The sequence below is a fragment of the Pantoea sp. alder81 genome, from assembly GCF_020179835.1.
In the GTDB taxonomy this organism is placed as follows: Bacteria; Pseudomonadota; Gammaproteobacteria; order Enterobacterales; family Enterobacteriaceae; genus Pantoea.
The window spans coordinates 922,745-980,415 of record NZ_JAIUDA010000002.1; the positions used below are offsets into that span (position 1 = coordinate 922,745).

Here is a 57,671-nt window from a genome sequence, read left to right on the forward strand (position 1 = left end):
CTGCGCAGCACAAGTACAGCTTCACGCGTTTGTTCAGACCGCGTGAAATCGCCAGCGCTAAGGCGCCAGTGACAGTGGCCGCGCCGCCCATGTCGGACTTCATCGAATCCATAAAGCCGCTCTGCTTCAGGCTATAGCCGCCGGTGTCAAAGGTGATGCCTTTGCCAACCAGACAAGCGTAAACCGGGGCATTTTCATCGCCGGTGGGGTTGAAGTCGAGCGCCAGCAGCACCGGCGCGCGGGTTGAACCACGGCCTACGGTGTGAATGCCGGCGTAACCCTGCTCACGCAGATCTTCGCCTTTGGTAATGCGATAGCTGACGGCATTGCCGCCCACTTCATTGATCAGATCGATGGCACTGTGCGCCAACTGCTCCGGACTCAGATCTTCCGCTGGCAGGTTGATAGTGTCGCGGACCCAGTCAACGATCTTCAGACGACGATCAAATTCAGTCTGATCGTTTTCGCTTAATGCTGGCCACTCTACCTGACGCTTACCTTTCGGGCTGCGATAGCCTTGCCAGAATGCCCAGCACTTCTCCAAATCCCACTCTTCACCACTCAGTGCAACATGGCGGATCCCCTGACCGTCCAGCTTACGCCCCGCGCGCTGGATGCTCATCAGCGCATCGGCGCCAGTCAGGTGGATTGTCATGCCACTTTCAGTGCTGCTCAGCAGTGCTTTTTCACCCCAGCGCGCATCGGCGGCCTGGGAGCTGAGCGTAATTGTCATCGGTTGTGTTGTCATCGCGTGGCTCCGTTTGCGTTAGGTGTCACCTTGCGCCAGAACCGGCGCAAGGGGTGCATGAATTAGCGGGACGTGGCGGGCGTTAATGCCCGTAAACGGCTTACCGCTTTATTGACCAGATCAATGGCGTAGTCAATTTCCTCTTCAGTAGTAAAGCGTCCCAGCGAGAAGCGCAGCGAGCTGTGTGCCAGCTCCTGCTCAACGCCCATGGCGCGCAATACATAAGAGGGTTCAAGACTGGCCGAGGTACAGGCGGAACCGGACGAAAGCGCCAGATCTTTCAGCGCCATAATCAGCGATTCGCCATCAACCTGAGCAAAACTGAGGTTGAGGATATTCGGTGCGCCCTGCTCAAGCGAACCGTTGATATTCACATTCTCTAACTGGCTGATGCCGTGCCACAGACGAGCGCGCATAGCCGCCAGACGCGCCATTTCACTGCTCATCTCTTCACGTGCAACGCGATACGCTTCGCCCATACCCACGATTTGATGTACTGGCAAGGTCCCGGAGCGCATACCGCGTTCATGACCGCCGCCGTGCATCTGCGCGTCGATCTGTAATTTAGGTTTACGACGCACCCACAGCGCACCAATGCCTTTTGGACCGTAGATCTTATGCGCTGAAAACGACATCAGATCCACCGGCAGTACCGCGACATCAATCGGCAATTTGCCGACGCTTTGGGTGGCATCAACATGGAACAGGATGTCACGCGCGCGGCACAAGGCACCCAACGCGGCGATATCCTGAATCACGCCGGTTTCGTTGTTCACATGCATCAGGGAAACCAGAACGGTATCGTCGCGCAGTGCGGCTTCCAGCATCGCAGGCGTGACAATGCCATCGCTGCCGGGTTGCAGATAGGTGACGTCGAAGCCTTCACGCTCCAGTTGCTGGCAGCTATCCAGCACCGCTTTGTGCTCAGTTTGGCTGGTAATAACGTGTTTGCCGCGCGCCTGATGGAACTGTGCCGCGCCTTTGATGGCGAGGTTATCAGCTTCGGTGGCACCGGAAGTAAAAACGATTTCACGCGGATCGGCATTGACCAGCTCTGCAATCTGATTGCGCGCCACATCAACGGCTTCTTCAGCCTGCCAGCCAAAACGGTGAGAACGGGAAGCGGGGTTACCGAAGGTGCCATCCAAAGTCAGGAACTGCATCATTTTGGTGGCAACACGCGGATCGGCAGGCGTTGTCGCTGCGTAATCCAGGTAGATCGGTAATTTCATTGCGCTAAAACTCCGTATAAAAAATCATACGTCTTTATAGCACGATTCAGCCCCGGCTGTGTGAACAGCAAGGGCTGAAGGAGAGCGGATTAAGCACGCAGATTAACGTTGATGGTTTCCTGCATACGATGCTGCTGGAAGCGGCGAGTATCGTTCATGTTCTGACGATCTGCCACATCAAGGATTTCCTGGTTGTTCACCAGTTCAGCCAGCGTGATGTTGTTGAGGAATTCGCTGATGCGTTCGCTCAGGTCACGCCACAGGACGTGAGTCAGGCAGCGTTCACCGCCCTGGCAGCCTTCTTTGCCCTGGCACTTGGTGGCATCAACGGATTCGTCAACAGCGGTAATGACCGCGCCAACGGCAATCGCGCCAGAATCTTTACCTAACAGATAACCGCCACCTGGACCACGAACGCTGGCCACTAAACCGTGCTTACGCAGACGTGAGAATAACTGCTCCAGATAGGAGAGCGAAATGCCCTGACGCTCAGAAATGTCAGCCAGCGGCACCGGGCCCTCGTTCGAGTGCAGTGCAACGTCCAGCATAGCGGTTACGGCATAACGTCCTTTGGATGTCAGTCTCATAGCATACAACCTCGTAAGCGTCCGTCCGGGTATCGGCGGGCTATCTGATGAATTGACGCCAGTCTGCCATTCCTGAGTAAAACGGTCAACTATTTAACCAAGTAATTTACTCAACTATTTAACCAACTGTTTTAGTCAACTATTACCCTTATCACCTTTGGGCTTTTGGAAGGATGCCAACATGCCGCGCAGGATGTTGAGTTCATCACGTTCCGGGCGCGCGCGGGTATAAAGACGGCGCAGTTTGCTCATCACCTGGCTTGGCGTGCCTTCGCGGATAAAGCCGCTCTCCAGCATCATCTTTTCAATGTGCTGATAGAAACGCTCCAGATCGTCTACCAGCGGATACGGCGACTCTTCTTCCTGCGGTTGTGGGTTGGCTTTTTCCTGCGCGTCCAGCCATGCCATACGCACTTCGTAAGCGATGATCTGCACCGCCATCGCCAGGTTCAGCGAGCTGTATTCCGGGTTTGCCTGAATGGCCACGTGATAGTGGCATTTCTGCAACTCTTCGTTGGTCAGGCCCACACGTTCGCGACCAAACACCAGTGCCACCGGTGCCTGCTGACCCTCTTCCACACTTTTGATACCGCATTCACGTGAATCCAGCATCGGCCATGGCAACGAGCGAGAACGTGCGCTGGTGCCGACAACCAGGCTACAGCCGGCAATCGCTTCGTCCAGCGTATCAACGATCTTCGCTTCGCCGATCACATCACTGGCACCCGCAGCGAGGGAGATGGCTTGTGAGTCAGGCTTCACCAGCGGGTTGACCAGATACAGATTGGTTAAGCCCATGGTTTTCATGGCACGGGCCACGGAACCCATGTTGCCGGTGTGCGAAGTTTCTACCAGTACGATTCGGATGTTATGCAGCATATTAGTGAGCAGGTAAGAAAATGATGGCGCGCATCCTAACATAAAAGTAGGACATTTGCTGAACACGCTGATATACTCCGCGCCGTTTTCCCCGTTCTTTAACATCCAGCGAGAGATACCGATGCATCCGATGCTCAACATCGCCGTGCGCGCAGCGCGCAAGGCCGGAAATTTAATTGCCAAGAATTATGAAACCCCGGACGCTGTCGAAGCCAGCCAGAAAGGCAGCAACGACTTCGTTACTAATGTTGACCGTGACGCAGAACGTCTGATTATCGAAGTGATTCGTAAATCCTACCCGCAACACTCCATCATCACCGAAGAAAGCGGTGAACTGGCGGGCGATGATCAGGACATTCAATGGGTAATCGATCCGCTGGATGGCACCACCAACTTCATCAAACGTTTACCACACTTCTCTGTATCTATCGCTGTGCGCATCAAAGGCCGCACTGAAGTGGCTGTGGTTTACGATCCAATGCGCAACGAACTGTTCACCGCGGTACGCGGTCAGGGCGCACAGCTGAATGGTTATCGTCTGCGTGGCAGCACCGCGCGTGACCTGGATGGCACCATCCTGGCAACCGGCTTCCCGTTCAAGCTGAAACAGCACGCTACCCCTTACATCAACATCGTTGGCAAACTGTTCACTCAGTGTGCTGACTTCCGTCGCACCGGCTCTGCTGCGCTGGATCTGGCTTACGTGGCCGCTGGTCGCGTAGACGGTTTCTTCGAGATCGGCCTGAAGCCTTGGGATTTCGCTGCCGGTGAACTGCTGGTGCGTGAAGCGGGCGGTCTGGTGACTGACTTCACCGGCAACCATGGTTACATGCTGTCCGGTAACCTCGTTGCGGGTAACCCACGCGTCGTGAAAGCCATGCTGGCTTCTATGCGTGAAGAACTGAGCGAAGCGCTGAAGCGCTAAGCACGAAAAAGGCGGATATCATATCCGCCTTTTTTACGCCGTTAAAACGGACGTAACCCGCTACTCATCATCGGCTGTGCGCTCTGCCACAGTAACCACCCTGCTAACACCAGCACCACCCCGCCCATTAACGCCAGTGCAGACATCACGACTTTCGCGCGTTGCGAATCGCCGTTTGCCGCACCCAGCTTTTCAGCTAAGCGCCGCGACCGCTGTACCAGAAAGCCCATTGCCGAAACGGTCACCGCGGTTCCGATGGCCATCGCCACCGCAGAGGCAACGCCCCACGCATAAACCCCAATCACCTTGGAAAACAGCAGCATCATGATGGCGCCAGAACACGGGCGCATGCCCATGGAGAACACCACCAGCGCCTGGGTTTTGCCGCTTACTGCGCGTTCCATCTGTTCCGCACTCGGCAGATGTGCATGACCGCATCCGCAGTGCTCATCATGCTGGTGATGCGGGCGAATGGCGTGAATCTGAATCTTCGCCGGCACGGGACGTAATAGCGGAAATAATGTCCGCAGCGCACGCCAGCCGACCCAGATGCCCAATGCCATCACCAGCAGATAACTGCCCTTCTCCAGCCAGTAACTGCCGAGATGCATTTGCCGCGATGAGGTTTGTAATACCACCAGCATCACTGTTACCAAACCAATTGCTACGCCACCTTGCAATAGCGCGGCCAGAAGCGTCAGTTTCATGCTGGTTTTTAGCTTCGCGGGATGCGTCGCCAGAAAGGTGCTGATCACCACTTTACCGTGGCCTGGGCCCAGCGCGTGCAGCACACCATAAGCCAGGCTGAAGAGCATTAAGGTCACGCCCGCCTGCCGAGGCTGCTCTGCCACTTGCTGCAGGTGCTGAGTCATCTCGCGATTCAGGACTTTCTGCCACAGCACGCTTTGCAGCAATATTTGCGACCAGTGCTGCCACAGCGCAAAGCCCATTGCCAGCATCACCGCCGCCAAAACCCATAACGGCCATAAACGGCGTGAACGAGAAGGCAGAGAAATCAATGACATGTCAGGGTCACCGTCTGCGCGAATTGCTGCCCCAGATCCATGTCTTCCGGCGGCGCATCGGCTTTATCCAGTGACAACGCATATTGCTTCAGCGAGTCATCCGGTTTCGGGGTGTGCAAGTCTATCTGGCAGTGTGCTTTCACGCCGTCGTCCATGGTTAATGCCTGTGGGTTATCGTAATACATATCAACAAAGTAGCTCGGGTCGAAGGTCTGGATACGATACTGTTTCGCACTCAGCGACTGCGGTTCGCCAAACGGCACAATAAACTCCAGCACCGCTTTGTTGCCGTTGCGCGACAAATTGTACTCTTTGGGCAAATTCAGGAACTTCACCCGCGTTTTGTCCTGCCACACCTCTGAGAAGTAGTGTTGCCCCAACACGTTCGCCATCACCTGCGCCGCCAGCTTTTTCCATACCACATCACCGGGTTTCGCTTTTCCAGCATCGTAGAGCAGATCGGCTGAGGTAATTTCATCCATGGTCCACACCATCTTCATGCCCGTCAGATGATCATTCTCACTGACAAACTCGTTTTTCATATCAATAAAGCTGTGCGGATGTGACCAGGCTGCAGCGCTGAACAACAGCGTAAAGGGAATGAGTGCAATTTTCATGTGTTATAAAGTAACAATTCTCAAGTGAAGATTATACTGGTCCAGAAAAACTGTGACCCGCCTAAAAGCTCTGAGCAAAAGTCACGACAAAGTGAAGGGTTACCGCGCGGAGTTAGCTATTCTTAGCTCAAAAATGACCCGCGGATAATACTATTGATGAGTTCTGCACCTTCATCTGCACCACTCTTCAGCCGTGCCCAGCGTCGTTGCCATCTGCTATTGCTACTGTTTCTGCCTGCTCCCGCGCTAACGCTTGAAAAGCTCTGCCAGTTAAATGGTGTTGATCCTGTTGTCTCACGACAGGATATCGCGGATGTCGGTGATGAGATACAGCGCTTCCATCAACTGGAGTTACACCAGATGGTGGATGGCAGCTTCCGCATACATGGGACGGAACTGGACAGGCGGCTCTGCCTGCTCCACTGGCTGCGACGCGCGCTGCGCCTGTCGCAGGATTTCGTCTGCGAGCATTTTGCTCCCGTGCTGCGTCAACGCCTAAAAGTACTCAATATCGAAAAAGCGCTGTGGGATGAAACCAATCTTCAGGCATTGATTCAACATTGCAGCCTGCGACTGGCCCGCAATTTCACCCCGCGCGATCGCCTGTTTCTGCAAATCTTTATGAAATACGCACTGTGCCAACGGCAAAATGCACTGTTTAGTGAAAAACAACGGACGTGGCTGGCAGCGAAAACCGAGCGTGCTGCCGCCGATGATGTCATTCACCACTGGCAGAAACGCTGCCATCTGGCACCGCACGTCAGCGAAACCGACTTCTGGACGCTGCTGTTTAGTTTGATCCATGCGCCGGATGGGCATCAGCTTGATGACCATCAATCGCAGAAGCTCATGCTGGCGGTGGAAGCGTTAATTGCCCGTTTTGAACAGCTGGCGCAGACGCGGATCAAGAACCAGCACCAGCTGAAATTGCAGCTGTTCACTCATCTGGCGCAGGCGCTGGATCGCAGCCACTTTGCCATTGGCATCGATAACAGTGTGGCGTTGGATGTGGCGCACCTTTATCCACGTTTGCTGCGCACCACCGAACGTGCGCTGTACCACTTCAGCAGTGATTTCGGTACGCAATTCAGCGCAGAGGAAGTGAGTCTGGTCGCGGTGTTGTTTGGTGCCTGGTTGATGCAGGAGAGTGCACTGCAGGAAAAGCAGGTGCTGCTGTTGACCGGCGCGGATGCGGCAATGGAACAATTGCTGGAGCAGCAAATCCGCGAGATAACGCTGCTGCCGATCAACATTACTTACCAGGATATGCTGCACTTTCAGCGTGAAGGTGCACCGCGTGACGTGGCGCTGGTGATCACACCTTACGCCACGTCGTTACCGCTGTTTTCACCGCCGCTGATCCATGCTGAGCTGCCGCTGAGCTATCATCAGCAGCAGCGCATTCGTCAATTGCTGGAAGCTTAAGCGGCGCGAGGACGCAGGAACAGTGCCGGGAGCGCCACCAGTGCCATCACCCAGAACAGATGCCCCTGTAAATGGGTAAACAGCACGCCGCTGATCATCGTCATCACCGCAATCCCGCCGCCCATCGCCAGCGCAGAGTATAGTGATTGCAACCGAATCACCTCGGCGCCCTTGCGCGCAGCAATGAAACGCATTGCCGCCAGATGGCACACGGTGAAGCTGCCACAGTGTAGAATCTGCGCAGCAATTAACAGCGGCAGCGCGGTGCTGGATCCCAGCATCACCCAGCGCACTAACGCACAGACACACGAAAGCAGCAGCAGATCACGGGCACTCCAGCGGCGGAACAGTCGGTTGCTGAAAGCAAAGACCACGATTTCAGCCACCACACCCAGCGACCATAGATAACCAATGACGGTGGCAGAGTAACCCGCCTCCTGCCACCAGATGGCGCTAAAGCTGTAATAGGCCGCGTGCGCCCCCTGCATCAATGTCACGCACAACATAAAGCGCCACACCGCATTCTCACGCAGCAGTTCGCGCCACGCCGACCACCCGCCGCTGGCTCCCTGTCGCGCATCGCCCTGCGGACGCGTTTTCGGCGGCAGCATCATGCCAGACAGCATCACCAGCACACCCATGCTCAGTAAGACCAAAATCGCCTGTGATGACCATGCGCTGACCAACATGCCGGTTAGTGCGGAGCTAATTACAAACGCCAGCGATCCCCACAAACGCACCGGGCCATAGGCGAGGCCGATTTGCTGTGTCCAGGTCGCTGCCAGCGCATCGCTCAACGGCACAAGCGGTGAGAAGAACAGGTTGAAGCCCACCATCACCAGAAGCAGCCATAACCATTGGCCGCCAAACCAGAATCCGACAGCAAACAGGCACGTCATCAATGCCAGTAAACGCAAAGCGACAATCAGCTGAGAAGGATTTTTGACCTGCGAAGCGATCAATAAACTGCCGACGAATCGCGCCACCATACCGCAACCGAGCAGCAGGCCGATTTTTTCAGCATCCAGGCCAATACCTTTAAGCCAGACGCTCCAGAAAGGTAAGTAGATGCCGTAACAGAAGAAGTAGGTGAAGTAGCTGAGTCCCAGCCATCTGGCCGATCCGATGGTCATTTTGCCTCCCACAGGCATGTCGGCTGCGCCCGCAGCCCGTTGGGCCGCTACTTTGTCAGACGCTTGGGAAAAAGTGAAATAAAAGGTCGGATAGCGCGCATAAAAAAAGGATGGCCAGCGCCATCCTCTTTCATCACATCAGCGTGCCAAATCAGGCATACACAGGCAGACGCGCGCAGATATCCAGCACTTTCTGCTTAGTGCGCTCGATGGTCGCTTCGTCGTTGATGTTATCCAGCACGTCAGCAATCCAGCCAGCCAGTTCGCGAACTTCTGCTTCTTTGAAGCCACGACGGGTGACTGCTGGGGTACCGATACGAACACCTGAGGTCACAAACGGGCTCTTCGGATCGTTTGGTACGCTGTTTTTGTTAACGGTGATATTGGCACGGCCCAACGCAGCATCCGCTTCTTTACCGGTCAGGTTTTTGCTCACCAGATCGATCAGGAACAGATGGTTATAAGTACCGCCTGAAACGATGTTGTAGCCACGCTCCAGCAGAACCTCAACCATTGCTTTGGCGTTTTTAGCCACTTGCTGCTGGTAAGATTTGAACTCTGGCTCCATCGCTTCTTTGAACGCCACCGCTTTACCCGCGATCACGTGCATCAACGGACCACCCTGACCACCCGGGAACACCGCGGAGTTCAGTTTTTTGTACAGGTCTTCGTCGCCGTTTTTCGCCAGAATCAGACCGCCACGTGGACCCGCGAGGGTTTTGTGGGTGGTAGAGGTGACGATGTGAGCATGTGGAACCGGGTTCGGGTACACATCAGCCGCGATCAGACCGGCAACGTGCGCCATGTCAACGAACAGGTATGCGCCCACGCTATCAGCGATTTCGCGCATTTTTGCCCAGTCACACACGCCAGAATAAGCGGAGAAACCACCCACGATCATTTTTGGCTTATGCGTTTGAGCCAGTTCAGCCAGTTCGTCGTAGTTGATTTTGCCGGTTTCGTCGATGCCGTAAGGGATGACGTTATACAGCTTGCCAGACAGGTTCACTGGAGAACCGTGGGTCAGGTGACCACCGTGCGCCAGGTTCATACCGAGGATGGTATCGCCCGGCTGCAGCAGCGCAGTGTAAACCGCGAAGTTAGCCTGAGAACCAGAGTGTGGCTGAACGTTGGCAAAATCTGCGCCAAACAGCTCTTTGGCGCGGTCGATCGCCAGCTGCTCAACGATATCAACGTATTCACATCCGCCGTAGTAGCGTTTGCCCGGATACCCTTCAGCATATTTGTTGGTGAGCTGTGAACCTTGCGCCTGCATTACGCGTGGGCTGGTGTAGTTTTCAGAAGCAATCAGTTCAATGTGCTCTTCCTGACGCACCTTCTCTTGCTCCATAGCCTGCCACAACTCGGCATCATAATCGGCAATGTTCATATCACGCTTTAACATCCGGCATCTCCTGACTAGCTAACTTTTTAACGGCAGTTTAAGCCCCGGCAAGGGGCGAAGGCCAACAGTGTAAACGGTTTTGACAGGTGACGGTAGCGCCAATCCCCTCTTTTTACGCAAACGATTGGCACGGCGCTGGAACGGGTTTTTTACGCATTTTTGCAAGCCTGTAAATCACGATATTTGCTCACGCTGGAGGGGAATATTTTTCAGGTTTGTGGGCCAGCTTCCAGCTTCAGTGCTTAACCCGCAAGCAAAACAGGGGATTTACAGGCCAGGTGAACGATCATAAGATGCATTTAAAATACATGTTTAAATTCACTGTGAGGCATTCACCATGCTAGATGCGCAAACTATCGCTACCGTTAAGTCATCCCTGCCCGCTATTGCTCAGCTTGGCCCGCAACTCACCGGCCATTTCTATCAGCGTTTATTAACGCAACATCCGGAACTGAAAAACGTCTTCAATATGAATAATCAGCGCAGCGGTAATCAGCGTGAGGCGCTGTTTAATGCCGTTGTTGCGTACGGCAGCAACCTGGAGAATCTGGCGGTGCTGCTGCCGGCGGTAGAGAAGATTGCGCAGAAACATACCAGCCTGAATATTCAGCCGGCGCAATATGCGGTGGTGGGTGAAACATTGCTGGCGACCATCGAAGAGCTACTCAATCCCGGCGATGACGTTTTGCAGGCGTGGGGAAAAGCTTACGGCGTGCTGGCCGATGTTTTTATCCAGCGTGAAGAGGCTATCTACCGCGAATCGGAAGAGAAAGTCGGCGGCTGGCGTGGCGCACGTGACTTCCGTATCCGCGCCATCAATACTGAAAGCTCAGTGATCAAAAGCTTTGAACTGGTGCCCAACGATGGTCAGCCCGTAGCCGATTTCCTGCCCGGGCAATATCTGGCAATCAGCCTACGCCCTGAAGATAGTGAGAACATCCAGCATCGCCAGTATTCACTCACCCATTTACCTAACGCGAAATCCTACCGTATTGCGGTGAAGCGCGAGGAGCACGGCAGCGTTTCTGGCTGGCTCCACGCTAATGCGAAGGTGGGTGATATTGTGCAATGTGCTGCACCAGCAGGTGATTTCTATCTGCAGACTGAAGCAAAAGCGCCGATCACGCTGATTTCTGCGGGTGTGGGTCAAACCCCGATGCTGGCGATGTTAGCCAGCCTGGCCGAGCAGCAGTATGCGGGCGCGGTTAACTGGCTGCATGCGGCCGAATGTGGTGCACAGCATGCTTTCGCGGATGAAGTGCAAGCCACAGGTGCACGCCTGCCCCACTTCTCCAGCCATATCTGGTATCGCCAGCCTGAAAGCCAGGACAGTGGCCGTTATGATGCGCGGGGATTAATGGATCTCGCGGGCATTTCCAGCGAATTGAATCAGGCTGACCGCCAGTTCTGGCTGTGCGGACCGCTGCCATTTATGCAGTTTGTCGCGCGTCAGCTGGTGGATGCCGGTGTCAGTGCCGATCGCATCCATTATGAAGTCTTTGGCCCACACAAAGTGCTGTAAACAAAAAAGCCTGCGCAATGCAGGCTTTTAAACAGGCTAGCGAAGGGGCTCAAATCGCCTCTTCGTCCTCTTCACCGGTACGAATACGCACCACGCGCGCCACATCGAACACAAAGATTTTGCCGTCGCCGATTTTACCGGTCTGCGCGGTTTTCATAATGGCTTCAACGCAGGTGTCGACGATGTCATCACCTACCACCATTTCGATTTTCACTTTTGGCAGAAAATCGACCATGTACTCTGCACCACGATACAGCTCAGTATGGCCTTTCTGGCGACCAAAGCCCTTTACTTCACTGACCGTCATCCCGGTGATGCCCACTTCGGCCAGAGCTTCGCGCACATCATCGAGTTTGAATGGTTTAATAATTGCATCGATCTTTTTCATGACGGATCCTTTTTTCACTCCCTCCATGATGGACGGATAACAAATAGTATAACCCGTCCTACTTCAAGTCGCAGAGGGGTTGGCTGCTCTCTTTCACCCGAATCACTAAATTGAATCAGTTCATCGGAAAGTTATCGTGTGCCGCCATCCTGCAACCCGAACTATTTAGGGTAGTCAATGGATGAATCAATATGCCGCAGCAAGCTACTCTTTAAATTCACTGGCGTCCAGCTCATGGCGTGACAGCAGCTTATAGAATTCAGTACGGTTACGTCCAGCCAGACGCGCGGCGTTAGTGACATTTCCTTTGGTCATCTGCAGCAGCTTGCGCAGATAGTTCAGCTCAAACTGATTGCGAGCCTCAACAAAAGTCGGCAACGCGGTATTTTCACCCGCTAACGCCTGTTCAACCAGCGCATCACTGATCACCGGTGACGTGCTCAGCGCGACACACTGTTCGATCACGTTCACCAGCTGACGTACGTTGCCAGGCCAGCTGGCTCCCACTAAACGTTTCATCGCATCCACTGAGAAGCTGCGCACGAAGGGTTTATGGCGTTCAGCCGACTGGCGCAGCAGATGGTTCGCCAGCAGCGGAATATCTTCAGCGCGTTCATGTAGCGCCGGTATTTTCAGATTCACCACATTGAGGCGATAGTAGAGATCTTCGCGGAAACTCTTTTTCTCCATCGCTTTTGGCAGATCGCGATGAGTGGCCGAGATGATACGCACGTTGATATCGACATCCCGATTACTGCCGAGCGGACGTACTTTTCGCTCCTGTAATACGCGCAGGAGTTTGACCTGCAACGCCTGCGGCATATCACCAATTTCATCAAGGAACAGCGTGCCGCTCTCTGCCGCCTGGAACAGCCCTTCTCGCGCGCTCACGGCGCCGGTGAAGGCCCCTTTGGCGTGGCCAAAAAGTTCAGATTCCAGCAGTTGCTCTGGTAAAGCACCGCAGTTGATGGCGATAAACGGCTTATTTGCACGTGGGCTGGCGGCATGAATCGCCTGTGCCAGCACCTCTTTGCCGGTGCCGCTCTGGCCATTGATTAACACGCTAACGTCGGATTGCGCCACCATGTGCGCCTGATCCAGCAAACGCAGCATCTGAGGATTGCGCGTTACTACCGCTTCACGCCAGGTGTCATCGCTGACTGGCGCACGCTGTGCCAGCGCTTCATCGATGGCTTTATACAGCGCGTCACGATCCACTGGCTTCGTCAGGAAACTGAACACGCCCTGCTGCGTCGCGGAAACCGCTTCAGGAATAGAGCCGTGTGCCGTGAGAATGATCACCGGCAAGCCTGCATGGCGTTTCTGGATTTCGCCAAACAACGCCAGCCCGTCCATTTCATCCATGCGCAGATCGCTGATCACCAGATCAACTTTCTCTTTTTGCAACTGGCGCAAAGCATCCGGGCCACTTGCGGCGGTGGTCACCTGAAAACCTTCACTGCTTAAACGCATCCCGAGCAGCTTCAGCAGGCCAGGATCATCATCCACCAGCAGTAAACGTGCAGACTGTTTCATGGTCACTGATCCTCACTTTGTGCATCACTGGCACCGTGCGATGTGTCGCTGCTGTCCGCCGGCTTACGAGACGACAGCTGGCGTTCGATGTCAGTCAGGCGCTCAAGCTTACGCTGAGTATCCTCCAGCGATTGCCGCAATTTGGTTTGCTGCTGGCGCAGGCCATCCAGCTCGGAATCGTGACTTTGCTGAAGTGCAGCATAGCGGCTGCGTTCAGCGCTTAATGCCAACTGCGCCGCCTGGTTGCTGCGCCACAACATCAATAACGGGCGCACGGAGGCAGGATAGGATGCGCTGTAGCCATCTAACGTATCGACGAACTGGCGGCGCTCAAAGGGCGTCACATTGCCATTTGCCAGCAGAATGCCTTGTTTAAAAGCACGCGACCAGCCTTGAACCGGCCAGCGACGCGCTTCAGCCCGGGCTTCCGTAGGCGATAAACGCTCGCCGCAGTCGATAGCACGCTGCCAGTAAAGTGGATTGCTCATCGCAGCTGGCGATTCAATCTTCCATACGTTTTGACAATCAGTTGCCAGATAATCAGGCAGCCGCACTTCCGGCTCAGGAAGATTGGTGCCGTCGTGCAACGCGCTGCTCGTCGGCGCGGTCTGGCAGGCACTCAAGCCGAATGCCACCAACGCGCAGCTAAAAATTTTAATCAGGGTGTGTTTCATTAATCAGGCATTCCCGGCACTGGTCGTCAAAATGATTCGAAAACAGACATCCGCATCCTTGCACGTTACCAATTGCAAATCGCCCTGCATCCTGCGCAGACAATCTTTGGCGATGCTTAAACCCAGCCCGCTGCCCTTAACTGGCCCTTTACGCTGCTGGCTGCCCTGAAAAAAGGGCTCAAAGATCATCGCCTGCTCTTCAGCCGGAATCGGTGTGCCGGTGTTCGCCACCTCAATCCACACCTGGTTGCCTTTCTGTTGGCTCTGCAGCCAGATGTTACCGGATTCGCTGCCGTAGTTCACGGCGTTCGAATAGAGGTTATCGATGACCCTTTGCAGCAATGTTGCCTCTGCCAGACAGTGCGCCACCTGAAGATCAACATGCGTAGTGATCTGACGCGCACTGGCGGGCAATGAATGGATTTTAACGACCGAATCAACGATGTCATGGAGCGCCACCGGCTCGAGCGCCATCGGACCCTCCGCCAGTTTGCGGTTGTAATCCAACAGTTGTTCGATGAGACGCTGCAGATGACGGCTGCTGGTGTCGAGGATCGCCACCACTTCTTGCTGTTCCGCATTGAGCGGCCCAGCCACCTGATCGGCCAATAATTCCGTGCCTTCACGCAAGCTGGCAAGCGGGGTTTTCAGTTCGTGCGAGAGATGGCGCAAAAATTCATGACGCTGCTCTTCCAGCCAGCTCAGACGCTCGCTAAGCCACACGATGCGCTGGCCGAGTGAGCGGATTTCACGCGGACCGCGAAAACTCACGCTGTCACCGAGCGCTTTGCCTTCCCCCAGCCGGTTAATCATCCGTTCTACGCGTTTTACCGGGCCGATGATCATGCCGGTAAACAGCAGCACCAGCGCCAGACTGATCAGGAACAGAATCAGCGCTTGCCAGCCAAAGAACTGACCGCGATCGGCGATTTCACGCTGGAGTTGCAAGCCGCGAGAAAATACTACTTCACGCGTCGCCTGCACCATTTGCGCATTGGCATCTGAGAAATGTTCGAGAGCCGTGGCGGCTTTTGCCACTGGGTTACCATTATCACACTGCACGCTGGCGAGCTGCGGCAAGGTTTCCTGAAGCGCTTTGAATGAAGGAAGATCCGGCAGGCTATCTGCATGGCTGGTGAGCATCTGCCCGTATCGCGTCCACTGCGTCTGATAGAGCTTTTGCAAGGTGGCATCACCTAACACACAATATTGACGATAACTGCGTTCCAGCTCGAGCGCCGTGCGCGCCATCGCCTCGCTGCGGCGGACGTCAGTGAAGGTATTGCGGTTGGTATCCGCCGCCTGATTACTGAGCGCAGAGAGGCTTTCCCAGGCTTGCCAGGCCAGCACCAGCAATGGCAACAGGACCAGCAAAAAAGCCATCAAGACCAACTGCCGCAGGGATCGGGGAAACAGACGCCATCTCTTCACTACCGCGCTTCCTTAAATTTGAGCTGCTGGCATGCTAACGAAGTATCAAAAGGGAAGAAAGTACAGAAAGGAAAACGGCAGCCCTTTTGGGCTGCCGTGAGAGCGACGCCGCAGCATCGCTTGCAAAATAGGTGGAGCCTAACTCAACGTTGCGTCCGATGCTTGATAACGTTGCAAAGCAAGCGATTATCGGTTGGGTGGACGGCAGGCTCCGTTTGGTGCGTCATTCGAATTTTATGAGCTCAACCGCAGTGCGGGGCAATCATAGACAGGTGAATGAGCAACGAAGTTAGTATAGCAACTATCGTGCCAGAAATGAAATAGCATTAATTATCAGAGTAATGCGAGGTGTGCCGCAGTATTTTAAGAAAAAGCGGACCGGCTGGTCTGATGAAAGTGTCGCTGATCAGCAACGAGTTCAAAGATGAAAAATTGAGACATTATAAATCAATGATTTAAATGTCACCATTTAGCGACACTCTACCTGCGCATTTGTCGCCGATTTCAGACAGTTTTCGCAAGCCAGCTCAAAGTACCTGATTGATTGAGTGAGTGAGTGAGTGAGTGAGTGAGTGAGTGAGTGAGTGAGTGAGTCTGGACCAGCCGGGCAAAAGAAAGGCCGCCCTGCGGCGGCCTCTGATGCTACTGGCTAATTTAGCCCAGTTGCTTACGTGCGTTACGGAAGATACGCATCCACGGGCTATCCTCGCCCCACTCTGCCGGATGCCAGGAGTTGCTCACGGTGCGGAACACGCGCTCTGGGTGCGGCATCATAATGGTGACGCGACCGCTCTCGTTGGTTACCGCAGTGATACCGTTCGGCGAGCCGTTCGGGTTGGCTGGATAATTTTCGGTGATTTTACCGAAGTTGTCCACGAAGCGCAGCGCCACTAGACCTTTGCTTTCCAGCTGGGCCAGATGTGCACCATCACGCACTTCCACGAAACCTTCACCGTGTGAAACAGCGATTGGCATGTGGGAACCGGCCATGCCGTCCAGCAGCAGCGATGGACTCGCAGCCACTTCGACCAGGCTGAAACGTGCTTCAAAACGCTCTGACTGGTTACGGACGAAGCGTGGCCACAGTTCGCTACCCGGAATCAGCTCACGCAGATTCGACATCATCTGGCAGCCGTTACACACGCCCAGCGCCAGCGTCTGTGGACGGTAGAAGAAGTTTTCGAATTCGTCACGCACACGGCCGTTGAACAGAATCGATTTCGCCCAACCTTCACCTGCACCTAATACGTCACCGTAAGAGAAGCCACCGCACGCGACCAGTGCCTGGAACTCTTCCAGACCACGGCGGCCTGCCAGCAGATCACTCATGTGCACATCGACAGCGGTGAAACCAGCACGGTGGAAGGCAGCCGCCATCTCAACGTGGGAGTTCACGCCTTGCTCGCGCAGTACGGCAACACGCGGACGCGCGCCTGTGGCGATCATTGGTGCAGCAACATCTTCTTCTGGCTTGAAGGTCAGATGGACGTTCAGGCCAGGATCGTTGTCGGCTTTCTTCGCTTCGTGTTCCTGATCGGCACAGGCTGGGTTGTCACGCAGACGCTGCATCTGCCAGGTGGTCTCTGCCCACCAGGTACGCAGCGTATTACGGCTTTCGCTGTACACCGCACTGTCACCAGAACGAATCACAAAGCGATCGCCCGGCAGCGCCTGGCCAATCACATGTACATTGCTGCTCAGGCCATGGTCGGCAAACACTTGCTCAACGGCGGCGCGATCGGCTGCATTAATCTGGATCACTGCACCCAACTCTTCGGTGAACAGTGCTGCCAGCGCATCGTTGCCCAGCGCGGCGATGTCGGCTTCGATACCGCAGTGGCCGGTGAAGGCCATTTCTGCCAGCGTTACCAGCAGGCCGCCATCTGAGCGATCATGGTAAGCCAGCAGTTTCTGCTCGGCCACCAGCGCCTGAATGGCGTTGAAGAAGCCCGCCAGTTGAGATGCATCACGCACGTCGGCTGGCTTATCGCCTAACTGACGATAGACCTGTGACAGCGCGGTAGCCCCCAGGGTGTTAGCGCCGTTGCCCAGATCAACCAGCATCAGCAGGTTATCCTGGTCTGCTTGCAGCTGAGGCGTCACGGTGCGACGCACATCTTCTACACGTGCAAAGGCGGTGATGACCAGCGACAGCGGTGAGGTCATCTCACGTTCTTCGGTGCCCTGCTGCCAGCGGGTTTTCATCGACATCGAGTCTTTGCCGACCGGGATAGTGATTCCCAGCGCTGGGCAAAGCTCCTCGCCAACCGCTTTCACTGCCGCGTACAAACCGGCATCTTCGCCTGGGTGACCCGCTGCAGCCATCCAGTTCGCAGAGAGCTTCACGCGCTGCAGGGAACCAATGGAGGTGGCGGCCAGGTTGGTCAGCGCTTCACCGACCGCTAAGCGGCCTGAGGCAGCGAAGTCCAGCAAGGCTACTGGCGCACGTTCGCCCAGTGAGAAGGCTTCGCCGTGATAGCTGTCCAGGCTGGCGGTGGTGACTGCACAGTTGGCCACCGGGATCTGCCATGGGCCGACCATCTGGTCACGCGCCACCATACCGGTTACCGAACGGTCACCGATGGTAATCAGGAAGGTTTTCTCTGCCACGGTTGGCAGATGCAGTACGCGATTAACGGCGTCAGCCACGGTAATCCCGTCACGCACCAGCGCATCGCCTTTAGCTTGCTGAGTGGCAACATCACGCGTCATCTTCGGCGTTTTGCCCAGCAGCACGTCCAGCGGCATATCGATAGGATTGTTATCGAAGTGGCTATCCGCCAGGTTCAGGTGCAGCTCTTCGGTGGCTTCACCAATCACCGCATAAGGCGCACGTTCACGCTTGCACAGCTCGTCAAACAGCGCCAGCTGAGCCGGAGCCACTGCCAGCACATAACGTTCCTGGGATTCGTTACACCACACTTCCAGCGGGCTCATGCCTGGCTCATCGTTGAGGATGTCACGCAGGTTGAAGTTACCGCCACGGCCACCATCGCTGACCAGTTCTGGCATCGCGTTGGACAGACCGCCTGCACCCACATCGTGGATGAACAGAATCGGGTTGGCTTCGCCCAGCTGCCAGCAACGGTCGATCACTTCCTGGCAACGACGCTCCATTTCCGGGTTGTCACGCTGTACCGATGCAAAATCCAGATCCGCATCAGACTGACCAGACGCCATTGAAGAGGCTGCACCGCCGCCCAGACCAATGTTCATCGCAGGGCCACCGAGTACGATCAGTTTCGCGCCAACAACGATCTCACCCTTCTGTACGTGGTCAGCACGGATGTTACCAATACCGCCCGCCAGCATGATCGGCTTATGGTAGCCACGCAGTTCTGAGCCATTATGGCTGTTCACGCGCTCTTCATAGGTACGGAAGTAACCGTTCAATGCCGGACGGCCAAATTCGTTGTTGAACGCTGCGCCACCCAGTGGGCCTTCGGTCATGATATCCAGCGCGGTGACAATACGATCCGGCTTACCGAAATCTTCCTCCCACGGCTGTTCAAAGCCCGGGATACGCAGGTTGGAGACGGAGAAACCGACCAGACCCGCTTTCGGTTTCGCGCCACGTCCGGTAGCACCTTCATCACGGATTTCACCGCCGGAACCGGTCGCAGCGCCAGGCCACGGTGAAATTGCGGTTGGGTGGTTATGGGTTTCAACCTTCATCAGGATATGCGCATCTTCCTGATGGAAGGTGTATTCGCCCTTCTGCGCATCGGCGTAGAAGCGGCCCACTTTTGAACCTTCCATCACAGCGGCATTGTCTTTATAAGCAGACAACACGTGCTCAGGGTTATGTTCAAAGGTGTTCTTAATCATTTTAAACAGCGACTTCGGCTGCTTTTCACCGTCGATAATCCAGTCGGCGTTGAAGATTTTATGACGGCAATGCTCTGAGTTTGCCTGAGCAAACATGTAAAGCTCGATGTCGTTCGGATTGCGGCCCAGTTTGGTGAAAGCATCCAGCAGATAGTCGATTTCGTCATCGGCCAGCGCCAGGCCCAGCGTGGTGTTGGCCTGTTCCAGCGCAATGCGACCCACACCCAGCACGTCCACGCTTTTCAGTGGCTGTGGCTCATGGTGTGCGAACAGTTGCTGCGCATCATTCAGGTCACCAAACACGGTCTCCATCATGCGGTCATGCAGCAGGCTGGCCAGCTGTTGCCACTGTGTTTCGGTCAGTTGCGGTGCCTGCACATAGAATGCCATACCGCGCTCAAGGCGAAGAACCTGAGGCAAGTCGCAGTTGTGGGCAATGTCGGTGGCTTTTGAAGACCACGGAGAAATGGTGCCGGGACGCGGCGTCACCAGCAACAGACGCCCTTGTGGCGCGTGCTCGGCGAGAGAAGGACCGTACTTCAGCAGACGTTGCAGGCGGGCATGTTCATCCGCACTGAGTGGTGCGCTGACATCGGCAAAATGGACGTACTCGGCGTAAATATCACTCACTGGCAGGTGAGCGTCCTGAAAGCGGGTCAGCAGTTTATTAACACGAAATGCCGACAGAGCGGGCGAACCACGCAGAATTTCCATCATCAAAGATCTCTCGTCTTTGAAGCGCCGGGCGACGCTTCATTGGGCGCAATAGGGAAAACGGGCGGTATTATAGAGAAAGCGCGCGGGTTACGAAACCGTTTGCGCATAAAATCTGGCACACAGCATTTGGCTGAATTTTGCACAATTCTTGCTATATAAGTTGCCCTGCTGCGCTTTGTTGCGCAAAATGCCCCTCGCTCTGGGAGTAAAAACAACACAAATACTGCCTTAAAAAGACAGAGGCCTGTGAGCCATTACGAGACAACTATTTGAAACGCCTGAAAATAAACTATCTGTTTATCGGTCTGATCACCGTGCTGCTTGCGCTGGCACTGTGGCCTTCCATCCCCTGGTACGGGGGCGGAAATGACGCGTTATCACAGATTAAATCACGTGGAGTGCTGCGCATCAGTACCGTCAACTCCCCGCTGACTTACTACACCATCAATAATGCACCAGCCGGTATGGATTACGAGCTGGCGAAACGCTTCGCCGATTATCTTGGCGTCAAACTTGAGGTCACGGTGCGTCCGAACCTCGGCGATCTGTTTGACGATCTCGATGATGGTAAGGCGGATTTGCTCGCAGCTGGCTTGATCTATAATGGTGAGCGCCTTGCCCACTATCAAAGTGGACCGAGCTATTACTCGGTATCGCAACAGCTGGTGTACCGCATTGATAAGCCACGGCCGAAGAATCTCGGCGATCTGAAAGGCCGCCTGATTGTGCAGTCCGGTTCGGCATATCTGTCAACTTTACGTTCCGCCAAAGCTGACAGCTATCCCGATCTCGATTGGGCGATTTCCACCGATCAGGGACAGAAAGCGCTGCTGGAAGCCGTCGCCGATGGCAAGCTGGATTACACCGTGGGCGATTCGGTCACTATCGGCCTGTTACAGCGCATCCATCCGCAGCTGGCGGTGGCGTTCGACATCACCGATGAAGAACCAGTGACTTGGTATCTGCCGCGCAACGATGACGACAGCCTGAATGCAGCGATGCTCGACTTCTATAGCCAGATGGGCGAAGAAGGCACGATGGCGCGCCTCGAAGAGAAGTATCTCGGTCACGTGGGTACTTTTGATTATGTGGACACCCGCACCTTCCTGCGCGCGATTGATAACACGTTGCCGGATATCAAACCGCTGTTTGAGAAGTATGCAGCGAGCATGGACTGGCGCCTGCTGGCCGCGATTTCGTATCAGGAGTCGCACTGGAATCCGCAGGCGACTTCGCCCACCGGCGTGCGCGGCATGATGATGCTAACGCGTAACACCGCTGACAGTCTCGACGTTAACGATCGCCTCGATCCCGAGCAAAGCATTCGCGGTGGCAGTGAATACCTGAAGCGGATGATGGAGAAGGTGCCAGAGACGATTCCTGACGATGAGCGCATCTGGTTTGCGCTGGCGGCCTATAACATGGGTTATGCGCACATGCTGGACGTGCGTAAGTTGACGGCAAAACAGGGCGGCAATCCAGACAGTTGGGCTGATGTGAAATTACGTCTGCCGATGCTGAGCCAAAAGCGTTACTACGCTCAGACCACCTATGGTTATGCACGCGGCCACGAAGCCTATAACTACGTCGAGAATATCCGTAAGTATCAGATCAGTCTGGTGGGCTACCTGCAAGAGCAGGATAAACGTTTAGCGCAGCAGTCGGCGCTGGAAGCGGAGTTAGGCGCCGGTTACCCGGCGGTCGAACCAAAGATTGCGATGAACTAACCTTCGCGCTGCGCCTGACGCAGCGCTTTCTTTTGCTCTCGGCGCATGCGAAAGAAATCACTCAACATCCCAGCGCACTCTTCTGCCAGCACACCGCAATCAATCTGAATCTGATGATTCATGCCTGGATGGCCAATCACATCCATGAGTGAACCCGCTGCGCCGGTTTTCTCATCTTTTGCGCCATACACCAGTCGCGTAATGCGGCTGTGCACCATCGCCCCGGCGCACATCACGCAGGGCTCCAGCGTCACATACAATGTGGTGTCGAGCAGGCGATAGTTTTCGAGGATTTTACCGCCCTGACGCAGCGCCATGATTTCGGCATGCGCGGTGGGATCGCACTGACCAATCGGTCGGTTCCAGCCTTCGCCTATCACTTTATCGCCCTGCACTAACACCGCGCCCACCGGCACTTCGCCCTGTTCCCACGCGCGCCGCGCCAGCTCCAGCGCATGGCGCATCCAATGTTCATCAGTTTGTGGGTTCACCAGGCAGCTCCTGCGGATTTAAAGGCGGCGCATTATAGACGGAATTGCCGCATGATTCACTCCAGCTGTTGCAGCTCACCACGCGGTGTCACCCGCCAGCGGTGCTGGCAGAAGAACAGCAGCGGGTTATCCTGTTTGCTGTCGCTGTAGCCGCTGTAGAGTTGTAATGGCGTGCCAATCTTCTCTTCGAGCTGTGCCACCTTTTCATGGCCGAGACAACGCATCGCCAGCACTCGTCCGCCATTACCTGGCTGCATCTGACTGGCAATCAGTTGTACGCGCGGCAAGAAGGCGGAATCAAAATAGACCTGCTCTACCAGCGATTGCGGTGAGCCGGTGATCAGCCACACATCTGCATCATCGCTGCTGAGATAATCGGTCAGACGTTGTTGCACCACCGGAAAGGCGGTGACACGCTGGCGGAACCATGTCGCGAACTCCGCTTCACGCTGGCGCAGGCGCGGCTCACTGTGACCGAAGGTAATGGCCCATAACAGCAAGCTCATTGGCCAGCGTGCAGCCCGCCCTTTAAACAGCATCCCCAAACCAATCACCGGCAACAGCGGCACCACCAGCAGCACGTTGATCGGCTGGCGTCGCAGCAGATAACGCATAAAGGTGCCAAACATGTCCTGCTGATGCAGCGTGCCATCAAGATCGAAAAACACCACGCGGCGTTGCGTACCCTTTGTCAAACTCCACTCCTTATCTTTCCTTTCTACGGCTTGCCCTACAGTGTAGCCAGCTTCAACGGCGGGGGCGAAAGCGGTCATTTTTAATTCCTGGCGCCACAATGCCAGCTGAATAGTTTATTCTTTGTATCGGCGTGCTGTCATTAAAACCTGACGGTGTAAAAGAGACTAAGCTCAAGCGGGATTAGAAGGATTAAGGATCGAACATGAGTTCATTGCTGCGAATTCGCCAACTCTACCCTCGACTGGCGCTAAATGAGCGTCGACTGGCGGATTTTTTGCTGTCGCAGCCGGATCGGGCACGGCATCTGAGTTCACAAAAACTGGCTGAGGAATCGGGCGTCAGCCAGTCGAGCGTAGTGAAGTTTGCCCAGAAATTGGGCTACAAAGGATTTCCTGCGCTGAAACTGGCGCTGAGCGAGTCGCTGGCAGATCGCGACGCGATTACCGTTCATAACCACATTCTCAGCGACGATCCTCTAAAAGTGGTGGGCGAGAAGCTGCTGGCAGAGAAGATATCGGCCATCCGCGCCACGCTGGATATCAACAGCGAAGAGAAGTTGCTACAAACGCTGCAACTGCTGAAAAATGCCAATCGCATTCTTTTGGTAGGCATTGGCGCGTCTGGATTAGTGGCGAAAGACTTCTCATGGAAGCTGATGAAGATTGGCATCAACGCGGTCGCCGAGCAGGATATGCATGCTTTGCTGGCGAGCGTTCAGGCAATGGCACCGGGGGATGTGCTGCTCACCATTTCTTATACCGGTGAGCGAAGAGAGATTAACCTTGCGGCCCAGGAAGCGGCGCAGCTGGGTGTCGACGTGCTGGCGTTTACCGGCTTTACCCCCAACTCACTGCAACAGTGCGCTTCGATTTGCTTGTACACGGTTGCCGAGGAGCAAAGCACGCGCAGTGCCGCGATCTCATCGACCAGTGCACAGCTGGCGCTGACCGATCTGCTGTTTATGGCATTGGTGCAGCACGATCCTGAGCGCGCATCGAGCCACATCCGGCATAGCGAAGAGCTGGTGAAAAAACTGGTGTGATGCGTAAAAAGGCCGTTATCCGGCCTTTTTGCTTTGCGGCGTAGAATCGTGACGGCAGGCCTGGCGGCTCGCGTGTTGCAGGTTGTGCAGGCACTCGTCGCATAAAGAGGCATCGTCTGACATCCAGCGAGCCAGCCAACCTCGCGCAACTCCGCAATGAATACATTGTTGCTTTAAAAACATTTCTTTCAACGAGTTAATTTTTTTCATAGTGCTTACGACAAGCGTTTACGCTGATAATTACCGCACAAAATGATAACTCGGAGTTTTCCTAATTCCTATCTGACCTTTGATGAATTTTGCTTCAGTGAGTTCTATCCCCACTTTGTTTGATTCAGCGCAATAAACCCTGCGTCCTTAAAAGCCGGTTTTATGATAAGGTGCGCGCCTTCTTTCTCTGGCTGACGGCGATCATGGCTTTACTCATTACGGCGAAATGCATCAATTGCGATATGTGCGAACCTGAATGCCCGAACCAGGCCATCAGTTTGGGTGAGGCGATCTATGAGATTGATGTCGACCGCTGCACCGAATGCGTGGGCCATTATGATGTGCCGACCTGCCAAAGCGTCTGCCCAATTGATAACACCATTATTTCTGATCCACAGCACCCGGAAACCCGTGTGGCGCTGTGGGAGAAGTTTGTGGTGCTACATCCTTAGTCTTCGATGATCACCGTAGCGCAAGCATAATGGCGCTCATCGGCCAGCGTCACATGCACATGTTTCACGCCCAACTGGCTGGCAATCACTTTTGCCTGTTCGAAAAAGCGTAAGCCCGGTTTGCCCAGCGCATCGTTGTACACTTCGAATTGATTAAACGCTAAACCACCGCGAATACCGGTACCAAAGGCTTTGGCCGCCGCTTCTTTCACCGCAAAACGTTTGGCAAGAAAGCGCACCGGTTGCTGGTGCGCCTGATATTGCTGCCACTCGGCTTCGCTCAAAACGCGTCGAGCCAGTCGATCGCCGGAGCGTTCAATCACGCCGGCAATACGTTCGATTTCAACGATGTCGCTGCCGAGTCCAAGAATCGCCATTAACGACGCGCTTCCCGCATCAGTTGCTTCATCTCTGACACCGCATCCGCCAGACCACTGAACAGCGCGCGGCCAATGATGGCGTGACCAATGTTCAGCTCATGCATTTCAGGCAATGCCGCAATGGGTTGCACATTGTGATAGGTCAGACCATGGCCGGCATTCACCTTCAAACCGAGGCTGGCTGCGAATGTGGCTGCTTTACGAATGCGCGACAGCTCGGCTTCACGCTCAAGTCCTTCCGGTGCTTCCGCATAGGCGCCGGTGTGGATCTCAATGTAGGGCGCACCGCTGGCAACAGCCGCTTCGATCTGACGGTGATCGGCATCAATAAACAGCGACACCAGAATCCCCGCGTCGCTCAGCAGACGAACCGCAGCGTTGATTTTGTCCTGCTGACCCGCCACATCCAACCCACCTTCAGTGGTCACTTCCTGGCGCTTTTCCGGCACCAGGCACACGAAATGTGGCTTGATGTCGCAGGCAATGTCGATCATCTCATCGGTCACCGCCATCTCCAGATTCATACGCGTCTGGATGGTGTTACGCAGAATACGCACATCGCGATCGGTGATATGACGACGATCTTCACGCAGGTGCACAGTGATGCCATCTGCGCCCGCCTGTTCAGAAACAAACGCCGCCTGGACTGGATCGGGATAATTCGTGCCACGTGCGTTACGTACGGTGGCGATGTGGTCAATGTTGACCCCTAACAGCAACTCAGCCATGACAATCCTTAAATAGGTTCAGTGTGTTTGCAGTGTACCGTGCTGAGAATATCAGGCGGTACGACCAGCGCTAGTCGTTTGCCACATCGGGCTTCTTTTTTGGCACAAACTGGCGAAACAGTTCCTGGCTCTTTAACGGTTTACCGCCCAGATAAGGCTTAAGCGCCATACGCGTAAAGCGCTTGGCAGCTCGCAGGCTGTCGGCATCGGGAAAATCGCGTTCCCACAGCGCACGCAACTGGCGGCCGGTAAAACTGCGCTGGTTGACGACCAGGCTGGCGATAAAGCCCTTCTCTTCTCGGTAGCTGTACGTCATGCCGTCATCGATCTCTTCACCACTGCCGGCGCAGTGCAGGAAATCCACGCCGTAGCCAAGATGGCCCAGCAGCGCCAGTTCAAAGCGACGCAGCGCCGGTTCAGGCGTGCCGTTGCCTGCGGCCAGCATCTGGATGCAATTGAGATAGTCAAAGAAGAGATCGGAGAAAGGAATTTCCTGCTCAATGACGCGAGACAGCAGTTCGTTAACGTATAGCCCGCAGTAGAGCGTGATGCCACTGAGCGGTAAGGCCAGTGACACCGCTTCGGCGCTACGCAGCGTTTTGACTTCGCCACGCCCACCCCAACGCACCAGCAGCGGTGTGAAGGGTTGGAGTGCACCTTTGAGTTGCGAACGGCGCGAGCGTGCGCCTTTGGCCAGGACGCGGACGCGCCCTTCGCTTTCGCTAAACAGATCGAGCAGGAGGCTGGTTTCGCTGTAAGGGCGACTATGCAGCACAAAGGCGCGTTGCCAGCCTTCCATCAATTATTCGTCTGTATAGCCCAGGCTGCGCAGTGCACGTTCGTCATCCGCCCAACCCGATTTCACTTTAACCCACAGTTCAAGATGCACTTTGGCTTCGAACATATCTTCCATATCTCTACGCGCTTCAATGCCGATGGTTTTAATCTTGGCGCCTTTGTTGCCAATCACCATCTTCTTCTGACCTTCGCGCTCGACCAGGATCAGACCGTTGATGTCATAGCCACCACGATCGTTAGAGACGAACTGTTCGATTTCCACGGTCACCGAGTAAGGCAGTTCCGCACCGAGGAAGCGCATCAGTTTTTCACGGATGATCTCAGACGCCATGAAGCGCTGTGAACGATCGGTGATGTAATCTTCCGGGAAGTGATGGTCAGATTTCGGCAGGCATTTACGCGCGATAGCGGCAATCGCATCGACGTTCTTACCGCTTTCCGCAGAGATTGGCACGATCTCAAGGAAGTTCATCTGCTGGCTCAGGAACTGCAGGTGTGGCAGCAGAATGGTTTTATCCTGAATGTTGTCGACCTTGTTAACGGCCAGCACCACCGGCACTTTGCCGTCGCGCAGCTTGTTCAAGACCATTTCATCGTCCGGCGTCCAGCGCGTGCCTTCAACGACAAAAATCACCAGCTCCACATCACCAATTGAGCTGCTGGCAGCACGGTTCATCAGGCGGTTAATCGCCCGCTTCTCTTCCATGTGCAGCCCTGGGGTATCCACGTAGATCGCCTGATAAGCGCCTTCGGTGTGAATGCCCATGATGCGGTGACGCGTGGTTTGCGGTTTACGCGAGGTGATCGACACTTTCTGCCCCAGTAACTGGTTCAGTAAGGTGGATTTGCCGACGTTAGGTCGGCCGACAATCGCGATAAAGCCGCTGTGTGTTTCGATTTCGCTCATTCGAGTCCTGACTTGGGCAGCGTCGCTGTCGACGCTGCGATATGACTATGTATTTTATTCGAGACCAAGCTTAATTAACGCCTGTTCGGCGGCGGCTTGCTCTGCTTTACGGCGGCTGGAACCTACGCCCACCACCGGTTCTGCCATGCCACTCACCTGACAGTGAATGGTGAATTCCTGATCGTGGGCTTCGCCACGGACCTGCACCACCAGATAAGATGGCAGCGGCAGATGACGCCCTTGCAGATACTCCTGCAAACGCGTTTTCGGATCTTTTTGCTTATCGCCCGGGCTGATCTCATCAAGGCGATTTTGGTACCAATCGAGAATCAGTTTCTCAACGGTTTGAATGTTGCTATCGAGGAAGATACCGCCAATCAGCGCTTCCACGGTATCAGCAAGAATCGATTCGCGACGGAAACCGCCACTCTTCAGCTCGCCCGGCCCGAGACGAAGACACTCGCCGAGTTCAAACTCACGCGCCATCTCTGCGAGGGTATTGCCTCGTACCAATGTGGCGCGCATGCGGCTCATGTCACCTTCATCCACACGTGGGAAGCGGTGATAAAGCGCATTAGCAATCACATAGCTGAGAATGGAATCGCCAAGAAATTCAAGACGTTCATTGTGTTTACTGCTGGCACTGCGGTGAGTCAATGCTTGCTGCAGTAGTTCCGGATGAGTAAAAGTGTAGCCCAGTTTGCGCTGCAGCTTGTTAATAAGGATGGGGTTCATGCGATTCCAGTTAATCTGTGCGTCTGTAACTCTGCATACGAAACAGGGCTGAGCTTCCAACACGTTCTGTTTAGTGTGCAGTGGCCTCCCGAAAGAGGCCAACCGTGTTGCCCACCGCAGTGGGCATAATTTTTAGTGGATTCCGCCGATGCGACTCAAGCGCACGCCCGTTGGCCACTGTCCTTCTTGTTTCTCAAAGCTCATCCAGATAGCCACCGCTTTACCGACCAGATTCTTCTCAGGCACAAAGCCCCAGTAGCGGCTGTCGGCGCTGTTATCGCGGTTATCACCCATCATGAAATATTGGCCTTCTGGCACAATCCATGTGGATTGAGGCTGACCCGGCTGCTGATAATACATGCTTGCCTGGCTTTGCGCTTCGTTTACCAGAAGAATATCGTGCGTGACGGTACCTAAAGTCTCTTTACGCGTACCGAGACGCAGGCCGCCCTTCATGGTTTCACCCTGCGGCGCTTCAAAGAAGCCGTTACCGGTTTCATTACCATCAAAGCCGCTGAACGTCTGAATGAAGCGGCTTGGCTCCACGTTGGTATAGGTGATTGGCAACGCGGTATCACATTTGCCCGTGCCACAACCTGGGTTAACCGTCAGCGTTTTGCTGTAGGGATCGAACACCACTTTGTCGCCCGGCAAACCGATCACACGTTTGATGTAATCGACACTCGGATCTTTCGGGTATTTGAACACCGCCACATCACCGCGCTGCGGATGGCCGGTTGGGATTAGCGTGGTTTGGGTAATCGGATCTTTGATACCGTAAGCAAACTTCTCCACCAGAATAAAATCCCCAATCAGCAGCGTTGGCATCATGGAACCTGATGGGATCTGGAACGGCTCAAAAATAAATGAGCGAACGATCAGCACCACCGCCAGCACCGGGAACACCGATGCCGCCGTTTCTACCCAGCCTGGCTGAGCCGCTACTTTGGACAGCGTTTTGCCGTCCAATGCATTACCCGCCTGCGCTTGTGCAGCTGCCTGCTTAGCACGACGCGCCGGAGCCCATTTAAAGCGATCAATACACCAGATAACACCGGTTATCAGCGTAGCGATCACCAGAATCAGGGCGAACATATTAGCCATTAAAGTTCCTTATTTGCTGTCTTTACCGACATGCAGAATGGCAAGGAATGCTTCCTGCGGCAGCTCAACGTTGCCGACCTGCTTCATTCGCTTCTTACCGTCTTTCTGCTTCTGCAACAGTTTTTTCTTACGGCTAACGTCGCCGCCATAGCATTTTGCAATGACGTTTTTACGCAGCTGCTTGACCGTTGAGCGAGCGATAATGTGGTTGCCAATCGCCGCCTGAATCGCAATATCGAACTGCTGACGTGGGATCAGTTCTTTCATCTTCTCCACGAGGTCGCGGCCACGATACTGTGAGTTATCACGGTGGGTAATCAGCGCCAGCGCATCGACACGTTCTGAGTTAATCATCACGTCGACACGCACCATGTCAGAGGTTTGGAAACGTTTGAAGTTATAATCCAGCGATGCATAGCCGCGAGACGTCGATTTTAGACGGTCAAAGAAGTCGAGTACCACTTCAGCCATCGGAATTTCATAAGTCAGCGCAACCTGCTTACCGTGGTAAACCATGTTGGTCTGCACACCGCGTTTTTCGATACACAGCGTGATCACGTTACCGAGGTACTCTTGCGGCAACAGCATGTGACACTCGGCGATTGGCTCGCGCAGCTCTTCAATATTGTTCAGTGGCGGCAGCTTTGAAGGACTGTCGACATAAACGGTTTCGCCATTGGTGGTGGCCACTTCATAGACAACCGTCGGCGCGGTGGTGATCAGATCGAGATCGTATTCACGCTCCAGACGCTCCTGGATGATCTCCATGTGCAGCAGACCAAGGAAGCCAATACGGAAGCCGAATCCCAGCGCCGTAGAGCTCTCTGGCTCGTAAAACAGTGAGGCATCGTTCAGGCTCAATTTGCCCAGCGCATCACGGAATGCTTCATAGTCATCAGAGCTGATCGGGAACAAACCGGCATAAACCTGCGGCTTCACTTTCTTAAAGCCTGGCAGCACTTTATCTGCTGGATTGCGTTGCAGCGTCAGGGTATCGCCCACTGGCGCGCCCATGATGTCTTTGATCGCACACACCAGCCAGCCTACTTCACCGCAGTTCAGCTCAGTACGATCAACCTGTTTCGGTGTGAAAATGCCCAGACGGTCAGCGTTATAAGTCTGACCGGTACTCATCACTTTTACTTTGTCGCCTTTACGCAGCGTACCGTTTTTAATACGGATCAGCGACACAACGCCCAGGTAGTTATCGAACCATGAGTCGATGATCAACGCCTGCAGTGGGCCTTCTGGATCACCTTCCGGTGGTGGGATATCACGAACCAGACGCTCAAGCACATCCGGTACGCCTACGCCGGTTTTCGCCGAGCAGCGCACCGCATCAGCAGCATCAATACCGACGATATCTTCAATCTCTTCCGCCACGCGCTCAGGATCAGCCGCAGGCAAGTCGATTTTGTTCAGAACCGGTACCACTTCCAGATCCATTTCCATGGCGGTATAGCAGTTCGCCAGCGTCTGTGCTTCAACGCCCTGACCTGCATCAACCACCAGCAATGCCCCTTCACAAGCCGCTAATGAGCGGGAAACTTCGTAAGAGAAGTCAACGTGGCCTGGGGTGTCGATAAAATTGAGCTGGTAAGTTTCACCGTCCAGCGCTTTGTAATCGAGCGTCACGCTCTGCGCTTTAATGGTAATGCCGCGCTCACGTTCCAGATCCATAGAGTCCAGAACCTGCGCCGCCATCTCACGATCGCTGAGGCCACCACAAATCTGAATCAAGCGGTCAGAGAGCGTTGATTTGCCGTGGTCGATGTGTGCGATGATAGAGAAATTTCGTATGTGCTTCATTTATATGAATATCTTCACGTAAAAAATCAGTGGAAAACTTGAGCACAGACACATTCAGGAAAGTGAGCTTTACCCGGAACCCTGTCAGCCTCATTAATGACGACGCATATTACACTGTTAACGCCGCGCGTTAAAGAATGGAACTGTGGGGAATCGCAACAGAATTCAGCGGGTAAGCTTAAATGAAAAAGCCGCGCATTGCGCGGCCCTGGCAGGGATCAACCTTCATTTTCCACGCGTATGGCATCGGGCGGTAACGCAACGCTGAGAATGATCGGCTGAAAGGCTTCCCGATGGCCGAACACGCCGGAAACACCTTTAGCCACAATAAAGCCACCGATGCCGCCTAACAGCGCACCGCAAGCCGCCGCCAGATCGCTGTGGAACAGCATCTGAAACAGGCCTGCCACTAAAAACAGACCGAGAAGCGGTGTCATGTAAACCAGCAGCGCTGAACCTAACAGGCTGCTTTCACGGATACCCAACTCGATGCGCTGTCCGGGCTGCAAAGGCTCCGGGCTGGCAATGGTCATCACATGGGCATTTTTCGGCCCAAGTTGGTTGAGTGCGTGGCTGCCGCAGCCTTTGCGGGCTGAGCAGCTGTTACAGGAGGTTTTCGCTTCCGAGTGCAGCGTGGCAATACCTTTATCCCACGCCACCACGGTGGCCCATTCTCTCATCATTTTTGTGCACCTGAATCTATGCTGTCCGCGATACGTTTGGCCGTCGCAGGCGGTAATTCGCCCACCACAGTAATCTCACGATTATCGCGCACTTCTGTCTGCACCGTACGACGCCCAGTGCGCAATGACTGCGACACACTGCTTTTATCAGCAGGCGTAATGTTGATGGCGAAGCTGAATAAGCCATCGCTATACAGACGGGATTCTACGGTTTTATTCATGGCCGGCATATCGCGGCGACTTTGCGAAATCAGTGACATACCTGCTGGCAACCAGCCAGGCTGCCAGCTGAGCTGCACTTTATCGCCCGCCGGCAATGACAGCGTTGGCGGCAGGTTGGCTTTTTCCAGCCCCTGCATCAAATTACGCACGCCTTCATCCACCGCAAAGCTGATGACGCGGAACTGCTCCAGCGTTTCACCATCACGGTCCAGCAAATCAATACGCAGCGGCAATTTAGTATCTACATCCAGCCATACGACATAGCTGTAGCGCGTACCATCACGCGACACGATGCGCACCACTTCGCACATTTGATCGGCCATGCGCGAACGCCCTACCGGAATAAAATCGTAGGCATCGCCTAGACGAGAGAAGTCAGCAAACATCAATGCAGGCAGCGCATCAATAATGTGATTGCCCGGTAACGAGAAGGGATCAAGTCCTGGCTCGAAATAACTGATGTCATTACCGCGCTGGATGACTTCACGACGCGGTCCATCCATCTGCAACAGTTGGGCAAAGATACGATTATCAATGACTGCATGACGATAGCGCAGAGATTCAATGCCAAGACGGGAGACATTGATGTAGGCGAATTCGTAGTTGAGGTTCTGGCTTGCCTGCTCCATCTGCTGTAACAACGCCCCGGAAGCAGATGTCTGCGCCGGGGCGGTGGAGGACCAAAGCAGGCTGCCTGCCAGCAGGCTAACGGCACACCAAAGTTGCTTCATTACTGCTGTTGAGTTCCTAACGATTGATTTCCGGGAACATTAGCTTGCGCCTGCTGAGGATCGTTCTTTTCATCGAACTGAACCTGATCTGCATGCAGACGGCGTTGCAGCTCATAGTCCTGCAGCATGGCATTCACACGACGACGCTGTTCCTGCACCTGCTGGTTAGAGCTGTTGGTGTCAAACGCATCAGAAGGGACGCCAAGGCTGACCGGTGAAGCTTTACCCATCATCGGCAGCGTATTGAACGCTGGCGAATCTGAAGATTCCGTCGCGCTGCCACCAGGCTGAGTATTGTAGTGCTGAACACCCACAATCACCGCCAGCGATACGCAGGCAGCCACACCAATTTGTGCCAGTTGTGCTGTCCAGGTGCCACCACGGCGCCAGAACGGCATTTTCTCCCAGCGTGATGGCTCAGGCTGCGCTTCAGGAATCAGCGGAGTCACTTTACGCAATGGCTCATTTTCAATGGCCGCTGCAACACGCGCGGAGATATCAAAATGCAGCACTTCACCCACATCACCTCGTAAGGTGTCGCGGATTAGATGGTAGCTCTCCCAACTTTTTTGAAGATCTACGTCTTTCGACAACGATCCCAACAGCTCGTTATCGAGAGTTTCACCATCCATTAAAGCGGAAAGTTTTTCTTTCTGCATGCTTTGGTACCCTTCCAGTAGCCGTTATCACTGACGTTGGATAAGCGGTTGAACTTTATTATCAATGGCCTCTCGGGCGCGGAAGATACGTGAACGTACTGTACCGACCGGGCAATCCATGATGACGGCAATCTCTTCGTAACTTAAACCATCCAATTCCCTAAGGGTGATGGCCATACGCAGATCTTCGGGAAGCGCCTCAATGGTCCGAAAAACAATTTGTTTCAGTTCCTCTGACAACATTAAGTTCTCAGGGTTCGAAATTTCTTTTAACGCACCTGCACTTTCGAAATTTTCTGCGTCGATGGCATCCACATCGCTGGATGGCGGACGACGCCCCTGAGCCACCAGATAGTTTTTTGCTGTATTTACCGCAATGCGGTACAGCCATGTATAAAAGGCGCTATCGCCACGGAAAGATTCCAGTGCGCGATACGCTTTAATGAAAGATTCCTGAACCACATCAGGCACATCGCCTGAAGGGACATAGCGTGAAACCAGGCTCGCCACTTTATGCTGGTATCGAATAACCAGTAAATTAAATGACTTTTGATCTCCCTTCTGAACCCGCTCAACGAGAACCTGATCCGTTAACTGCTCGCTCATCCGAGGTAATGTCTCCCCAAATCTCTTTTTTATGCGTAAGTGAACTGCCAGCACATCTCATTGTTCTGAGCAAGCATGCGCTTAGAGTCATATGTTGGCCTGAAGTTCACCACGACCAGATAATTTCCGTATCGGAACCACGACATCATTGTTGTTGATTGTCTTTCAGTGTAGCGACTTGCCACGCCGTTGGTGTCTTTTGCGGCACCGATAATCGCTGGGAGAGTACCCTATGACGCCCTAATTTTCACCTTTATTACCTGAATTTTCAGAGTGTTTGGTATAAAAAACACGATGCGCTCATTTTCGGACATAACTTACTGAAATCGCGTGATTATATCGCCTCTCTGGATAATTATACCGCGTGATTTGTTCAAAATACTTCACAGAACCGGCTTCCAGGCTTATGCTCGGGAAACCTTTTGTTTAGTAAATTAAACACCATGACGTCAATTCCTGATTACCAGTGTGATGTGTTGATTGTGGGCAGCGGTGCAGCAGGCCTCTCTCTGGCGCTGCGTCTGGCACCCTATTACCAGGTAACTGTGTTAAGCAAAGCCCAGGTTAACGAAGGTTCGACGCTGTATGCTCAGGGCGGCATCGCCGCGGTGTTTGATGAAACTGACAGCATTGAATCCCATGTTGAAGACACCCTGATTGCTGGCGCCGGCTTGTGTGAACGCGAAACCGTGAGCTTCATCGCCAGTAATGCACGCCATTGCGTGCAGTGGTTGATTGATAATGGCGTGGCCTTTGACAAAGAACCGCAAAGTGACGGCGAAGCGCGCTACCATCTGACGCGTGAAGGTGGGCACAGCCATCGTCGGATTCTGCACAGCGCCGATGCCACTGGCCGCGCGGTAGAAACCACGCTGGTAAGCCAGGCGCTGAGCCATCCCAACATCCGCATCATTGAACGCACCAACGCCGTTGATTTAATTCTTTCCGACAAACTGGGTCTGCCGGGTCAGCGTCGGGTGGTGGGCGCGTGGATCTGGAACCGTAATCGCGAGCAGGTGGAAACCTGTCGTGCTCGTGCTGTAGTACTGGCCACCGGCGGTGCGGCAAAGGTGTATCAATACACCACCAACCCGGATGTGGCCTCAGGCGATGGCATCGCGATGGCATGGCGTGCTGGCTGCCGTGTCGCCAACCTGGAGTTCAATCAGTTCCATCCCACTTGTTTATTCCATCCTCAGGCACAGAACTTCCTGCTGACGGAAGCGCTGCGCGGTGAAGGCGCATGGCTGCTGCGCCCGGATGGCACCCGCTTTATGCCCGATTTCGATGAGCGCGCCGAGTTAGCCCCGCGCGATATCGTGGCACGCGCCATCGACCATGAAATGAAGCGTCTGGGTGTCGATTGCATGTATCTGGATATCAGCCACCAGCCAGAAAGCTTTGTGCGTGCCCATTTCCCAATGATCTACGAGAAATTGCTGACCTTTGGGCTGGATCTGACAAAGCAGCCCATTCCGATCGTGCCTGCCGCGCACTACACCTGCGGCGGCGTGATGGTGGATCAGCAAGGCCGCACCGATGTTGATGGGCTGTATGCCATTGGCGAAGTGAGTTACACCGGTCTGCACGGCGCCAATCGAATGGCATCGAATTCACTGCTGGAGTGTCTGGTGTATGGCTGGTCGGCGGCTGAAGACATGATTCGCCGCTTGCCGGAGGTTGCCGCTGTTGATCAACTGCCGGCCTGGGATGAAAGCCGCGTGGATGATGCGGACGAGCGCGTGGTGATTCAGCATAACTGGCATGAACTGCGTCTGTTCATGTGGGATTACATGGGGATTGTGCGCACCACCAAACGTCTGCAGCGCGCTCTGCGCAGGATTAATTTACTGCAGCAGGAGATCGATGAGTATTACGCGCATTTCCGTCTCTCCAACAACCTGCTGGAGCTCCGCAACCTGGTGCAGGTGGCGGAGTTGATGGTGCGCTGTGCGCTGGAACGCAAAGAGAGCCGTGGCCTGCACTATACGCCTGATTTTCCCGATCAACTGCCTGAAGCGTTACCAACGCAGCTCCAACCAGATAGCTATCGGAACAGATAAAAATCACTGACCAGACTCAGCCAGTCGGCCGAGTAACTCTTATCTTCATCACGAATGGCGAGACGTTCCTGCAACGTTTCGCCAGCAGTGGGCGAGAAACCTAACACCAAACGATTTGGCGGACGATGCGCATAAGCCGCCACGTCGTAGCGATATCGCAGATGCCAGCCTTCAGCCAGCGCCAGCGGAATGAGATTTTCTCCCGCATCCTCGGGCAGCACCACGCAAAAAATTCCCTCTTCTTCGATTAACTGAGCGGCACAGCGTAATAGCGTAGGGTGATCAAGTGTGGTGGTACTGCGCGCGCTGTCACGCTCTGCGCTGGCTGATGCTGTTCCCGGCGCAAAAAAAGGCGGGTTGCTGACGATAAGGGAGTAACGCTTTTCCGATTGCTCGCTCCAGCTGACGATATCTTGTTGATGTACCGTGATTCGATCTGCCCAGGGAGAAGCCTGCACGTTTTCTTCGGCCTGGTTGGCCGCGCTGGCTTCCAACTCGACCGCATCCAGCATCACCTGCTGTGGCGTACGCTGAGCCAGCATCAACGCAATCAATCCGCTGCCGCAGCCAATATCCAGAATACGTCGTGCGCCCGCCACCGGCGCCCAGGCACCGAGTAACACGCCATCGGTGCCAACTTTCATCGCACAGCGGTCATGAGCCACGAAAAATTGCTTAAAGGTAAAACCATCTTTTCTTAACATTGCCCGCGTCTGCGGCTGGTCCTGAGACATACTTCACTACCGTTGAATTATCTACTGCGAGGAGTGTAACGTGGTCGTGAAGGGAATTCACCTTCACCTGCTGCACACAAACAGATGAAGATTATGTCTGTTCTGTCTATAATCAGCGCCCCAAACTGAGGTAGACCATGACCGTAACCACATTCTCCGAACTCGAACTAGACGAAAGCCTGCTGCAAGCGCTGCAGGAAAAAGGCTTCACGCGCCCCACTGCCATTCAGGCTGAGACCATTCCTGCCGCGCTGGAAGGCCGTGACGTTCTGGGTTCGGCGCCAACCGGAACGGGGAAAACCGCTGCTTTTCTGCTGCCCGCTTTACAGCACCTGCTCGACTTCCCGCGCAAAAAATCGGGCCCGCCACGTATTCTGATCCTCACGCCAACCCGCGAACTGGCGATGCAGGTTGCCGATCACGCACGTGAGTTGGCCAAACATACGCACCTGGATATCGCCACCATCACCGGTGGTGTGGCTTATATGAACCACGCCGAAGTGTTCAGCGAAAACCAGGACATCGTGGTAGCCACTACCGGTCGCCTGCTGCAGTACATCAAAGAAGAAAACTTTGACTGTCGCGCCGTAGAAACGCTGATTCTGGATGAAGCCGACCGCATGGTCGATATGGGCTTCGCACAGGATATCGAAACCATCGCTGCGGAAACCCGCTGGCGTAAACAGACCTTGCTGTTCTCCGCCACGCTGGAAGGCGAAAACATCAAGGATTTTGCCGAGCGTCTGCTGAACGATCCAGTATCAATTGAAGCGGATCCCAGCAAAAGCGAACGCAAAAAGATTCAGCAGTGGTTTTATCGTGCTGACAACCTTGAGCACAAAACCAAGCTGTTGGTGCACCTGTTAAAACAGCCTGAAGCCAAGCGCGTGGTTGTCTTTGTGCGTAAGCGTGAACGTCTGCATGAACTGGTGACCTGGCTGCACGAAGCCGGTATTCGCACCAGCTATCTTGAAGGTGAGATGGTGCAGGTAAACCGCAATGAAGCGATTAAGCGTATCAACGAAAATCGCGTCAACGTGATGATTGCGACAGATGTTGCGGCACGCGGTATCGACATTGATGACGTCACTCACGTCATCAACTATGACCTGCCACTTACTGCCGATATCTACTTGCACCGTATTGGTCGTACCGCGCGTGCTGGCCGTAAAGGCACAGCGATTTCGCTGGTTGAGGCACATGACCATGTGTTACTGGGTAAAATTACCCGTTATATCAACGAGCCGATCAAAGCGCGCATCATTGATGAGTTGCGTCCTGAATCACGGGCACCGAGTGCCAAAGTGACGGGTAAACCGTCGAAAAAAGCCCTTGCGAAGCGTCAAGAGCGCAAAGAGAAAGAAGCTGAAAAACCGCGTGTTAAACAACGCCATCGCGACACCAAAAATGTCGGTAAACGTCGTAAGGCAAGCGGTAGCAGCACACCAGAGAGCGGTGCAGAATAAATCAGCATCCACTCAATAAAGCGCCTCTGATGAGGCGTTTTTTTTGTCTTTAGCTCGTCAAAATAGCGCTTCGGTTATATTTTTCCCGGCAAGGGCCTACTCTGCTATCCCTTACAGAGTGTTTAAAAACAAAAAGGCCGCGCCGAAAGGTATCGGCGCGGCCTGTATTGCTGTGTGACTTTTCGTCAGCCGATCAATTACAGACTTTCAGTGAAAGTACGGGTAATCACATCGCGCTGCTGTTCAGGGGTAAGCGCATTAAAGCGCACCGCATAACCAGAAACACGAATAGTCAGCTGCGGGTATTTTTCCGGATGCTTAACCGCATCTTCTAAGGTTTCGCGACGCAGCACGTTGACGTTCAGGTGCTGGCCCCCTTCAATACGTACCTCGGGTTTCTGCTCCAGTGGGATTTCGCGGTAAGCAATCTCGCCCAGATCGCTAATTGCAACGATCTGATCTTCCGTGAAATCGCCTTTTGCACATAGGCAACGGGCTTCCGCTTTCTCATCATCCAGCAACCAGAATGAGTTCAACAGCTGTGGGTTATTGGCCTGAGTAATTTGAATACCGGTAATCATAGTGACCTCCAGGGCTTAAATGCGTGATGTTTTTTATCACGCGGTGTATCCATTGATCTGACACATTGATATATCACCGAGGGTTTGCCGCCGTTTTGACCTGTATCAATTATGCTGGCCGGCAAAATACGCTTCATCGCTAACAAATTGATTTACAACCATTACGCCTGAAAACTTTTTCTGTATTTTTTCAAATTATTTTTACCCTTCTGCTGCCGCGTGCGACACGTTAAGCTAGGCGCAAATTTTTGCAGGGAGTTAAAGATGGCTGAGAAGCTGACCTGGCACGACGTGCTGGCTGAAGAGAAAGAAAAACCTTACTTCGTCGAAACGTTAAAAGCGGTAGCCAATGAGCGCGCAGCAGGTGTGACCGTATATCCGCCGCAGAAAGACGTGTTCAATGCCTTTCGTCTGACGGAACTGGGCGACATTAAAGTGGTGATCCTGGGTCAGGATCCCTATCACGGCCCAAATCAGGCGCACGGTCTGGCGTTCTCCGTACTTCCTGGTGTGCCCACTCCACCTTCACTGCTGAATATGTACAAAGAATTAGAGAAGGATATCGCAGGCTTTACACGTCCACAGCACGGCTTCCTTGAGAGCTGGGCCACACAAGGTGTGATGCTTTTGAACACGGTGCTGACGGTAGAAGCCAGCAAAGCGCATTCCCACGCGCGATTCGGCTGGGAAACCTTTACGGACAATGTGATTAGCGTAATCAATCAACATCGTGAAGGGGTGATTTTCCTGCTGTGGGGTTCGCATGCTCAGAAGAAAGGGAGCATTATCGATACCCAGCGTCACCATGTTTTGAAAGCGCCGCACCCCTCTCCGCTTTCTGCCCACCGCGGTTTTTTCGGCAGCAAACACTTTTCACAAGCCAATGCGCTGTTAAGCCAGTCCGGCCAGACACCGATCGACTGGATGCCTGTTCTGCCGCAGTAATAAAAACGGCCGCAATCAGCGGCCGTTTTTGTATTTAGCAAGGCAATCAGCTTTTGGCTTTGGTCACTGCCACCATCGCTGGACGCAACAGGCGACCATTGAGGGTATAACCACGCTGCATCACCATCAGCACATGGTTCGGCGCCATGTCTTCTGATTCAATCATCGACATCGCCTGATGCACATCCGGGTTGAACGGCACGTTAGTTTCACCGACCACTTCAACACCGTATTTACGCACGGCACCCAGCAGGGATTTCAGCGTCAACTCAATGCCTTCGATCATCGAAGCCAGTTCGGTGTTCTCTTTATCAGCCACTTCCAGCGCGCGCTCCAGGCTATCAATCACTGGCAGCAGTTCGTTGGCGAATTTTTCCAGCGCAAACTTGTGCGCCTTTTCCACATCCATTTCGGCACGGCGACGGATGTTCTCAATCTCCGCCTGAGCGCGCAGCTGTGCTTCACGCACGCCGCCTTGCGACTGGGCTAATTCCGCTTCCAGTTGCGCGATTCGCTCATCACGCGGATCCACCTCAGTTGCCGTCTCTGCATCCACGTGCTGCTGATCCTGTTGAATTTCGTCTGAGACTTGCTCGTTAGGGGTGTTCTGTTCTTTACTACTCATGAATTTCTCCGCGTTTTGCACATTCATCTCGCTGGTTGGCTTATTATGGGGATCAGTTTGAAGGTTTCAAGTGAACCCATCACATTGCCTGGCCGTTTTGGCTTATGAGGAACACCTGCTAAATGAACAAACACTTTAACTGCATTGGGATTGTCGGCCATCCGCGCCATCCTACTGCGTTAACCACCCATGAAATGCTCTGGCGCTGGCTGACAGCAAAAGGCTATGAGGTGATCGTCGAGCAGCAAATTGCGCGCGAACTGAATTTGAAAGATGTGGAAACCGGCAGCCTGGCCGAGATTGGCCAACGCGCCGATTTAGCTGTGGTGGTGGGCGGTGACGGCAATATGCTGGGCGCCGCGCGCGTGCTGGCACGTTATGACATCAAAGTGATTGGTATCAACCGCGGTAACCTCGGTTTTCTCACCGATCTCGACCCGGATAATGCACAGCAACAGTTAGACGATGTGCTGCAGGGTGAATACTTTATCGAAAGTCGTTTCCTGCTGGAGGCGCAGGTGTGCAAAGAAGCGTGCTCACCACGGATTGGAAGTGCCATCAATGAAGTGGTGCTGCATCCCGGAAAAGTGGCACATATGATTGAATTCGAGGTGTATATCGATGAGGTCTTTGCGTTTTCTCAGCGTTCGGATGGCTTGATCATCTCGACGCCTACCGGCTCAACGGCCTATTCCCTCTCAGCGGGCGGACCGATTCTGACGCCATCGCTGGATGCCATCGCCATTGTGCCGATGTTCCCGCATACGCTTTCCGCACGCCCGCTGGTGATTAACAGCAGCAGTACCATTCGCCTGCGTTTTTCATCTTTGCGCAGCGACCTGGAGATCAGCTGTGACAGCCAAATTGCGTTGCCGATACAGGAAGGGGAAGACGTGTTGATTCGCCGCAGCGCGCATCACCTCAACCTAATCCATCCTAAAAATTACAATTATTTTAATACGTTAAGCTCGAAGCTAGGCTGGTCAAAAAAATTGTTCTGAAAATCACCGCCAGCCACTTTACTGTATAAAAAACCAGTTTATACTGTATGAAAAACCATAGCTGTTTTTACATACAGGTGATTTCATGCTGGCACAACTGACCATCAGTAACTTTGCTATCGTTCGTGAACTGGAGATCGACTTTCATCGTGGAATGACAGCGATCACAGGGGAAACCGGCGCAGGTAAATCCATCGCAATTGATGCGCTGGGCCTGTGCCTGGGCGGTCGCTCTGAAGCAGATATGGTGCGTCAGGGTGCCAGTCGTGCCGATATCTGCGCGCGCTTCCAGCTCAAAGCCTCACCTTCCGCACAGCGCTGGCTGGTGGAGAATCAGCTCGATGAAGGCAACGAATGCCTGCTGCGCCGCGTGATCAGTGCCGATGGCCGCTCTCGTGGCTTTATCAACGGCACCTCTGTACCGCTGTCACAGCTGCGTGAACTCGGTCAGTTGCTGATTCAAATCCACGGTCAGCATGCGCATCAACTGCTGCTCAAGCCGGATCACCAGAAACATCTGCTGGATGCTTACGCGGCTCATGATGGTCTGCTTGATGAGATGCGTCAGCATTACCAGCGCTGGCATCAAAGCTGCCGCGTGCTGGCACAACATCAGCAGCTATCACAGGAGCGTGAAGCGCGCCGTGAACTGCTGCAATATCAGCTGAAAGAACTCAACGAATTTGCCCCGCAGCCGGGTGAATTTGAACAGATTGATGAAGAGTACAAACGTCTCGCTAACAGTGGCCAACTGCTTTCGACCAGTCAGCAGGCACTGCAAATCCTCGCCGACAGTGATGACACCAACCTGCAAAGCCTGCTGTATAGCGCACGCAATATGCTGGGTGAATTAGTGTCGCTGGATGACAAAGTCAGCGGGGTGTTTAATTTGCTAGAAGAGGCAGCGATTCAACTGAGTGAGGCCAGCGATGAGCTGCGCCACTATTGTGAACGTCTGGATCTCGATCCGAATCGTCTGCATGAACTGGAACAACGCCTGTCACGCCAGATTGCACTGTCGCGTAAACACCACGTATCGCCTGAAACCTTGCCGGTGCTGTATCAGCAGTTGCTGGACGAAGCAGAACAGCTGTCGCAGCAAGAGAGCGATCAGGAAACGCTGCAAGCGGAAGTGGTGGCTCATCATCAGGCGGCGTTTGCCTGTGCTGAGCAATTGCACCAGCTGCGTGAACAATCGGCGCAGGAGTTGAGCCAGCTGATTACCCAAAGTATGCATACCCTCTCCATGCCGCATGGCCAGTTCGCTATTGAGCTGGAGTTCAAAGCCGATCAACTCTCGGTGGATGGCGCGACACGCATCGATTTCCGTGTGACCACCAACCCCGGCCAGCCGTTGCAGCCTTTAGGCAAAGTGGCTTCGGGTGGTGAGCTGTCACGTATCGCTTTGGCGATTCAGGTGATCACTGCACAGAAAATGGAAACGCCGGCCATGATCTTCGATGAAGTGGATGTCGGTATCAGCGGCCCAACGGCTGCGGTGGTCGGTCAGATGTTGCGTCAGCTCGGCGAATCCACCCAGGTAATGTGTGTGACGCACCTGCCGCAGGTCGCTGGGTGCGGACATCAACACTTCTACGTCAGTAAAGAGACCGATGGTGAGATGACCGAAACCCATATGAAGCCGCTGGATAAACGTGCACGTCTACAGGAACTGGCGCGTCTGTTAGGCGGTAGCGAAGTCACACGCAACACGCTGGCAAACGCAAAAGAACTTTTAGCAGCCTGATTCCGCACTTTTTTCTGGCCTGGTGGTCATATGCTTGCTCTGTAGAGGTTTCCAATAGGACAAAGGTTTATTATCATCGGCAGTCATATCGCCATAATAAATCCTGCCGTAAGCAGAGTTCAGAATTTGATGGCAACAAAACTGCCTGATGAAAGGCGTTTGGCCCCAGAAAAGGAATGTATAGATGCGCTGTAAAACGCTGACTGCCGCGGCAGTGGTAATGTTGATGATGACCGCCGGATGTTCCACCCTTGAGCGCGTTGTATATCGTCCGGATATCAATCAGGGGAATTACCTGGTCGCCAACGATGTTTCAAAGATTCACACCGGCATGACGCAGCAGCAGGTTGCCTACACCCTCGGCACACCGATGATGCGCGATCCGTTTGGCAGCAATGTCTGGTATTACGTGTTCCGTCAGGAACCAGGTCATGAAGGCGTGAAGCAGCAAACCCTGACGCTGACCTTCGACAGCAACGGTACGCTGACCAATATCGACAACAAACCGAAACTCACTGGCAAAGAAGGCTAAGTGAGCGGCAACAAAAAAGGCGCTTAAGCGCCTTTTTTGTGTGTGCTATTTCGCTATTTGTTGGTCGCGGAACGCTCCGCACGCTGACGGCGCATCTCTTTGGGATCCGCAATCAATGGGCGATAAATCTCCACGCGATCGCCATCCTGAACCACATCACCCAACTTTACTGGCCGGCTGAAAATACCCACCTTGTTATTTGCCAGGTCGATGTCTTTGCGCAGTGATAATAAGCCCGAAGCTTTAATCGCCTGCTCTACGGTCGCGCCCTCTTCCAGGGTTACCGAACGCAAATATTGCTTTTCAGGCAGCGCATAAACGATCTCAACGCTAATATCAGGCACGGTAAACCTCTTTCGCGCGCTGGCTGAACGCTTGCACCATACTATTGGCTAATTCTTTGAAGATACGGCCAAAGGCCATTTCTGCCAGCATGTTGGTGAACTCGAAGTCGAGGCTCAGCTCAACTTTACAGGCATCATCGCCTAAAGACGTGAAGTGCCATCCACCGGTCAGCTTACGGAACGGACCATCAACCAGCTGCATTAAAATGCTCTGATTGCTGATCAGGGTATTACGCGTGGTAAAGGTTTTACTGATGCCCGCCTTCGAGACATCTACCGCAGCCGTCATCTGATTTCCGCTGTTATCCAACACGCGACTGCCGGTGCAGCCCGGAAGAAACTGAGGATAAGCGTCCACATCATTCACGAGCTGATACATCTGCTCAGCGCTATAGGGGACCAACGCCGAACGGCTAATCTGGGCCATAATGGTTCCTGTTCATCACAAAACCGTTGAATAATACCATTTTCGGACACCAAACAAAATTCACGGGTTTGCCAGCTGTGCTAAAATAGAGTGTTTTTTACCGCCCCCAGGACAGGGGGATGCGCCCACAGACTGAGTGATGTAGACTACGCCGCACTATGACAAAGAAAAAAGCTCACAAACCCGGTTCAGCCACTATTGCCCTCAATAAACGCGCTCGCCACGAATACTTCATTGAAGAAGAGTTCGAAGCGGGGATGTCGCTGCAGGGATGGGAAGTTAAATCACTCCGCGCCGGTAAAGCCAACATCAGCGACAGCTACATTCTGCTGCGCGATGGCGAAGCCTATCTGTTCGGTTCCACGTTCCAGCCCCTGGCGGTTGCCTCTTCGCACGTTGTTTGCGATCCCACGCGCAGCCGTAAGTTGTTGCTGAAGCAGCGTGAACTCGATTCGCTTTACGGTCGTGTCAATCGCGAAGGCTTTACGGTGGTTGCACTGTCGATGTACTGGAAAAACGCCTGGGCCAAGCTGAAAATCGGCGTGGCGCGCGGTAAGAAAGAACACGACAAGCGTAACGATGTGAAAGATCGCGAATGGCAGATGGATAAAGCACGTATTATGAAGAATTCAAAGCGTTAAGCACTGGATTCATCCGTCATTATTCTGTAGTATTAAAAGTTCTTGGGGCTGATTCTGGACTCGACGGGATTGTGAAGCCTTAGGTGCATGTCGAGGGGCGGTTTGCCTCGTAAAAAGCCGCAAAAAAATAGTCGCAAACGACGAAAACTACGCTTTAGCAGCTTAATAACCTGCCAAGAGCCTTCTCTCCCTAGCTTCCGCTCTTAAGACGGGGATCAAGAGAAGTCAAACCCAAAAGAGATCGTGTGGATGCCTTGCCTGGGGTTGAAGCACTAAATCTAATCAGGCTAGTTTGTCAGTGGCGTGTCTGTCCGCAGCTGGCCGGCGAATGTAAAGACTGACTAAACATGTAGTACCGACGGTGTAATAATTTCGGACGCGGGTTCAACTCCCGCCAGCTCCACCAAAATTCTCCATCGATGGCACCAGAGCCATTCGATGAAGTCCTAAGAGCCCGTAAGGTGAAAGCCTTACGGGCTTTTTTGTGCAAGTGGTTTTGTGGGATGATATACCAGGCCTCTGCAACTATCGATGCTCGTTTGGTTTTTCCCATGTAACTCACCATGTTCTTGATGCGGAAAGCCTCTTAAATAAGGTATAAAGCCGCATGAAAATTCCAAACCGAATCCAACCGCTGGTCGATGATGGCCTAATCGATAACGTGCTTCAGCGCTTGAAGAGCGGCAAAGAGGCTGACGTTTACACTGTCATGTGCGGTGGCAAAGTCCAGTGTGCCAAAGTCTACAAAGAAGCCTCGCAACGCAGCTTTAAGCAAGCTGTGCAATATCAGGAGGGGCGTAAAGTTCGCAACTCCCGTAGCGCGCGTGCGATGCAGAAAGGCTCCAAATTCGGGCGTAAGCAGCAAGAGGAAGTCTGGCATACCGCAGAAGTCGACGCGCTGTTCCGTCTGGCCAAAGCCGGCGTTCGCGTGCCTGAGCCCTATATGTGCCTCGACGGTGTGCTGTTGATGGAGCTGGTCACTGATGCAGATGGCGCAGTAGCCCCGCGACTGAGCGATGTGATGTTGTCAGAACAGGAAGCGTTGACTGATTTCGCCACTATGATTCGCAATATCGTGCGCATGTTGTGTGCCGGCATTGTGCATGGCGATCTGTCAGAGTTTAACGTGCTGCAAGATGAACATGGTCCGGTGATCATCGACCTGCCTCAAGCGGTAGATGCCTCAGCAAACAACCACGCCGAATCGATGTTCGAGCGCGATGTGAATAACATCACCGAATATTACGGTCAGTTTGCCCCGCAGATTTTAGAAACGCGTTATGCGAAGGAAATCTGGCAGCTATTTGAAGACGGCAAGTTAACGCCTGAAACCGTGTTGACCGGCCTGTTTGTGGAAGAAGTCCATGATGTAGATATGAACTCATTGCTGGATGAGATTATTTCTGCGGAAGATGAGTACTACGATCGCCAGCGAGCGGCTAAAGAGCGGGATGAAGAATAGTCAGCCAGCCTGATTCGCTGGCTTTTAGTTATAGTGAACCCATTATTCAAATTTCGCCTGCTAAACAGATACATGTGCAGCCCGTCACTTTCATTGACTGGCTGAAAAGCTGTTTCTCATCTCATCAATTGCGCTGGGTGAAAGCAGCAGCACAGATTTAAGACTCACCTCAATACGTTCAACGATGGCTTCTCTCGGGCCTGAACGCCACGCCTCGCTGGCATAAATCCTTCCAGGACATCGTGCATTTCCTCTTCATTTTCAAATGCACGAAGAAGAAAATAGCTATCAGCATCATGGCGAGAACAACCGTAAGCGACGACATCAATTCCCTGCTCGACGTGCAGAGGAACACTGATATCTTGCATGATTCGATGGAAGGTTCTGCCTGTGCCTGTTTTCAACCTATATTGCAGTATTTCAACAACTCGACTTTTCATCTCTCATCCTTAAGACATTTTCTGTGGTGATAGCGGTACTAAAAAATACCCTCTGCTAGAAAAAGATACAGTGTCATATCCATTAAAACAGAGGCGACTCACAACTTTCATCGGCTTGCCTTCAGGGCCTCCAGGCTGTGCACATAGCAGCATGACTTAAAATGCTCATTTTTCGCGCCATCCAAACCCGATGATTCAATTAAGGTTATTCCTGGAGCCAATTCGAGTTGAGCGTGCCATTGTTAACTACGCTCACAACTCATAGAGCGATTGATGAGGGAATATTTATGAAAAAGACAATTATTGCTGTATCTGCCCTGCTGCTGGCTTCTTCGGCTTTTGCCGCCACTACACATGCAACTGACGAAACTGTAGCGAACGCGCAAGCGGGCGCTAATACCGCCAAAGAGAAGCTGCATCAAGCGCAGCATCAAGGCGAAGAGCAGCAGCTGAAAGCTAAACACGCTGTTCAAGGCAAAAGTGATAGTACCAGCAGTAAAGTGAGCGAAGGCGCTCAGAAAGGCTGGAACAACACCAAAGAAGGCACTGAAAAAGGTTGGGATGCCACCAAAGAAGGTGCCAATAAAGGCTGGAATAAAACCAAAGAAGGTGCCAGCGATCTGAAGAAGAAAGTGACTGAATAATTTCTTCTGACGGAATCCTGAAAGGCCGCGATTGCGGCCTTTTTTGTTTTACAACTTTGCGTCCGGTTCGATATCGACTTACACTTCGCCCAACACTCATTAACCATTTTCTCTCATGTCTGACACCTTCAAACGCCAACCTATCCCATTACCTAACGGCCAGAACAAAGTGCTGTTGCACTCATGCTGCGCGCCGTGCTCGGGTGAAGTGATGGAAGCGATGCTGGCTTCCGGTATCGATTACACCATCTTTTTCTACAACCCAAACATTCATCCGCTGAAAGAGTATGAGCTACGTAAAGAGGAGAACATCCGCTTTGCCGAGCAGTTTGGTGTGCCCTTCGTGGATGCCGATTACGATAAAGACAACTGGTTTGATAGGGCGCGTGGCATGGAGTGGGAACCGGAGCGTGGCGTTCGCTGCACCATGTGTTTCGATATGCGCTTTGAACGCACTGCACTTTATGCGCATGAAAATGGCTTCCCGGTGATCACCAGCTCGTTGGGCATTTCGCGCTGGAAGGACATGAAGCAGATCAATGACTGCGGCGTGCGTGCGGCAGCGCACTATCCCGATATGCTGTATTGGGAATTTAACTGGCGTAAAGGTGGTGGATCATCGCGCATGATCGAAATTAGCAAGCGCGAGCGTTTCTATCAGCAGGAGTATTGCGGTTGCATATACTCACTGCGCGACAGCAATCGCCATCGCGTGGCCAGCGGGCGTGAACGTATAGAGATTGGCGTGCAATATTATCAGCCAGATGAATAGGGATGTCGCCTGCTGGCATCGGTCAGCAGGCGCTTAGTATCACCAGGCTAATTGCCTGCCACTGTAATCAACGTAGTGATGTCCGCCCTGCCCGGCAAAACGGTTCATCTGCGCCACTAATCCCTGAGCACTTTCCACCGCAGTGATATCCGCATCATCACCACCCATATCGGTTTTCACCCAACCCGGATGCAGTGACAGCAAAGTTGTACCACGCGAATCCATCTGCTGAAGCAGTGCACGGCTCAGCATATTCAGCGCCACTTTGCTGGCTGAGTAATAGGGGCGAAGCGCTTCCGCGTTTTCCGTCAGGCTGCCGAGACGAGATGTGGTGATGCCAAGCACGCCCTGTTTTTCCGTCAGCAACGGTAACATGCCTTCCGCCATGCGCACGGGCGCAACGCTATTGGTCATAAACAGCTGTATCAGTTCATCATCGGAGGTGGCGATCAATTCCATCGAATCAGGGCCGAGAATACCGGCATTGATCAGCGCGCGATCAAATTGCTCACCTTTGAGTTGCTGGAGTAACTGCTCACGCTGTGTGGCAATAGTGATATCCAGTGGCAGCCAGCGCAGTTTTTCATGTTGATAGGAAACGGCGGTGCTGCGATAAGTGGCGGTTACGTCCCAGCCATCGGCCAGCAGTTGCTGCACCACCGCCAGTCCAATCCCCTTTGAAGCACCGATAATCAACGCGCGTTTTGTTTGGCTCATTTTCACCTCAGAACTTTCTGATAACCAATCAGTGGATAATCAACAGCCTTTGAATTAAGTCAAATAACCGTTGATTCATGTTCAATATTCTATAATTTTATCATGTAGTTAAGATTAAAAAGGTCTGCCTCAGCACGCTTACAATGAACGATTGTTCATTCTTGCATCACTGTTTACGGCTTTGTTAAAGTCCATTTTATGTTCACAGTGAGCAATGCGCATGGGTGTTGCCTTGTTGCAATCGCTTGATACTAACGGGCGTGAAAAATTTGAAGAGGCAATCAGTGCTTTACAGGGCGATATATCAACTATCGCCTCTCTATCGATCCCCGCCTGCGAATTGAGTATTCGAAACTGATTAAGAAAATGGCCGATGATTTACGATTGCCAACCAAATGGGAGCAATTTGGTGAAGATGAAGCAGGTATTTAATCTTTCTTTTGCACCACAATATCCGGCGACTGAAACCGCGCAGGCGCGAAGTGAATTAATTATTGATCAACAGCCCTGCGGCATCGTGATTCCCGGATCCGTGCTGGAGGCGGCCGTTGAAATTAACGCCGGAAGGTTTGTTTTGTTTGTCACGGATGGTATCTCGTATGAAGAGTCGCTGAGCATCGTGCTTTATCAACGCGGTGAAGGAGTGCAAGAAATCATTCACATCGAGAATGCCTACAGCTCAGGATTTTTTGAGCAGTTCGCAATTCATCAGGATCACATCGAATTTAAATTTCTCGGAGGAGCACGCTGGTCGCTGGAAGTGGCAGATGCGCCCAAATTTGCACTACCTTTCATTGGCGATCCTCAATTCGTTAAACGTAGCCCCGGATTCAAAAAGCAACTGCTCATCACGTCTCATGAAAAAAGGGCAGGATAACCTGCCCTTAGTTTCACTAACGAAACACCAACGTTAGCACGACAATCACCACCATCATTATTAGCAGATGGCACACCACTTTATTAAGATTCCGATTCCGCATAGCGCCTCCATGGGGTTAGAACCACTGGCCGAAGCGTTTGATGTAGAGCATTTTCATGCCCTGTGCGACTACGCAGTAACCTAACAAGGTCGCGACCAGCCATGGGAAATAAGCCCATGGCAACGGCGTCAATCCCACCATGTGTCCCAACGGGGAGAATGGCAGCAGAATGCCGGCAATCATCACACACGCCGTAGTCAGCAGCACCGGCAGTGCAGCACGGCTCTGGATGAACGGAATTTTTTGTGTGCGCAGCATATGCACCACCAGCGTCTGGGACAGCAACCCTTCAACAAACCAACCGGACTGGAACAGTGACTGCATTTCCGGTGTGTTGGCGGCAAACACGTACCACATCACAGCAAAAGTCGTGATATCAAAGATCGATGATGTAGGACCAATCCACAGCATAAAGCGTTTGATATTACGCGCGTCCCATTTGCGCGGTTTACGCAGGAACTCACGATCCATTTTGTCCCATGGCAGCGCCAGCTGAGACAGATCGTACATCAGGTTCTGAATCAGCAAATGAATCGCCAGCATCGGCAGGAACGGAATAAAGGCGCTCGCCACCAGCACCGAGAACACGTTGCCAAAGTTGGAGCTGGCGGTCATGTTCAGATACTTGATGATGTTGCCGAAGGTCTCGCGCCCTTTCATCACCCCCTCTTCCAGTACCATCAGATCCTTTTCCAGCAGGATGATGTCAGAAGACTCTTTGGCGATATCCGCTGCGCTGTCGACTGAAATCCCCACATCCGCATCACGCAGCGCAGGCGCATCATTGATGCCGTCGCCGAGGAAGCCGACGGTATGTCCCTGCTGCTGCAGCGCGCGCAGAATGCGTGATTTCTGCAGCGGCGTCAGTTTGGCGAACACCGCGCTGTGCGCTGCCGCCTCCGCCAGTTGCTCGTCACTCATCATCGCGATCTGATCGCCAGTCACGATATCGCCACTGTCGATGCCCACCTGCTGGCAAATACGTGCGGTGACCACCGGATTGTCACCGGTCAGCACTTTGACGCTCACGCCGTTATCGCGCAGCGCGGTGATGGCTTTGGCGGCACTCTCTTTAGGCGGATCGAGGAAGGTCAGCAGCCCTTCCACGGTCAACCCTTGCTCATCTGCGACGCTCAGCGCCTGCTGCAAGCCCGGCTCCTCCAGTACACGACTCGCCACCAGCAATACACGGAAGCCTTGCTCGTTGTACTGGTGGGCCAGTGCTAACAATTCAGCGCGGCGCTTTTCATCCAGCGGCTGAACCAGTTTTCCTTCACGCTCAGCCGTAGCGATGCTCAGCATCTCTTCCACCGCGCCTTTACAGATCAGCATCTGTTGATTCAGACGACGATCGCGCACTACAACAGAAACGCGGCGACGCACAAAATCAAACGGCAGCTCATCCACTTTGGCGTAATAGTCGCCCATGTCCGCCGTTACACGATCCTTGCCGTACCGCAAAATCGCGCGATCCATCAGGTTTGGCGTACTGCTCTGATAGTGGCTGTTGAGCCAGCTCAGCATCAACACGCGAGAGTTTTCTACCCCAGCGCAATCCAGATGATGCTCAAGAATAATGTTGTCCTGGGTCAGCGTGCCGGTTTTATCGGTACACAGGATATCCATCGCACCGAGGTTTTGAATCGCGTTCAGCCGTTTCACAATCACTTTGCGGCGTGACATGGCAATCGCGCCTTTCGCCAGATTCGAGCTGACAATCATCGGCAGCATTTCCGGCGTCAAACCCACCGCCACCGCCAGCGCAAACAGCGAGGCATCCAGCCAGTCACCTTTGGTTAACCCGTTAATCAGCAGCACCACCGGCACCATCACCAGCATGAAGCGGATCAGCAGCCAGCTCACGCTGTTCACACCGCGATCAAAAGCGGTTTGAGTACGGTTGCCGACAATCGATTTCGCCAGGCTGCCGAAGTAGGTTTCGCCGCCGGTTGCCACCACCACGGCTTTGGCGCTGCCACTGGAGACGTTGGTGCCCATCAGACATACGCTGCCGAGTTCCAGCAGAGAGGCGCCCTGCTCGCTGGTGCCTGCGCCCTTACTGGTCACGTTACCTGTGACGTCATATTTCTCCACCGGCAGAGATTCACCGGTGAGAATCGCCTGGCTGATAAACAGGTCACGCGAATCCAGCAAACGTACGTCGGCAGGCACCAGATCGCCAGCAGACAGATAGATAATGTCTCCGGGCACTAAAGTGGCAATATCCACTTCCTGTTTAGCCGGTGGCTGCTGCGCAGATTCCCGGCGCAGCACGGTGGCGGTCGTGCGCACCATGGATTTCAATGCCTGCGCGGCTTTATTGGTACGGAACTCCTGCCAGAAGCGCAGCAAACCGCTGAGCGTTACCATCGTCACAATGATGATGACACCGGTCAGATCGGTCTCCTCGCCTTTACGCAGCGGCAGGACGTAATCAGTGAAAAAGCTCACCGCCGCCAGCGCCATCAACACATAAATGAACGGGTTGTTGAATGCCCGAATCAGCTGAATCAGCGCGTGCGGCGCTTTATCATGAGCCACCTGATTGCGGCCATAAACCTCCAGACGCGCTTCGGCTTCACGTTCGCTCAGGCCCAGTGCGTCACTGCGCAGGCGAACCAGAGTTTCATCGGCGGTGAAACCCGCTTCGTCTTCAATCAGATAGCGCGGCGTTTTCTGACGCTGCGGGCGTGCGTTGCTCCAGGCTTTTTTGTCCTGGTTGAGTTTCATGTCAGTCATGATGACATTCCTCTATTCTTTTTTACGGCAATAAATATCCCTGCGCGTTAAGCACACATTCAGGGAGAAACTTAATTAACGGTTTAGCGTTAGCTTATTAAAAATAGCCTGTCGGGAATTTCCATATCACCTCCCGGAAATAAAGCGCGAAGAAAATCGCTCGTTAATATAACGAGTGAATAACAGATTCGATGTTCAGGCGTGCGCAGTTATGCGGAGGTCATCCGTTTAACGCGCAGCAAAATTCTGCACGCTGAAGATCAGCGCGCGCATCGAGGCGGAGGGAAAAGTGCGTTTAAAATCATGTGCATGATGAGATCCCCACGGGCATCAATCCGCTACTGTCGTTTAAAGGGGAACAATCATCAGAAAGGAGAGAGGATTGCTGCCCGCCGTGTTGGCAAGCAGCGACAAAAGAATTCGCGCGTCAGCTTGCCTTGTGTTGCCATCTAAAAGGGTGACTGTCCAACTGAATTCTCCTGTTTGAAGTTGGCGCCATTATATTCCTGAAGAATTTGAAGTAAAGTTAATTATTTCCGTTCAGCAACGAGTTTAATTTCCGTTGTGATTTGGTTGATGTAAGGACCAAAATTAGCGAGTCTGTAACACAGCACAGTGCGATAACAATAACTGCATATTTAACAGGCTTATAACCGAACCACCGCGCTTAGAACCGTAAAGCATATGCATAGCCATAAATTGACTATTCTTCATTACGGCGCTCTCGTAAACTCGCGTTACTTTTTTAAGGCAAGGAAACAACATGAAAAAAATTATTCCCTCACTGCTGGCGTTATCGCTGGTAGCCGCCTTCTCCGCTCAGGCCGCAACACCCAAGGATACGCTGGTGATTGCGCAGTCGACTGACGATGCTGATAGCTTCGATCCGGCGCAGGGCTTTGAACTCACCACAGTGCAAGCATTCACCAACATCTATCAGCGTTTGGTTCAGTCGGATCCGACTAATCCTACCGATCTGAAGCCGACGCTCGCCACCTCGTGGACGCCAGGCAGTGATAACCGCAGCCTGACCTTTGAACTGCGCAAAGGCGCGCAATTCGCCAGCGGCAATCCGCTGCGTCCGGAAGATGTGATCTTCTCGCTGGGTCGCGTGGTGAAACTTAACCTTGATCCTTCCTTTATCCTGACGCAGCTCGGCTGGAATAAAGACAACGTCGATACCTTCCTGAAGAAAGTCGATGACAACCATGTGCAGATCAGCTGGAGCGCCAACGTCAGCCCGGCCTACGTACTGAGCCTGCTATCGGCCCCAGTCTCTTCAATTGTGGATGAGAAAACCGCGCAGGCGAACGCTAAAAACGGCGACTTCGGCCACGCCTGGCTAGGCACCAACTCAGCCGGTAGCGGCCCGTATCAGATTCGTAAAGTGGTGCTGCATGAAGTGGTGCTGCTGACCGCGAACCCGACCTCACCGGCGGGCGCACCGAAGCTGAAGAATATCCTGATCAAGAACGTGCCAGAACCTGCTGCGCGTCGTCTGCTGCTGGAACAGGGCGATGTGGATATCGCCCGTAACCTCGGCGCGGACCAAATAGCAGCGCTGAAAGGCAAAGCGGGCGTGAAGACCGAAGCGATTCCGATGGCTTCGCTGTACTACATTCAGTTCAACGTCGGTGAAAATCCCGTGCTGAAGAATCCAGCCCTGTGGGAAGCAGCACGTTACCTGTTCGACTATAAAGGCATTGCTAACGACTTGCTGAAAGGCCAGTTTGAAGTGCATCAGACCTTCCTGCCAAAAGGCTTCCTCGGTGCGCTGAACGACACGCCGTTCACTTACGATCCGGAAAAAGCCAAAGCGATTCTGAAGAAAGCAGGATTAACCAACGTTAGCTTTAAACTCTCTACCAGCAACCAGCCGCCGTACCTCGACATCGCGCAAGCGCTGCAGGGCAGTTTTGCCAAAGGTGGCGTGAAGGTAGAAGTGCAGCCGGGCCTGAGTTCTGAAGTCTCTACTCGCGTGAAAGCGCATCAGTACGAAGCCACGCTGAACGCCTGGGGCGCGGATTACTTCGATCCGAATACCAACGCCGCATCGTTCGCCTACAACCCGGAAGATGGCAGCAAAACCATCGCTTACCGCTCTGACTGGCACATTCCCGAGTTGAGCAAGCAGACGCTGGCCGCCACCGCCGAATCCGACAGCAACAAACGCGTTGAGCTGTATCAAGCCATGCAGCGTGAAGTACTGAAGAACTCGCCGTATGTGATTGGCTTGCAGGCACGCAACCTGATTGCGCTGCGCGATAACCTGCAAGGCTATGTGCAGGGGATTAACCCAGACATGGTGTATTACTCGCAGGTTTCTAAGTAATGGCAGTGTCTGCTTCACAGGCCGGGTTCGCCCGGCCGCTCTGGCAACGCTTCAGCCGCCTGGTCACCAGCCTGTTATCGCTACTGGTGACCTTGATTGGTTTGTTAGCGTTCACTTTCATGTTGTCGCACCTGTCACCGGTTGATCCGGTGCAACAGATCGCGGGCGATCACGCCAGCGAAGCCACCTACACGCAAGTGCGTCACGATTTGGGTCTGGATCAGCCGGTATTGGTGCAGTTCTGGCGCTATATCAGCCATCTGGCGCAGGGCAATTTAGGGCTATCGCATCTAACCAATCAGCCCGTCAGCGCTGATCTGATGCGTACCTTCCCCGCCACCATTGAACTTGCCACCTGTGCGATGATCTTTGCCGCGGTGTTTGGTATTGCCTTAGCACTGCTGGCCGCGTGGAAACCGGGCAGCGTTATCGATAACGTTGCGCGCTTTATTTCGCTGCTTGGCTATTCGGTGCCGGTATTCTGGCTGGGTTTGCTGGGCTTGCTACTGTTTTACGCCGTGCTGCACTGGTCCGCTGGACCGGGACAGCTGGATGATATCTGGATCTACACGCTGGAGCCGAAAACCGGCTTTGTACTGATCGATAGCTGGCTGTCAGGCGATCCAGAGATGTTCCGCAATGCGATTGCCCACCTGTGGCTGCCGGTGGTGATCCTTGGTTTACTGGCGATGGCCGGTATTACGCGTCTGCTGCGTGCCGCGCTATTGGAAGAGAGCAGCAAAGAGTATGTGATTCTGGCGCGCGCCAAAGGCGCAAGCCGCAGCCGCATCCTGCTGCGCCATATCTTCCCCAACGTGCTGGGTACGCTGATCACGGTGATCGCCCTCTCCTACGCCACGCTGCTGGAAGGTTCGGTGTTAACAGAGACAGTATTTGCCTGGCCGGGTGTCGGGCGCTATATGACCAACGCGCTGTTTTCCTCTGATACACCAGCGATTCTCGGCTCGACCCTGCTGATTGGCAGTTGCTTTATTCTGCTCAACGCCGTGGCCGATGCTCTCACCTGGTTAACCGATCCGAGAACCCGATGACTCAACAACTCTCTGAACTGGAAACAGTTCGTCCGCGTCGCCGCCGCGCGCGCGTGACTTCACTGACCATCGGTCTGACGCTGGTGGTGATTGTAGTGGCGATGGCGCTGTTTGCCCCGCTGCTGGCACCCTTTGACCCTAACGCGCAAGTAATCGCCCAGCGTTTGCAGGCCCCTTCCGCACTGCACTGGTTCGGCACTGATGGCTTTGGCCGTGATTTGCTGTCACGCGTGATCTACGGTGCACGCCCCACGCTGCTACTGGTGTCTCTGATTCTGGTGCTGACCATTCCGGTGGGTCTGCTAATCGGGATTACCGCTGGCTACGTTGGCGGCTGGACCGAACGCGTGCTGATGCGCATCACGGATATCTTCCTGTCGCTGCCGAATCTGGTGATCGCGTTAGCGCTGGTCGCCATGCTCGGCCCAGGATTGATGAATGGCGCGCTGGCGCTAGCCCTAACCAGTTGGCCACCGTTTGCCCGTCAGGCGCGTGCGGAAACCCTGGCGTTACGTCGCAGCGACTATCTGGCAGCTGCGCGCATGCAGGGCATCACCGGCCTGCGCTTGATGTTCGGCCATATTCTGCCGCTGTGCTTGCCGACCGCCGTGGTGCGTGCGGCACTGAGTCTCGGCGGCATCATTCTCTCCGCAGCGGGACTCGGCTTCCTGGGCATGGGCGTGCAACCGCCAACGGCCGAATGGGGTTCGATGGTGGCAGAAGGCAGTAAAGTGATCTTCGACCAATGGTGGGTGGCCGCCGCACCGGGTGGAGCAATTCTGTTCGCCAGCCTGGCGTTTAATCTGACAGGCGATGGCCTGCGCGACCGACTGGATACCCGTCATGCCAAATGATCTGTTAATTGATGCGCAAGGACTGACCATTCGCAGCGAAGATACGTTGCTGGTGGATAATATCGCCTTCCAGATTGGCCGCGAGCGCGTGGCGCTGGTGGGTGAATCCGGTTCGGGTAAATCACTGACTGCACGTACATTGATGGGCTTGCTGTCGCCAGCATTACAGTTGCAGGCCGATCGCTTGCAGGTGGTGGGTGCCGATGCCCTCAGCCTGCGTGAACGTGACTGGATCGCCCTGCGCGGCGGTAAAGTGGCGATGGTGATGCAGGACCCGAAATACGCACTGAATCCAACGCGTACCATTGGCTGGCAAGTGGAAGAGCCGCTGGTGCTGCACCGCAAAATGAGCCGTGCCGAACGCAAAGAGAAAGTGTGCGAGATGCTGGATGCAGTGGGTTTGCCCGATCCGCGCCAGTTGATGAAGCGTTATCCGCATCAGCTCTCCGGCGGTATGGGGCAACGCGTGATGCTGGCGATTGCCCTGATCACCGATCCTGAACTGCTGATTGCCGATGAAC

General features: G+C 53.8%; 54 protein-coding genes, 1 other RNA gene and 1 pseudogene (2 of these 56 running past the window's edge). 22 read left to right on the forward strand and 34 right to left on the reverse strand.

Translation table 11 applies throughout. The features are described from left to right. The 4 genes from pepB to trmJ form a co-directional block, all read right to left on the reverse strand. A protein-coding gene (gene pepB / locus LBW88_RS09185) for an aminopeptidase PepB (protein WP_224930544.1) crosses the window boundary here: on the reverse strand, positions 1-748 show its 5' portion. Its footprint begins 539 nt before the window's first position; the window shows 748 of its 1,287 coding nt (coding positions 1-748); its start codon is at positions 746-748; the stop codon falls past the left edge of the window. A gap of 62 nt (positions 749-810) precedes the next feature. After that, on the reverse strand, positions 811-1,980 hold the full coding sequence (locus LBW88_RS09190) for an IscS subfamily cysteine desulfurase (RefSeq protein ID WP_224930542.1): 1,170 nt from the start codon (positions 1,978-1,980) through the stop codon (positions 811-813). An 89-nt stretch (positions 1,981-2,069) separates the two neighbouring features. After that, on the reverse strand, positions 2,070-2,567 hold the full coding sequence (gene iscR / locus LBW88_RS09195) for a Fe-S cluster assembly transcriptional regulator IscR (RefSeq protein WP_224930540.1): 498 nt from the start codon (positions 2,565-2,567) through the stop codon (positions 2,070-2,072). Between the two features lie 135 nt (positions 2,568-2,702). Next, the gene (trmJ, locus tag LBW88_RS09200; RefSeq protein WP_224930537.1) at positions 2,703-3,446 is read right to left on the reverse strand and encodes a tRNA (cytosine(32)/uridine(32)-2'-O)-methyltransferase TrmJ; all 744 of its coding nucleotides are present in this window, start codon (positions 3,444-3,446) and stop codon (positions 2,703-2,705) included. Positions 3,447-3,567: 121 nt separating this feature from the next. Here trmJ and suhB point away from each other — a divergent pair, with 121 nt between their 5' ends. Continuing rightward, positions 3,568-4,371 (forward strand): inositol-1-monophosphatase, encoded by an 804-nt coding sequence (gene suhB / locus LBW88_RS09205; protein WP_224930534.1) that lies wholly within the window; start codon positions 3,568-3,570, stop codon positions 4,369-4,371. A gap of 41 nt (positions 4,372-4,412) precedes the next feature. On the opposite strand, the gene LBW88_RS09210 is transcribed toward suhB, so the two are convergent. Then, positions 4,413-5,396 (reverse strand): nickel/cobalt transporter, encoded by a 984-nt coding sequence (locus LBW88_RS09210; RefSeq protein ID WP_224930531.1) that lies wholly within the window; start codon positions 5,394-5,396, stop codon positions 4,413-4,415. After that, positions 5,387-6,013: a DUF1007 family protein gene (locus LBW88_RS09215; RefSeq protein WP_058959151.1), complete on the reverse strand. Its 627-nt coding sequence runs from the start codon at positions 6,011-6,013 to the stop codon at positions 5,387-5,389. Before LBW88_RS09215 ends, LBW88_RS09210 begins: the two co-directional genes overlap by 10 nt. Positions 6,014-6,169: 156 nt before the next feature. Here LBW88_RS09215 and csiE point away from each other — a divergent pair, with 156 nt between their 5' ends. Further along, positions 6,170-7,438, forward strand: a complete 1,269-nt coding sequence (gene csiE / locus LBW88_RS09220; protein ID WP_224930528.1) for a stationary phase inducible protein CsiE — start codon at positions 6,170-6,172, stop codon at positions 7,436-7,438. Here the strand turns inward: csiE and LBW88_RS09225 are convergent. After that, entirely contained in the window at positions 7,435-8,571 is a 1,137-nt protein-coding gene (locus tag LBW88_RS09225; protein ID WP_224930525.1) for a 3-phenylpropionate MFS transporter, read from the reverse strand. The two genes, csiE and LBW88_RS09225, sit on opposite strands and share 4 nt — an antisense overlap. 151 nt (positions 8,572-8,722) lie before the next feature. Next, positions 8,723-9,976, reverse strand: coding sequence for a serine hydroxymethyltransferase (gene glyA, locus LBW88_RS09230; protein WP_224930521.1), 1,254 nt, complete (start codon positions 9,974-9,976; stop codon positions 8,723-8,725). 337 nt (positions 9,977-10,313) lie between these two features. Between glyA and hmpA the strand changes: the two genes are divergently transcribed. Then, positions 10,314-11,498: an NO-inducible flavohemoprotein gene (gene hmpA, locus LBW88_RS09235; protein ID WP_224930518.1), complete on the forward strand. Its 1,185-nt coding sequence runs from the start codon at positions 10,314-10,316 to the stop codon at positions 11,496-11,498. Between the two features lie 49 nt (positions 11,499-11,547). Here hmpA and glnB read toward each other — a convergent pair whose 3' ends face one another. The 5 genes from glnB to purL form a co-directional block, all read right to left on the reverse strand. Continuing rightward, positions 11,548-11,886, reverse strand: a complete 339-nt coding sequence (gene glnB, locus LBW88_RS09240; protein ID WP_039329891.1) for a nitrogen regulatory protein P-II — start codon at positions 11,884-11,886, stop codon at positions 11,548-11,550. 204 nt (positions 11,887-12,090) lie between these two features. Next, complete coding sequence (glrR, locus tag LBW88_RS09245; RefSeq protein ID WP_224930515.1) at positions 12,091-13,422, reverse strand: two-component system response regulator GlrR; 1,332 nt, start codon at positions 13,420-13,422, stop codon at positions 12,091-12,093. Between the two features lie 2 nt (positions 13,423-13,424). Beyond that, positions 13,425-14,096, reverse strand: coding sequence for a two-component system QseEF-associated lipoprotein QseG (gene qseG, locus LBW88_RS09250; protein WP_224930512.1), 672 nt, complete (start codon positions 14,094-14,096; stop codon positions 13,425-13,427). 3 nt (positions 14,097-14,099) lie between these two features. Then, entirely contained in the window at positions 14,100-15,527 is a 1,428-nt protein-coding gene (locus tag LBW88_RS09255; protein ID WP_224930509.1) for a sensor histidine kinase, read from the reverse strand. A gap of 654 nt (positions 15,528-16,181) precedes the next feature. Further along, positions 16,182-20,072, reverse strand: coding sequence for a phosphoribosylformylglycinamidine synthase (gene purL / locus LBW88_RS09260; RefSeq protein ID WP_224930507.1), 3,891 nt, complete (start codon positions 20,070-20,072; stop codon positions 16,182-16,184). A 269-nt stretch (positions 20,073-20,341) separates the two neighbouring features. On the opposite strand from purL, the gene mltF reads away from it, so the two are divergent. Beyond that, positions 20,342-21,799, forward strand: a complete 1,458-nt coding sequence (mltF, locus tag LBW88_RS09265) for a membrane-bound lytic murein transglycosylase MltF (protein WP_224930505.1) — start codon at positions 20,342-20,344, stop codon at positions 21,797-21,799. On the opposite strand, the gene tadA is transcribed toward mltF, so the two are convergent. After that, positions 21,796-22,290: a tRNA adenosine(34) deaminase TadA gene (gene tadA, locus LBW88_RS09270; RefSeq protein ID WP_224930502.1), complete on the reverse strand. Its 495-nt coding sequence runs from the start codon at positions 22,288-22,290 to the stop codon at positions 21,796-21,798. The two genes, mltF and tadA, sit on opposite strands and share 4 nt — an antisense overlap. Positions 22,291-22,346: 56 nt before the next feature. Continuing rightward, positions 22,347-22,985, reverse strand: a complete 639-nt coding sequence (yfhb, locus tag LBW88_RS09275) for a phosphatidylglycerophosphatase C (protein WP_224932005.1) — start codon at positions 22,983-22,985, stop codon at positions 22,347-22,349. A gap of 203 nt (positions 22,986-23,188) precedes the next feature. Here yfhb and LBW88_RS09280 point away from each other — a divergent pair, with 203 nt between their 5' ends. Both LBW88_RS09280 and LBW88_RS09285 read left to right on the forward strand, forming a co-directional pair. Next, positions 23,189-24,028, forward strand: a complete 840-nt coding sequence (locus LBW88_RS09280) for a MurR/RpiR family transcriptional regulator (protein WP_224930499.1) — start codon at positions 23,189-23,191, stop codon at positions 24,026-24,028. 413 nt (positions 24,029-24,441) lie between these two features. Then, on the forward strand, positions 24,442-24,690 hold the full coding sequence (locus tag LBW88_RS09285; protein WP_224930496.1) for a YfhL family 4Fe-4S dicluster ferredoxin: 249 nt from the start codon (positions 24,442-24,444) through the stop codon (positions 24,688-24,690). Here LBW88_RS09285 and acpS read toward each other — a convergent pair. From acpS to rpoE, 11 genes are all read right to left on the reverse strand, one after another. After that, entirely contained in the window at positions 24,687-25,067 is a 381-nt protein-coding gene (gene acpS / locus LBW88_RS09290) for a holo-ACP synthase (protein ID WP_034825626.1), read from the reverse strand. The genes LBW88_RS09285 and acpS overlap by 4 nt on opposite strands. Continuing rightward, complete coding sequence (gene pdxJ, locus LBW88_RS09295) at positions 25,067-25,798, reverse strand: pyridoxine 5'-phosphate synthase (RefSeq protein ID WP_224930490.1); 732 nt, start codon at positions 25,796-25,798, stop codon at positions 25,067-25,069. Before pdxJ ends, acpS begins: the two co-directional genes overlap by 1 nt. 70 nt (positions 25,799-25,868) lie before the next feature. Beyond that, positions 25,869-26,597, reverse strand: coding sequence for a DNA repair protein RecO (gene recO, locus LBW88_RS09300; protein WP_224930487.1), 729 nt, complete (start codon positions 26,595-26,597; stop codon positions 25,869-25,871). Between the two features lie 3 nt (positions 26,598-26,600). Continuing rightward, a complete protein-coding gene (era, locus tag LBW88_RS09305) occupies positions 26,601-27,503 on the reverse strand; it encodes a GTPase Era (protein ID WP_224930484.1) in 903 nt (300 codons plus the stop codon). Between the two features lie 54 nt (positions 27,504-27,557). Continuing rightward, positions 27,558-28,238: a ribonuclease III gene (gene rnc / locus LBW88_RS09310; protein WP_200577600.1), complete on the reverse strand. Its 681-nt coding sequence runs from the start codon at positions 28,236-28,238 to the stop codon at positions 27,558-27,560. A 132-nt stretch (positions 28,239-28,370) separates the two neighbouring features. Continuing rightward, on the reverse strand, positions 28,371-29,342 hold the full coding sequence (gene lepB / locus LBW88_RS09315) for a signal peptidase I (protein WP_224930480.1): 972 nt from the start codon (positions 29,340-29,342) through the stop codon (positions 28,371-28,373). A gap of 9 nt (positions 29,343-29,351) precedes the next feature. Further along, the gene (lepA, locus tag LBW88_RS09320) at positions 29,352-31,151 is read right to left on the reverse strand and encodes a translation elongation factor 4 (RefSeq protein ID WP_224930478.1); all 1,800 of its coding nucleotides are present in this window, start codon (positions 31,149-31,151) and stop codon (positions 29,352-29,354) included. 218 nt (positions 31,152-31,369) lie between these two features. Further along, a complete protein-coding gene (gene rseC, locus LBW88_RS09325; protein ID WP_224930476.1) occupies positions 31,370-31,834 on the reverse strand; it encodes a SoxR-reducing system protein RseC in 465 nt (154 codons plus the stop codon). Next, a complete protein-coding gene (rseB, locus tag LBW88_RS09330; protein WP_224930473.1) occupies positions 31,831-32,787 on the reverse strand; it encodes a sigma-E factor regulatory protein RseB in 957 nt (318 codons plus the stop codon). Before rseB ends, rseC begins: the two co-directional genes overlap by 4 nt. Continuing rightward, on the reverse strand, positions 32,787-33,446 hold the full coding sequence (rseA, locus tag LBW88_RS09335) for an anti-sigma-E factor RseA (protein ID WP_224930470.1): 660 nt from the start codon (positions 33,444-33,446) through the stop codon (positions 32,787-32,789). Before rseA ends, rseB begins: the two co-directional genes overlap by 1 nt. A gap of 27 nt (positions 33,447-33,473) precedes the next feature. After that, complete coding sequence (gene rpoE / locus LBW88_RS09340; protein WP_007886161.1) at positions 33,474-34,052, reverse strand: RNA polymerase sigma factor RpoE; 579 nt, start codon at positions 34,050-34,052, stop codon at positions 33,474-33,476. 443 nt (positions 34,053-34,495) lie between these two features. Between rpoE and nadB the strand changes: the two genes are divergently transcribed. After that, on the forward strand, positions 34,496-36,115 hold the full coding sequence (nadB, locus tag LBW88_RS09345; protein ID WP_224932004.1) for an L-aspartate oxidase: 1,620 nt from the start codon (positions 34,496-34,498) through the stop codon (positions 36,113-36,115). On the opposite strand, the gene trmN is transcribed toward nadB, so the two are convergent. Beyond that, positions 36,100-36,849 carry a tRNA(1)(Val) (adenine(37)-N(6))-methyltransferase TrmN gene (trmN, locus tag LBW88_RS09350; RefSeq protein ID WP_224930468.1) on the reverse strand — a complete coding sequence of 250 codons (750 nt, stop codon included), beginning with the start codon at positions 36,847-36,849 and terminating at the stop codon, positions 36,100-36,102. The two genes, nadB and trmN, sit on opposite strands and share 16 nt — an antisense overlap. Before the next feature lie 137 nt (positions 36,850-36,986). On the opposite strand from trmN, the gene srmB reads away from it, so the two are divergent. Then, positions 36,987-38,315: an ATP-dependent RNA helicase SrmB gene (gene srmB, locus LBW88_RS09355; protein ID WP_224930466.1), complete on the forward strand. Its 1,329-nt coding sequence runs from the start codon at positions 36,987-36,989 to the stop codon at positions 38,313-38,315. A gap of 197 nt (positions 38,316-38,512) precedes the next feature. On the opposite strand, the gene grcA is transcribed toward srmB, so the two are convergent. Next, complete coding sequence (gene grcA / locus LBW88_RS09360) at positions 38,513-38,896, reverse strand: autonomous glycyl radical cofactor GrcA (protein WP_224930463.1); 384 nt, start codon at positions 38,894-38,896, stop codon at positions 38,513-38,515. Positions 38,897-39,160: 264 nt separating this feature from the next. Between grcA and ung the strand changes: the two genes are divergently transcribed. Beyond that, complete coding sequence (gene ung, locus LBW88_RS09365; protein WP_224930460.1) at positions 39,161-39,841, forward strand: uracil-DNA glycosylase; 681 nt, start codon at positions 39,161-39,163, stop codon at positions 39,839-39,841. 46 nt (positions 39,842-39,887) lie between these two features. Here the strand turns inward: ung and grpE are convergent, their stop codons facing one another. After that, positions 39,888-40,466 carry a nucleotide exchange factor GrpE gene (gene grpE, locus LBW88_RS09370; protein WP_224930458.1) on the reverse strand — a complete coding sequence of 193 codons (579 nt, stop codon included), beginning with the start codon at positions 40,464-40,466 and terminating at the stop codon, positions 39,888-39,890. 122 nt (positions 40,467-40,588) lie between these two features. On the opposite strand from grpE, the gene nadK reads away from it, so the two are divergent. The 3 genes from nadK (at position 40,589) to bamE (ending at position 43,746) form a co-directional block, all read left to right on the forward strand. Continuing rightward, entirely contained in the window at positions 40,589-41,467 is an 879-nt protein-coding gene (nadK, locus tag LBW88_RS09375) for an NAD(+) kinase (protein WP_224930455.1), read from the forward strand. 85 nt (positions 41,468-41,552) lie between these two features. Then, positions 41,553-43,214: a DNA repair protein RecN gene (gene recN / locus LBW88_RS09380; RefSeq protein ID WP_224930453.1), complete on the forward strand. Its 1,662-nt coding sequence runs from the start codon at positions 41,553-41,555 to the stop codon at positions 43,212-43,214. A 184-nt stretch (positions 43,215-43,398) separates the two neighbouring features. Continuing rightward, complete coding sequence (gene bamE, locus LBW88_RS09385; protein WP_224930451.1) at positions 43,399-43,746, forward strand: outer membrane protein assembly factor BamE; 348 nt, start codon at positions 43,399-43,401, stop codon at positions 43,744-43,746. Between the two features lie 53 nt (positions 43,747-43,799). On the opposite strand, the gene LBW88_RS09390 is transcribed toward bamE, so the two are convergent. Then, positions 43,800-44,090 carry an RnfH family protein gene (locus LBW88_RS09390; protein WP_224930449.1) on the reverse strand — a complete coding sequence of 97 codons (291 nt, stop codon included), beginning with the start codon at positions 44,088-44,090 and terminating at the stop codon, positions 43,800-43,802. Further along, positions 44,083-44,517, reverse strand: coding sequence for a type II toxin-antitoxin system RatA family toxin (locus LBW88_RS09395; RefSeq protein WP_224930447.1), 435 nt, complete (start codon positions 44,515-44,517; stop codon positions 44,083-44,085). The genes LBW88_RS09390 and LBW88_RS09395 overlap by 8 nt, the downstream gene beginning before the upstream one ends. A 158-nt stretch (positions 44,518-44,675) precedes the next feature. On the opposite strand from LBW88_RS09395, the gene smpB reads away from it, so the two are divergent. The 3 genes from smpB to LBW88_RS09410 all read left to right on the forward strand — a co-directional run bounded on the left by smpB (position 44,676) and on the right by LBW88_RS09410 (position 46,620). Beyond that, positions 44,676-45,158, forward strand: coding sequence for an SsrA-binding protein SmpB (smpB, locus tag LBW88_RS09400; protein WP_224930445.1), 483 nt, complete (start codon positions 44,676-44,678; stop codon positions 45,156-45,158). A gap of 44 nt (positions 45,159-45,202) precedes the next feature. Beyond that, positions 45,203-45,564: a transfer-messenger RNA gene (gene ssrA, locus LBW88_RS09405) on the forward strand. A gap of 201 nt (positions 45,565-45,765) precedes the next feature. Next, positions 45,766-46,620, forward strand: coding sequence for a PA4780 family RIO1-like protein kinase (locus LBW88_RS09410; RefSeq protein WP_224930442.1), 855 nt, complete (start codon positions 45,766-45,768; stop codon positions 46,618-46,620). Between the two features lie 90 nt (positions 46,621-46,710). On the opposite strand, the pseudogene LBW88_RS09415 reads toward LBW88_RS09410, so the two are convergent. Next, positions 46,711-47,060: pseudogene (locus LBW88_RS09415) on the reverse strand (NIPSNAP family protein). Positions 47,061-47,347: 287 nt separating this feature from the next. Here LBW88_RS09415 and LBW88_RS09420 point away from each other — a divergent pair. Both LBW88_RS09420 and LBW88_RS09425 read left to right on the forward strand, forming a co-directional pair. Next, positions 47,348-47,704 carry a hypothetical protein gene (locus LBW88_RS09420; protein WP_224930440.1) on the forward strand — a complete coding sequence of 119 codons (357 nt, stop codon included), beginning with the start codon at positions 47,348-47,350 and terminating at the stop codon, positions 47,702-47,704. Positions 47,705-47,819: 115 nt separating this feature from the next. Continuing rightward, positions 47,820-48,476 (forward strand): epoxyqueuosine reductase QueH, encoded by a 657-nt coding sequence (locus LBW88_RS09425; protein ID WP_100702100.1) that lies wholly within the window; start codon positions 47,820-47,822, stop codon positions 48,474-48,476. A gap of 39 nt (positions 48,477-48,515) precedes the next feature. Here LBW88_RS09425 and LBW88_RS09430 read toward each other — a convergent pair whose 3' ends face one another. Beyond that, positions 48,516-49,193: an SDR family oxidoreductase gene (locus LBW88_RS09430; RefSeq protein ID WP_224930437.1), complete on the reverse strand. Its 678-nt coding sequence runs from the start codon at positions 49,191-49,193 to the stop codon at positions 48,516-48,518. Between the two features lie 409 nt (positions 49,194-49,602). On the opposite strand from LBW88_RS09430, the gene LBW88_RS09435 reads away from it, so the two are divergent. Further along, positions 49,603-50,070 (forward strand): hypothetical protein, encoded by a 468-nt coding sequence (locus LBW88_RS09435; protein WP_224930435.1) that lies wholly within the window; start codon positions 49,603-49,605, stop codon positions 50,068-50,070. A 118-nt stretch (positions 50,071-50,188) separates the two neighbouring features. Here the strand turns inward: LBW88_RS09435 and mgtA are convergent, their stop codons facing one another. Beyond that, positions 50,189-52,912 (reverse strand): magnesium-translocating P-type ATPase, encoded by a 2,724-nt coding sequence (mgtA, locus tag LBW88_RS09440; protein ID WP_224930432.1) that lies wholly within the window; start codon positions 52,910-52,912, stop codon positions 50,189-50,191. Between the two features lie 763 nt (positions 52,913-53,675). Between mgtA and LBW88_RS09445 the strand changes: the two genes are divergently transcribed. The 4 genes in view from LBW88_RS09445 to LBW88_RS09460 are tightly spaced (each overlapping or abutting the next) and all read left to right on the forward strand, a layout consistent with a single transcriptional unit that may run on beyond the window. Then, positions 53,676-55,244: an ABC transporter substrate-binding protein gene (locus LBW88_RS09445; RefSeq protein ID WP_224930429.1), complete on the forward strand. Its 1,569-nt coding sequence runs from the start codon at positions 53,676-53,678 to the stop codon at positions 55,242-55,244. Further along, entirely contained in the window at positions 55,244-56,296 is a 1,053-nt protein-coding gene (locus tag LBW88_RS09450) for an ABC transporter permease (protein WP_224930426.1), read from the forward strand. Before LBW88_RS09445 ends, LBW88_RS09450 begins: the two co-directional genes overlap by 1 nt. Beyond that, positions 56,293-57,150 carry an ABC transporter permease gene (locus LBW88_RS09455; protein WP_224930424.1) on the forward strand — a complete coding sequence of 286 codons (858 nt, stop codon included), beginning with the start codon at positions 56,293-56,295 and terminating at the stop codon, positions 57,148-57,150. The genes LBW88_RS09450 and LBW88_RS09455 overlap by 4 nt, the downstream gene beginning before the upstream one ends. Continuing rightward, on the forward strand, positions 57,140-57,671 hold the 5' portion of the coding sequence (locus tag LBW88_RS09460; RefSeq protein ID WP_224930422.1) for an ABC transporter ATP-binding protein. The gene runs 302 nt beyond the window's last position; only the first 532 of its 834 coding nucleotides appear in the window; its start codon is at positions 57,140-57,142; its stop codon lies off the right edge, out of view. The genes LBW88_RS09455 and LBW88_RS09460 overlap by 11 nt, the downstream gene beginning before the upstream one ends.

Bases quoted from the DNA above. Each gene is read 5' to 3' on its own strand.
- lepB (WP_224930480.1), bottom strand. From the start codon at position 29,342: ATGGCTAATATGTTCGCCCTGATTCTGGTGATCGCTACGCTGATAACC.
- LBW88_RS09210 (WP_224930531.1), bottom strand. From the start codon at position 5,396: ATGTCATTGATTTCTCTGCCTTCTCGTTCACGCCGTTTATGGCCGTTA.
- hmpA (WP_224930518.1), top strand. From the start codon at position 10,314: ATGCTAGATGCGCAAACTATCGCTACCGTTAAGTCATCCCTGCCCGCT.
- rseC (WP_224930476.1), bottom strand. From the start codon at position 31,834: ATGATGAGAGAATGGGCCACCGTGGTGGCGTGGGATAAAGGTATTGCC.
- suhB (WP_224930534.1), top strand. From the start codon at position 3,568: ATGCATCCGATGCTCAACATCGCCGTGCGCGCAGCGCGCAAGGCCGGA.
- csiE (WP_224930528.1), top strand. From the start codon at position 6,170: ATGAGTTCTGCACCTTCATCTGCACCACTCTTCAGCCGTGCCCAGCGT.
- grcA (WP_224930463.1), bottom strand. From the start codon at position 38,896: ATGATTACCGGTATTCAAATTACTCAGGCCAATAACCCACAGCTGTTG.
- glnB (WP_039329891.1), bottom strand. From the start codon at position 11,886: ATGAAAAAGATCGATGCAATTATTAAACCATTCAAACTCGATGATGTG.
- qseG (WP_224930512.1), bottom strand. From the start codon at position 14,096: ATGAAACACACCCTGATTAAAATTTTTAGCTGCGCGTTGGTGGCATTC.
- recO (WP_224930487.1), bottom strand. From the start codon at position 26,597: ATGGAAGGCTGGCAACGCGCCTTTGTGCTGCATAGTCGCCCTTACAGC.
- pdxJ (WP_224930490.1), bottom strand. From the start codon at position 25,798: ATGGCTGAGTTGCTGTTAGGGGTCAACATTGACCACATCGCCACCGTA.
- glrR (WP_224930515.1), bottom strand. From the start codon at position 13,422: ATGAAACAGTCTGCACGTTTACTGCTGGTGGATGATGATCCTGGCCTG.
- rnc (WP_200577600.1), bottom strand. From the start codon at position 28,238: ATGAACCCCATCCTTATTAACAAGCTGCAGCGCAAACTGGGCTACACT.
- recN (WP_224930453.1), top strand. From the start codon at position 41,553: ATGCTGGCACAACTGACCATCAGTAACTTTGCTATCGTTCGTGAACTG.
- LBW88_RS09430 (WP_224930437.1), bottom strand. From the start codon at position 49,193: ATGAGCCAAACAAAACGCGCGTTGATTATCGGTGCTTCAAAGGGGATT.
- LBW88_RS09280 (WP_224930499.1), top strand. From the start codon at position 23,189: ATGAGTTCATTGCTGCGAATTCGCCAACTCTACCCTCGACTGGCGCTA.
- LBW88_RS09395 (WP_224930447.1), bottom strand. From the start codon at position 44,517: ATGGCCCAGATTAGCCGTTCGGCGTTGGTCCCCTATAGCGCTGAGCAG.
- LBW88_RS09455 (WP_224930424.1), top strand. From the start codon at position 56,293: ATGACTCAACAACTCTCTGAACTGGAAACAGTTCGTCCGCGTCGCCGC.
- mgtA (WP_224930432.1), bottom strand. From the start codon at position 52,912: ATGACTGACATGAAACTCAACCAGGACAAAAAAGCCTGGAGCAACGCA.
- iscR (WP_224930540.1), bottom strand. From the start codon at position 2,567: ATGAGACTGACATCCAAAGGACGTTATGCCGTAACCGCTATGCTGGAC.
- smpB (WP_224930445.1), top strand. From the start codon at position 44,676: ATGACAAAGAAAAAAGCTCACAAACCCGGTTCAGCCACTATTGCCCTC.
- trmJ (WP_224930537.1), bottom strand. From the start codon at position 3,446: ATGCTGCATAACATCCGAATCGTACTGGTAGAAACTTCGCACACCGGC.
- LBW88_RS09190 (WP_224930542.1), bottom strand. From the start codon at position 1,980: ATGAAATTACCGATCTACCTGGATTACGCAGCGACAACGCCTGCCGAT.
- rpoE (WP_007886161.1), bottom strand. From the start codon at position 34,052: ATGAGCGAGCAGTTAACGGATCAGGTTCTCGTTGAGCGGGTTCAGAAG.
- grpE (WP_224930458.1), bottom strand. From the start codon at position 40,466: ATGAGTAGTAAAGAACAGAACACCCCTAACGAGCAAGTCTCAGACGAA.
- ung (WP_224930460.1), top strand. From the start codon at position 39,161: ATGGCTGAGAAGCTGACCTGGCACGACGTGCTGGCTGAAGAGAAAGAA.
- LBW88_RS09215 (WP_058959151.1), bottom strand. From the start codon at position 6,013: ATGAAAATTGCACTCATTCCCTTTACGCTGTTGTTCAGCGCTGCAGCC.
- purL (WP_224930507.1), bottom strand. From the start codon at position 20,072: ATGATGGAAATTCTGCGTGGTTCGCCCGCTCTGTCGGCATTTCGTGTT.
- rseA (WP_224930470.1), bottom strand. From the start codon at position 33,446: ATGCAGAAAGAAAAACTTTCCGCTTTAATGGATGGTGAAACTCTCGAT.
- nadB (WP_224932004.1), top strand. From the start codon at position 34,496: ATGACGTCAATTCCTGATTACCAGTGTGATGTGTTGATTGTGGGCAGC.
- LBW88_RS09425 (WP_100702100.1), top strand. From the start codon at position 47,820: ATGTCTGACACCTTCAAACGCCAACCTATCCCATTACCTAACGGCCAG.
- srmB (WP_224930466.1), top strand. From the start codon at position 36,987: ATGACCGTAACCACATTCTCCGAACTCGAACTAGACGAAAGCCTGCTG.
- rseB (WP_224930473.1), bottom strand. From the start codon at position 32,787: ATGAAGCAACTTTGGTGTGCCGTTAGCCTGCTGGCAGGCAGCCTGCTT.
- trmN (WP_224930468.1), bottom strand. From the start codon at position 36,849: ATGTCTCAGGACCAGCCGCAGACGCGGGCAATGTTAAGAAAAGATGGT.
- glyA (WP_224930521.1), bottom strand. From the start codon at position 9,976: ATGTTAAAGCGTGATATGAACATTGCCGATTATGATGCCGAGTTGTGG.
- nadK (WP_224930455.1), top strand. From the start codon at position 40,589: ATGAACAAACACTTTAACTGCATTGGGATTGTCGGCCATCCGCGCCAT.
- lepA (WP_224930478.1), bottom strand. From the start codon at position 31,151: ATGAAGCACATACGAAATTTCTCTATCATCGCACACATCGACCACGGC.
- bamE (WP_224930451.1), top strand. From the start codon at position 43,399: ATGCGCTGTAAAACGCTGACTGCCGCGGCAGTGGTAATGTTGATGATG.
- LBW88_RS09285 (WP_224930496.1), top strand. From the start codon at position 24,442: ATGGCTTTACTCATTACGGCGAAATGCATCAATTGCGATATGTGCGAA.
- LBW88_RS09225 (WP_224930525.1), bottom strand. From the start codon at position 8,571: ATGACCATCGGATCGGCCAGATGGCTGGGACTCAGCTACTTCACCTAC.
- era (WP_224930484.1), bottom strand. From the start codon at position 27,503: ATGAGCGAAATCGAAACACACAGCGGCTTTATCGCGATTGTCGGCCGA.
- LBW88_RS09420 (WP_224930440.1), top strand. From the start codon at position 47,348: ATGAAAAAGACAATTATTGCTGTATCTGCCCTGCTGCTGGCTTCTTCG.
- acpS (WP_034825626.1), bottom strand. From the start codon at position 25,067: ATGGCGATTCTTGGACTCGGCAGCGACATCGTTGAAATCGAACGTATT.
- LBW88_RS09410 (WP_224930442.1), top strand. From the start codon at position 45,766: ATGAAAATTCCAAACCGAATCCAACCGCTGGTCGATGATGGCCTAATC.
- LBW88_RS09445 (WP_224930429.1), top strand. From the start codon at position 53,676: ATGAAAAAAATTATTCCCTCACTGCTGGCGTTATCGCTGGTAGCCGCC.
- LBW88_RS09450 (WP_224930426.1), top strand. From the start codon at position 55,244: ATGGCAGTGTCTGCTTCACAGGCCGGGTTCGCCCGGCCGCTCTGGCAA.